At 65.5% G+C, this 47,837-nt stretch carries 51 protein-coding genes, 1 tRNA gene and 1 riboswitch; of the genes, 41 read left to right on the plus strand and 11 right to left on the minus strand.

Translation table 11 applies throughout. The features are described 5' to 3' along the window. From AB4Y44_RS36285 to AB4Y44_RS36300, 4 genes are all read right to left on the minus strand, one after another. Positions 1-935 (minus strand): FAD-dependent oxidoreductase (locus AB4Y44_RS36285; protein WP_368702215.1); only part of this gene is annotated, 935 nt, incomplete at its 3' end. Between the two features lie 49 nt (positions 936-984). Next, positions 985-2,280, minus strand: coding sequence for an MFS transporter (locus AB4Y44_RS36290; protein WP_368702216.1), 1,296 nt, complete (start codon positions 2,278-2,280; stop codon positions 985-987). 277 nt (positions 2,281-2,557) lie between these two features. Further along, complete coding sequence (locus AB4Y44_RS36295; RefSeq protein ID WP_342924256.1) at positions 2,558-3,325, minus strand: SDR family oxidoreductase; 768 nt, start codon at positions 3,323-3,325, stop codon at positions 2,558-2,560. Further along, positions 3,322-5,079: an ABC transporter ATP-binding protein/permease gene (locus AB4Y44_RS36300; RefSeq protein WP_368702217.1), complete on the minus strand. Its 1,758-nt coding sequence runs from the start codon at positions 5,077-5,079 to the stop codon at positions 3,322-3,324. The genes AB4Y44_RS36295 and AB4Y44_RS36300 overlap by 4 nt, the downstream gene beginning before the upstream one ends. A gap of 311 nt (positions 5,080-5,390) precedes the next feature. Then, positions 5,391-5,505: riboswitch (TPP riboswitch) on the plus strand. Positions 5,506-5,757: 252 nt separating this feature from the next. Here AB4Y44_RS36300 and AB4Y44_RS36305 point away from each other — a divergent pair. The 28 genes from AB4Y44_RS36305 to tatC all read left to right on the plus strand — a co-directional run bounded on the left by AB4Y44_RS36305 (position 5,758) and on the right by tatC (position 27,687). Beyond that, on the plus strand, positions 5,758-6,906 hold the full coding sequence (locus tag AB4Y44_RS36305) for an FAD-dependent oxidoreductase (RefSeq protein WP_368702218.1): 1,149 nt from the start codon (positions 5,758-5,760) through the stop codon (positions 6,904-6,906). A 42-nt stretch (positions 6,907-6,948) separates the two neighbouring features. After that, positions 6,949-7,146: a sulfur carrier protein ThiS gene (thiS, locus tag AB4Y44_RS36310; RefSeq protein ID WP_368702219.1), complete on the plus strand. Its 198-nt coding sequence runs from the start codon at positions 6,949-6,951 to the stop codon at positions 7,144-7,146. A gap of 80 nt (positions 7,147-7,226) precedes the next feature. Then, positions 7,227-8,042 (plus strand): thiazole synthase, encoded by an 816-nt coding sequence (locus AB4Y44_RS36315; protein WP_342924260.1) that lies wholly within the window; start codon positions 7,227-7,229, stop codon positions 8,040-8,042. Further along, complete coding sequence (thiE, locus tag AB4Y44_RS36320; protein WP_368702220.1) at positions 8,039-9,151, plus strand: thiamine phosphate synthase; 1,113 nt, start codon at positions 8,039-8,041, stop codon at positions 9,149-9,151. Before AB4Y44_RS36315 ends, thiE begins: the two co-directional genes overlap by 4 nt. Before the next feature lie 170 nt (positions 9,152-9,321). Further along, a complete protein-coding gene (locus tag AB4Y44_RS36325; protein WP_368702221.1) occupies positions 9,322-10,143 on the plus strand; it encodes an ABC transporter ATP-binding protein in 822 nt (273 codons plus the stop codon). After that, entirely contained in the window at positions 10,140-10,916 is a 777-nt protein-coding gene (gene mlaE, locus AB4Y44_RS36330) for a lipid asymmetry maintenance ABC transporter permease subunit MlaE (protein WP_368702222.1), read from the plus strand. The genes AB4Y44_RS36325 and mlaE overlap by 4 nt, the downstream gene beginning before the upstream one ends. A gap of 67 nt (positions 10,917-10,983) precedes the next feature. Further along, positions 10,984-11,595, plus strand: a complete 612-nt coding sequence (mlaD, locus tag AB4Y44_RS36335; protein WP_368702223.1) for an outer membrane lipid asymmetry maintenance protein MlaD — start codon at positions 10,984-10,986, stop codon at positions 11,593-11,595. Between the two features lie 14 nt (positions 11,596-11,609). Next, positions 11,610-12,620: a VacJ family lipoprotein gene (locus AB4Y44_RS36340; protein WP_368702224.1), complete on the plus strand. Its 1,011-nt coding sequence runs from the start codon at positions 11,610-11,612 to the stop codon at positions 12,618-12,620. A 177-nt stretch (positions 12,621-12,797) separates the two neighbouring features. Further along, positions 12,798-13,430: an ABC transporter substrate-binding protein gene (locus AB4Y44_RS36345; protein WP_342924266.1), complete on the plus strand. Its 633-nt coding sequence runs from the start codon at positions 12,798-12,800 to the stop codon at positions 13,428-13,430. Beyond that, on the plus strand, positions 13,427-13,699 hold the full coding sequence (locus AB4Y44_RS36350; RefSeq protein ID WP_342924267.1) for an STAS domain-containing protein: 273 nt from the start codon (positions 13,427-13,429) through the stop codon (positions 13,697-13,699). Before AB4Y44_RS36345 ends, AB4Y44_RS36350 begins: the two co-directional genes overlap by 4 nt. Before the next feature lie 275 nt (positions 13,700-13,974). Next, the gene (locus tag AB4Y44_RS36355) at positions 13,975-14,901 is read left to right on the plus strand and encodes an ABC transporter ATP-binding protein (RefSeq protein WP_342924268.1); all 927 of its coding nucleotides are present in this window, start codon (positions 13,975-13,977) and stop codon (positions 14,899-14,901) included. Beyond that, positions 14,898-15,653 carry an ABC transporter permease gene (locus tag AB4Y44_RS36360; protein WP_042269663.1) on the plus strand — a complete coding sequence of 252 codons (756 nt, stop codon included), beginning with the start codon at positions 14,898-14,900 and terminating at the stop codon, positions 15,651-15,653. The genes AB4Y44_RS36355 and AB4Y44_RS36360 overlap by 4 nt, the downstream gene beginning before the upstream one ends. Positions 15,654-15,668: 15 nt before the next feature. Next, positions 15,669-15,908: a BolA family protein gene (locus AB4Y44_RS36365; protein WP_028206568.1), complete on the plus strand. Its 240-nt coding sequence runs from the start codon at positions 15,669-15,671 to the stop codon at positions 15,906-15,908. 108 nt (positions 15,909-16,016) lie between these two features. Continuing rightward, positions 16,017-17,279 (plus strand): UDP-N-acetylglucosamine 1-carboxyvinyltransferase, encoded by a 1,263-nt coding sequence (gene murA, locus AB4Y44_RS36370; protein ID WP_342924269.1) that lies wholly within the window; start codon positions 16,017-16,019, stop codon positions 17,277-17,279. Beyond that, positions 17,276-17,974, plus strand: coding sequence for an ATP phosphoribosyltransferase (gene hisG / locus AB4Y44_RS36375; RefSeq protein ID WP_069268253.1), 699 nt, complete (start codon positions 17,276-17,278; stop codon positions 17,972-17,974). Before murA ends, hisG begins: the two co-directional genes overlap by 4 nt. A gap of 97 nt (positions 17,975-18,071) precedes the next feature. Beyond that, entirely contained in the window at positions 18,072-19,391 is a 1,320-nt protein-coding gene (gene hisD, locus AB4Y44_RS36380) for a histidinol dehydrogenase (RefSeq protein ID WP_342924270.1), read from the plus strand. 211 nt (positions 19,392-19,602) lie between these two features. Continuing rightward, a complete protein-coding gene (gene hisC / locus AB4Y44_RS36385) occupies positions 19,603-20,679 on the plus strand; it encodes a histidinol-phosphate transaminase (protein WP_342924271.1) in 1,077 nt (358 codons plus the stop codon). Between the two features lie 54 nt (positions 20,680-20,733). Beyond that, complete coding sequence (gene hisB / locus AB4Y44_RS36390) at positions 20,734-21,321, plus strand: imidazoleglycerol-phosphate dehydratase HisB (protein ID WP_368702225.1); 588 nt, start codon at positions 20,734-20,736, stop codon at positions 21,319-21,321. A 256-nt stretch (positions 21,322-21,577) separates the two neighbouring features. After that, complete coding sequence (gene hisH, locus AB4Y44_RS36395; protein ID WP_254317689.1) at positions 21,578-22,219, plus strand: imidazole glycerol phosphate synthase subunit HisH; 642 nt, start codon at positions 21,578-21,580, stop codon at positions 22,217-22,219. A gap of 174 nt (positions 22,220-22,393) precedes the next feature. After that, positions 22,394-23,146, plus strand: a complete 753-nt coding sequence (gene hisA / locus AB4Y44_RS36400; RefSeq protein WP_069268257.1) for a 1-(5-phosphoribosyl)-5-[(5-phosphoribosylamino)methylideneamino]imidazole-4-carboxamide isomerase — start codon at positions 22,394-22,396, stop codon at positions 23,144-23,146. Between the two features lie 223 nt (positions 23,147-23,369). Beyond that, a complete protein-coding gene (gene hisF / locus AB4Y44_RS36405) occupies positions 23,370-24,143 on the plus strand; it encodes an imidazole glycerol phosphate synthase subunit HisF (protein ID WP_342924273.1) in 774 nt (257 codons plus the stop codon). 4 nt (positions 24,144-24,147) lie between these two features. Next, positions 24,148-24,585 carry a phosphoribosyl-AMP cyclohydrolase gene (gene hisI, locus AB4Y44_RS36410; protein ID WP_028206577.1) on the plus strand — a complete coding sequence of 146 codons (438 nt, stop codon included), beginning with the start codon at positions 24,148-24,150 and terminating at the stop codon, positions 24,583-24,585. Continuing rightward, a complete protein-coding gene (locus AB4Y44_RS36415; protein ID WP_110388464.1) occupies positions 24,582-24,950 on the plus strand; it encodes a phosphoribosyl-ATP diphosphatase in 369 nt (122 codons plus the stop codon). Before hisI ends, AB4Y44_RS36415 begins: the two co-directional genes overlap by 4 nt. Before the next feature lie 44 nt (positions 24,951-24,994). After that, entirely contained in the window at positions 24,995-25,387 is a 393-nt protein-coding gene (locus AB4Y44_RS36420; protein WP_028206579.1) for a membrane protein, read from the plus strand. A 42-nt stretch (positions 25,388-25,429) separates the two neighbouring features. After that, entirely contained in the window at positions 25,430-25,798 is a 369-nt protein-coding gene (locus AB4Y44_RS36425; RefSeq protein WP_342924275.1) for a histidine triad nucleotide-binding protein, read from the plus strand. A 160-nt stretch (positions 25,799-25,958) separates the two neighbouring features. Further along, on the plus strand, positions 25,959-26,201 hold the full coding sequence (gene tatA / locus AB4Y44_RS36430; protein WP_342924276.1) for a Sec-independent protein translocase subunit TatA: 243 nt from the start codon (positions 25,959-25,961) through the stop codon (positions 26,199-26,201). A 97-nt stretch (positions 26,202-26,298) separates the two neighbouring features. Beyond that, complete coding sequence (tatB, locus tag AB4Y44_RS36435; RefSeq protein WP_342924277.1) at positions 26,299-26,859, plus strand: Sec-independent protein translocase protein TatB; 561 nt, start codon at positions 26,299-26,301, stop codon at positions 26,857-26,859. Positions 26,860-26,904: 45 nt separating this feature from the next. Continuing rightward, positions 26,905-27,687, plus strand: a complete 783-nt coding sequence (gene tatC / locus AB4Y44_RS36440; RefSeq protein ID WP_321927841.1) for a twin-arginine translocase subunit TatC — start codon at positions 26,905-26,907, stop codon at positions 27,685-27,687. A gap of 127 nt (positions 27,688-27,814) precedes the next feature. Here the strand turns inward: tatC and AB4Y44_RS36445 are convergent, their stop codons facing one another. Next, positions 27,815-29,029, minus strand: coding sequence for a Do family serine endopeptidase (locus AB4Y44_RS36445; protein ID WP_342924278.1), 1,215 nt, complete (start codon positions 29,027-29,029; stop codon positions 27,815-27,817). A 19-nt stretch (positions 29,030-29,048) separates the two neighbouring features. On the opposite strand from AB4Y44_RS36445, the gene AB4Y44_RS36450 reads away from it, so the two are divergent. The 7 genes from AB4Y44_RS36450 to AB4Y44_RS36480 all read left to right on the plus strand — a co-directional run bounded on the left by AB4Y44_RS36450 (position 29,049) and on the right by AB4Y44_RS36480 (position 34,257). Continuing rightward, complete coding sequence (locus tag AB4Y44_RS36450; protein WP_368702226.1) at positions 29,049-29,795, plus strand: Nif3-like dinuclear metal center hexameric protein; 747 nt, start codon at positions 29,049-29,051, stop codon at positions 29,793-29,795. Between the two features lie 237 nt (positions 29,796-30,032). After that, positions 30,033-30,653, plus strand: coding sequence for a ubiquinol-cytochrome c reductase iron-sulfur subunit (gene petA, locus AB4Y44_RS36455; RefSeq protein WP_368702227.1), 621 nt, complete (start codon positions 30,033-30,035; stop codon positions 30,651-30,653). Next, the gene (locus AB4Y44_RS36460) at positions 30,653-32,041 is read left to right on the plus strand and encodes a cytochrome bc complex cytochrome b subunit (RefSeq protein WP_368702228.1); all 1,389 of its coding nucleotides are present in this window, start codon (positions 30,653-30,655) and stop codon (positions 32,039-32,041) included. The genes petA and AB4Y44_RS36460 overlap by 1 nt, the downstream gene beginning before the upstream one ends. A gap of 18 nt (positions 32,042-32,059) precedes the next feature. Beyond that, positions 32,060-32,860, plus strand: coding sequence for a cytochrome c1 (locus AB4Y44_RS36465; protein ID WP_368702229.1), 801 nt, complete (start codon positions 32,060-32,062; stop codon positions 32,858-32,860). A 114-nt stretch (positions 32,861-32,974) separates the two neighbouring features. Then, positions 32,975-33,586: a glutathione S-transferase N-terminal domain-containing protein gene (locus AB4Y44_RS36470; protein WP_027797364.1), complete on the plus strand. Its 612-nt coding sequence runs from the start codon at positions 32,975-32,977 to the stop codon at positions 33,584-33,586. Positions 33,587-33,665: 79 nt separating this feature from the next. Then, the gene (locus AB4Y44_RS36475) at positions 33,666-34,163 is read left to right on the plus strand and encodes a ClpXP protease specificity-enhancing factor (protein ID WP_368702230.1); all 498 of its coding nucleotides are present in this window, start codon (positions 33,666-33,668) and stop codon (positions 34,161-34,163) included. Between the two features lie 18 nt (positions 34,164-34,181). Next, positions 34,182-34,257 (plus strand) — tRNA-Thr (locus AB4Y44_RS36480). Between the two features lie 72 nt (positions 34,258-34,329). On the opposite strand, the gene AB4Y44_RS36485 is transcribed toward AB4Y44_RS36480, so the two are convergent. Beyond that, the gene (locus AB4Y44_RS36485; protein ID WP_368702231.1) at positions 34,330-35,280 is read right to left on the minus strand and encodes a cation diffusion facilitator family transporter; all 951 of its coding nucleotides are present in this window, start codon (positions 35,278-35,280) and stop codon (positions 34,330-34,332) included. Between the two features lie 69 nt (positions 35,281-35,349). Beyond that, complete coding sequence (locus tag AB4Y44_RS36490; RefSeq protein ID WP_368702232.1) at positions 35,350-38,130, minus strand: N-6 DNA methylase; 2,781 nt, start codon at positions 38,128-38,130, stop codon at positions 35,350-35,352. 244 nt (positions 38,131-38,374) lie between these two features. Between AB4Y44_RS36490 and AB4Y44_RS36495 the strand changes: the two genes are divergently transcribed. Further along, positions 38,375-39,523: a methyltransferase gene (locus AB4Y44_RS36495; protein ID WP_368702233.1), complete on the plus strand. Its 1,149-nt coding sequence runs from the start codon at positions 38,375-38,377 to the stop codon at positions 39,521-39,523. 126 nt (positions 39,524-39,649) lie between these two features. Here the strand turns inward: AB4Y44_RS36495 and AB4Y44_RS36500 are convergent, their stop codons facing one another. Then, entirely contained in the window at positions 39,650-39,970 is a 321-nt protein-coding gene (locus AB4Y44_RS36500; RefSeq protein WP_028206633.1) for a hypothetical protein, read from the minus strand. A 374-nt stretch (positions 39,971-40,344) separates the two neighbouring features. Between AB4Y44_RS36500 and AB4Y44_RS36505 the strand changes: the two genes are divergently transcribed. After that, entirely contained in the window at positions 40,345-41,208 is an 864-nt protein-coding gene (locus tag AB4Y44_RS36505; protein ID WP_368702234.1) for an SAM-dependent methyltransferase, read from the plus strand. A 19-nt stretch (positions 41,209-41,227) separates the two neighbouring features. Here AB4Y44_RS36505 and AB4Y44_RS36510 read toward each other — a convergent pair whose 3' ends face one another. Further along, on the minus strand, positions 41,228-41,797 hold the full coding sequence (locus AB4Y44_RS36510) for a DUF1415 domain-containing protein (protein WP_368702235.1): 570 nt from the start codon (positions 41,795-41,797) through the stop codon (positions 41,228-41,230). Between the two features lie 19 nt (positions 41,798-41,816). Beyond that, on the minus strand, positions 41,817-42,458 hold the full coding sequence (locus AB4Y44_RS36515; protein WP_342925320.1) for a TetR/AcrR family transcriptional regulator: 642 nt from the start codon (positions 42,456-42,458) through the stop codon (positions 41,817-41,819). 174 nt (positions 42,459-42,632) lie between these two features. Between AB4Y44_RS36515 and AB4Y44_RS36520 the strand changes: the two genes are divergently transcribed. The 3 genes from AB4Y44_RS36520 (at position 42,633) to AB4Y44_RS36530 (ending at position 46,126) form a co-directional block, all read left to right on the plus strand. Continuing rightward, a complete protein-coding gene (locus tag AB4Y44_RS36520) occupies positions 42,633-43,916 on the plus strand; it encodes an MFS transporter (protein WP_368702236.1) in 1,284 nt (427 codons plus the stop codon). A 156-nt stretch (positions 43,917-44,072) separates the two neighbouring features. Beyond that, positions 44,073-44,675 carry a nitroreductase family protein gene (locus tag AB4Y44_RS36525; protein ID WP_342925322.1) on the plus strand — a complete coding sequence of 201 codons (603 nt, stop codon included), beginning with the start codon at positions 44,073-44,075 and terminating at the stop codon, positions 44,673-44,675. A gap of 191 nt (positions 44,676-44,866) precedes the next feature. Next, a complete protein-coding gene (locus AB4Y44_RS36530) occupies positions 44,867-46,126 on the plus strand; it encodes an Hsp70 family protein (RefSeq protein ID WP_368702237.1) in 1,260 nt (419 codons plus the stop codon). Positions 46,127-46,284: 158 nt separating this feature from the next. On the opposite strand, the gene AB4Y44_RS36535 is transcribed toward AB4Y44_RS36530, so the two are convergent. After that, positions 46,285-46,488, minus strand: coding sequence for a cold-shock protein (locus AB4Y44_RS36535; protein ID WP_027797379.1), 204 nt, complete (start codon positions 46,486-46,488; stop codon positions 46,285-46,287). Between the two features lie 433 nt (positions 46,489-46,921). Between AB4Y44_RS36535 and AB4Y44_RS36540 the strand changes: the two genes are divergently transcribed. Beyond that, positions 46,922-47,837 (plus strand): APC family permease (locus tag AB4Y44_RS36540; RefSeq protein ID WP_368702238.1); only part of this gene is annotated, 916 nt, incomplete at its 3' end.

The following is a 47,837-nucleotide window of genomic DNA, read 5'->3' on the forward strand; positions in this document are numbered from 1 at the left end:
TCGCCTTTCACCGGATACAGCGGCACGCGCACGCCAAGCGGCGCGACGAGCGCCGCGCTCTCCACGCCCAGTGCGACCACCACGGCGTCGGCGGCGAGCGTGTGAGGCGTGTCGTCGGCGGGCTCGCTGCGCTCGGCCGGGCGCAGCACCTCGGCCGGTGCGCGGCGCTGCTCGCGCCGGTCCTTGCGGTTGTTCGCCTTGCGCCGCCCGGGCACGGCGCGCACGCGCACGCCGTTCACCTTGCCGCCCGCGGCTTCGAGCGCGAGCACTTCGGTATCGAACAAAAAAGTGACGCCGCGTGCTTCGCAGACGGAGCGCAGTTCGCGCGTGAAGCGTGCGCAGTCGCCGGCTTCGTCTTCGGGCAGATAGACGCCCGCCGCCGGTTTCACGCGCGACCAGGCGAGCCCCGGCTCGACCTGCGCGCAGGCGGCGGCATCGAGTTCGCGATAGACGATGCCCGCATCGCGCAGCACGCCGAGCGCCGGTTGCGCGAGTTGGAGGTCGTAGTCGCTGCGAAAGAGCTGCAGATAGCCCTGGCTGCGCCCGTACTCGAACGCGTGCGTGGCGCGAAACGCGTGCAGGCATTCGCGGCTGTAATAGGCGATGCGCTGCATGCGCTGCTTGTTCACGCGAAAGCGCGCGAGATCGCATTCACGCAGCCAGCGCGCGATCCAGCGCCACTGCGCGGCGTCGAGCGTGGGCCGGAAGATGAGCGGCGAAGTGGGCTTGAGCAGATACTTGATGAGCTTCGCGGGCATGCCGGGCGCCGCCCACGGCGTGACATAGCCGGGCGCGATGACGCCGGCGTTGCCGAAGCTCGTGCCGAGCGCGACCCCCGGTTCCCGTTCGACGACCGTGACGTCGCAGCCTCGTTCGCTCAGATAGTACGCAGTAGCGACGCCGATCACACCGGCGCCGAGGACAATCGTTTTCATGCCGGTCGCACAACAGGGAGGGACGGTCGGTATTGCAGCATGTTCGCGCTCATCGTGCAGTGGACTCCGCAGACGCTCGCTCGCTTCCGGCAGCAGGCGCTTCCTCGGTCAGCGCCTTGCCTTTCGTCTCCGGCAGGCACAGCGCCGCGACGATCACGAGCAGATAGCCCGCGCCGGCCACCACGCCGATCGACTTCACGAGCGACGTGGTTTGCGCGAACGTGCCTACAAGAATGGGGAAAAACGAGCCGAGCCCGCGTCCGAGGTTGTAGCAGAAGCCCTGGCCCGAGCCGCGGATCGCGTTCGGGTAAAGCTCCGAGAGATACGCGCCCACGCCCGCGAAAATGCCCTGCACGACGATGCCGAGCGGAAAGCCGAGCAGGAGCATGGCGGTGTCGGTGATGGGCAGCATGGTGTAAGCCATGCCGAGCGCAAACGAGCCGATGGCGAACAGGATGAACGAGGCGCGCCGGCCGATCTTGTCGCACAGGATCGCGCCGACGATGTAGCCCGTGAACGAGCCGACGATCAGCACGATCAGATAGCCGCTCGTGTTGAACACCGAAAGGTGGCGCACCGTCTTGAGGTAGGTGGGCAGCCAGGTGGTGATCGCGTAGTAGCCGCCGAGCATGCCGGTGCACAGCGCGCTGCCGAGCAGGGTGGTGGCCAGATGCGCTGGCGCGAAGATCTGCATGAAGTGGCTTTGGATCGCGCCGCTTTCGCGCGCGCGGCGCGTGGCGACGAACACGTCGGGGTCGCTCACGTTGCGGCGCACATAGAGAATCCAGAGCGCAGGCACGATGCCGATCCAGAAGCACGCACGCCACGCGTATTCCTCGGGGAGCAGGGCGAAGAAGGCCCAGTACAGGATGGCGGCCGCGCCCCAGCCGAACGACCAGCTGCTCTGCACCGTGCCCACGGCCTTGGCGCGATGCTGCGGCGAGCGGATCGTTTCGGCCATCATCATCGTGACGACCGTCCATTCGCCACCAAAGCCGATGCCCTGCAGCGTGCGCGTGGCGAGCAGTTGCCAGAACGAATGCGTGAAGCCGGAGAGGCAGGTGAAGAGCGCAAAGGTGGCGATGGTCCACTGCAGCACGCGCACGCGCCCGTAGCGGTCGGCGAGGATGCCGGCGAGCCAGCCGCCGATCGCCGACGAGATCAGCGAGCTGGTCGCGATCATGCCGGCCTCGCTCTTGCTCATGCCCCAGGTCGCGATGAGCGTCGGGATCAGGAACGAGTAGATCATGAAGTCGAACGCGTCGACGGCGTAGCCGCCGAATCCCGCATAGAGCGTGCGCCGCTCGCGCGCGTTCAACTCGGTGAACCAGTGAAAGTAGCTCATCGCGTGTCTTCCCCCATATTTGTTGTGCATGCAACGAACCGGCTGAGCGGCGCGTGCTGCGCAAGCGACCCGGCTGGCGCAGTACGCGTTGGGTGGCGTGTGCGCTTGACGCTGGCGGGCTGCGCGGTGCGACGCCGCCCGTCTCCGGTGTGCTGGAGGGGTATTTTACGGTGCGAAACCGCGCTGAGGCGAGGGGCAATTTGGGAGCGCCCGCTATCGTTGTATTCCGATGTTTAGTTCGATAGCAAGCGAACGATGGCGCGGGGACCGCACGGCGCTAGAGCGTGAGCCCGCCATCGACATGAATCACCTGGCCGGTGATGTGGCGCGCGGCATCCGAGAGCAGGAAGGCGATGAGTTCGGCGACATCGGCGGGATCCGCCACGTGGCCGAGCGGCGTTTCCTGCGCCGCACGCTCCCACACCGGTGCGTTTTCCGGCGTGGGGCCCTTGTCCTTGCGCGTATAGCCGGGCGCGACGCAGTTCACGGTCACGCCGTGCGGCGCCAGCTCCGCCGCGGCGGTTTTCGCCAGAGATTCGAGCGCGGCTTTCGCGGCGGCCGTGGCGGCGAACGGCGCGCCGGCGCGGTAACGGTGCGCGACGAACGAGCTCAGCGCGACCACGCGGGCGCGCGCCGAGCGTTCCAGCGCTGGCTGCGCGCGTTGGACGAGCGCGGCGAACGCGGCAGGCATGGCCGCGAAGGCGCCTTCGAGCGATGCGGTGTCGAGCGCGGCGAGCGTCTGGCGCTGCGCATGTCCGGCGTTGGCGACGAGTTGGTCGAGCGCGCCGAGTTGCGCGAGCGTGGCGTCCACGAGCGCGCTCGCCTGGCCGGACTGCGCGAGATCGCCGTACGCGGTGGCGCAGGTCGAGCCGCGCTGTTCGCACTCGGCGGCGACGGCGGAGAGCCGGGCGCGCGATGCCTCATCCGCGCCGCGCGCGTGCAGCATCAACGCCACACCCGGCGCCGCGATGCGACGCGCGAGCGCCGCGCCGATGCCCGAGCCCGCGCCCGTGATCAGCACGACGCGCAGCGCGCTTTCGCTCACGCGGCAACCCGCTCTTCGGGCATGCGCTCGATCTCGAGCGTGTCGTGGTGGTACGCGGCGAGCGACTCACGGTGCGCGACGCTCACGATCGCTGCCTTGGGCAGGCGTTCCATGAACAGCTTGTAGAGACGGCTTTCGTTGTCGGGGTCGAGCGCGCTCGTCGCTTCGTCGAGGAACAGATAGTCGGGCTTGTGCAGCAGCACGCGCGCGCCGGCGAGGCGTTGCTGTTCGCCCGGCGAGAGCACGCGCGTCCAGTGTGCGGATTCGCCGAGACGATCCACGTACTCTTCGAGGCGGCAGGCGCGCAGCGCTTCGCGGCAGTCTTCGTCGCTGTAGTCGTCGGCGGGCGAGGGGTAGGTGAGCGCCGCCTTGAGCGTACCGATGGGCAGATAGCTCTGCTGCGGGATGAACATCATGCGCGCATCGACTGGCGCGTCGATCGAGCCTTCGCCGAACGGCCAGAGGCCCGCGAGCGCGCGCATCAGCGTGCTCTTGCCCGCGCCCGAGGGACCGCGCACGAGCCAGCGCGAGCCCGGCTTGATAGCGATGTCGCGCACTTCCGAGAGCGGCGTGCCGTTGGGCAGCGAGAGCTTGAGATGCTCGGTGGCGAGCTCGTTGTTGTCGATGAAGTGCAGGTTGATGCCGCCGTGCTCGGTGGCAGGCGAGACCGATTCCTTCAGACGCGGCGAGTGCACCACACGCACGAATTCGCGCAGACGATTCACGGTAGCGCGCCATTCGACCAGCGTGGAGTAACTGTTGATGAACCACGAGAACGAGTCGCTCACGGTGCCGAACGCCTGCGAGATCTGCATCAGCACGCCGAACGTGAAGGCGCCCGCGAAGTAGCGCGGCGCGGCCACCACGAGCGGGAAGATGATGGCGATCTGGCCATAGAAGCTCAGCACGAAGGTGAGGCGCTTCGTGTACTTCATCACACGCCACCAGTTGTCCTTGATGTGCGCGAAGAGGCCTTGCGCGTTGCCGCGCTCGGTGTCCATGCCGTCGTAGAGGGCGATCTGCTCGGCGTTTTCGCGCAGGCGGATCAGGCCGAAGCGGAAGTCCGCTTCCACCTTTTGTTGCTGGTAGTTGATCGACACGAGCGGGTGGCCGACCTTCTGGATCACGAGCGAGCCGAACACGGCATAGAGCGCGGCGGCCCACACCATGTAGCCCGGAATCGCGAGCGGCTGCCCGCCCAGCGTGACGGTGAGCGCGCCCGCGAGCGTCCACAGGATCGTGACGAACGAGATCAGCGTCACGACCGTGGAGAGCAGGTCGAGCGTGAGCGACAGGGTGGTCGTGGCGAACGACTGGAGGTCGTCGCTGATCCGCTGGTCGGGGTTGTCGGCGAGGCGGTCGCGCTCGATGCGGTAGAACGCGCCCTTGCCGAGCCACTCGTTCAGGAACCGCGTGGTGAGCCACTGACGCCAGCGAAAGCCGAGCATCTGGCGCAGATAGCGGCCATACACCGCGAGGATGATGAAGCCGAACGCCAGTTCGGTGAAGGTCATCAACAGCGGCGGGAAGCGCTTGACGTCCTTGGCCTGCAATGCGTTGTAGAACTCCGCGCTCCAGCCGTTCAGGCGCACGTTGATCCACACGACGAGCAGGTTCATCACGATGATCGCGACGAGCAGGCCCCAGGCGATCCAGCGTTCCTCGGAGACCCAGTAGGGCTTGATCAGGCTCCACGCGGTGATCTTCTGATGCTCGTTCTGATCGGGCGTGGCGCGGGCAGGTTGGTTGGTCATGTGCGTCCTGAAGGTGTGGCGGCCCGCTGGGGGCATGCGCCGCGCGCCGCACGGCGGCAGCGTTGCAGCGATTTTTGCAGCGATTCTGTCGTCGGGCGCTTAAGTGAGTCTTAACGGGTCACAGGCGGAGCCAAAACCGGCGCGAGGCGTGGAGACAAAAGCGCACGCCGGCGCCGCCGTAGCGTGGCGCTCATTGTCTCACCGCGCGGGCTCGCGAGGCGAAAGAGGCGGGTTCAGGGCATTGTGCCAGACCACGCCCCCCGGTTCCGCCGAGGTTTGCGGGCCGCGCGCGTTTTGTGGTCTAATCATCGTTGACGAAACAGGGGTGCTTCACCGGTATGCCGGGCATGCCGCCAGTGAGGCTGAGAGAAACCCTTTGCACCCGATCCGGGTAATACCGGCGCGGGAAGTTTCCAGAAAGTCTTACCGGAGCGCCCAGCCTGGGTTTTGAAAAGGCGGGGGCGCCAGGATTCCCGCCGGGCTGCGCTTTGGGCGCCTGGGTTCGTATACGCATTCCGTATCGGGCCGTCTGCGCCGCATAGCCTCCACGGTCGGCCTTGCCAGCCGGTTTCGTCCTTGGGTACGTCTGCTGCTGCCGTACGGAAAGGATACGATGACCGCCTATTCTCTTTGTTCCCCGATTCTTATCGCGTTCGCCTTGCGTGACGGAGTGTCGTCATGAGCCGCGCCCGCCACCATAACGTGGGAAGCGTGCCCGACTTCGCCGTGCTCGGCGGCGGCCTGAGCGGCCGGCTCGTCGCATGGCGTCTGGCCGGCGAGGGCCATCGCGTCGCGCTTTACGAGCGCGGCGGCCCCGAAGGCGGCGAAGCCGCAGCCTGGGTCGCGGCGGCCATGCTCGCGCCGCTCGCGGAGGCAGCCGTCGCCGAAATGCTCATTACCGAGCTTGGCGTCGCGTCGCTCGAAACCTGGCCGCGCATCCTGGCCGAGCTGCCGGAGCCCGTGTTCTTCCAGCGCAACGGCACGCTGGTGGTCTGGCATAGCGCCGATCGCACCGAAGCGCCGCTCTTCGAGCGCCGCGTGCGCGCCAACGCGCCGCGTTCGCTCGCCGATGCCAACTTCGTCGCGCTTGCCGGCGCGCAGCTCGACGCCGCCGAACCGGCGCTCGCCGGGCGCTTCGCGCGCGGCTGGCTGCTCGAAGGCGAGGGCCAGCTCGACAATCGCCAGGCCCTGGCCGCGCTGGCGGCGGGGCTCGCCGCGCGCGGCGTGGAAACCCACTGGCACACCACGGTCGACGAGGCCAATCCGCCGCCCGCGCGCGTGACGATCGACTGCCGCGGGCTGGGCGCCAAGCCTGCGCTGCCGGGTTTGCGCGGCATTCGCGGCGAAGTCGCGCGCGTGCACGCACCCGGCATCATGCTCACGCGCCCGGTGCGGCTCCTGCATCCGCGCTATCCGCTCTATATCGCGCCCAAGGAACGCGATGTCTTCGTGATCGGCGCGACTGAGATCGAAGGCGAGGACCGTTCGCCCGTGAGCGTGCGCTCGGCGCTCGAACTGCTGAGCGCGGCGTTTGCGGTGCATCCGGCGTTCGGCGAGGCGCGCATCCTCGAGTTGAACACGCAGTGCCGTCCGACGCTGCCCGACCACCGCCCGGCGCTGATCTGGGACGGCAAGACCACGCTGCGCGTGAACGGCCTCTATCGGCACGGCTTCATGATCGCGCCGGAAGTCGCCGACGAAGCCGCGCGCGTCGCACAAGCCCTGCTCGACGGCCGCGTGAGCGATGCCGATTCCTTCGAGTCGCTGCGCCGTGCGTCGCGCTGGAGCGAGATGCTGCACGCGCAGGGCGCGCACGAGCCGGCCTGACGCCTCACCAGAAACAATCCGCAGTTTGAGAACGCATTTGCCATGGACATTCATATCAACCAGAAGCCGATCACGCTGCCTGAGGGCGCGACTGTCGCCGATGCGCTCACCGCATTCGGCGCGCGTCCGCCGTTCGCCGTCGCGCTGAACGGCAATTTCGTGGCGCGCACCCAGCATGGCGCGCGCGCGCTCCAGGCGGGCGACCGCCTCGACGTCGTGAGCCCCGTGGCCGGCGGCTGAGCCTCGCTCGCCCAAGCCTCCGGTCGCGCGCATCGCATACACGGCGAGCGCGTTCACGACACCGCCAAGGATTCCAACCCATGACCACCACCTCCACCGCCGATGCGCTCACGCTCTACGGCGAAACCTTCGCCAGCCGCGTGCTGCTCGGCACGTCGCGCTATCCGTCGCTGCAGTCGCTCGCCGACTCGATGGCCGCCGCGCGCCCCGGCATGATCACCGTCGCGCTGCGCCGCCAGATGAACGAGGGCACCGCCGAGGCCGGCTTCTTCGACCTGCTCAAGCGCCACGGCGTGCCGCTCCTGCCGAACACGGCCGGCTGCCTCACGGTCAACGAGGCGGTGACGACGGCGCACATGGCGCGCGAAGTCTTCGAAACCGACTGGATCAAGCTTGAGCTGATCGGCGACGACTACACGCTGCAGCCCGACCCGGTCGGCCTGATCGAAGCCGCGTCGCGCCTCGTGAAGGACGGCTTCAAGGTGCTGCCGTATTGCACCGAGGACCTCGTGATCGGCCGGCGTCTGCTCGACGCGGGCTGCGAGGCGCTCATGCCGTGGGGCGCGCCGATCGGCACCGGCAAGGGCGTGATCAACCCCTACGGCTTGCGCGTGCTGCGCGAACGCTTGCCCGATGTGCCGCTGATCGTCGATGCGGGCCTGGGCGTGCCTTCGCACGCGTGCCAGGTGATGGAGTGGGGCTTCGACGGCGTGCTGCTCAACACGGCCGTTTCGCAGGCCACGTATCCCGAGGCGATGGCGCGCGCGTTCGCGCTGGGCGTCGAGGCGGGGCGCACCGCGTATCTCGCCGGACCGATGGCCGAACGCGAAGCGGCGGTCGCGAGCACGCCCGTGGTCGGCATGCCGTTCTGGCACCAGGATGGAGACAAGCGATGACTGAAACGCTGCGCCTGCAGGACCGCGAACTGTTCTGGCCGCCCGCCGACGAACTCACCGAAACGGCGGAGCGCATCCGCGCGCGCCTGGGCGACTGGCAGCCCACGCATGCGCCGTGGCGCATCTGTCTTACGCCGCCCGACGCCCCCAACGGCGGCGATCTGATCATCCTGACCGACGCGGCGCCGCATCTGGCCAACATCGCGCGCTGGATGACGGACGGCGCGGGCGTGATCGAAGCCGCGGGCGAACACCCGAAGGCGGCGCGCGCCACGCTGCATCTGGGCGGCGAGCGTTACGCGCTCGAGGGCGAACTGGCGGAAGACTGGATCCCGGCGCTGGCGGCCTTCCTCGACTGCGGCTTCGATCCGCACGACGCGCTCGTGCTCGCGCTCGCCTGGCGCGACGGCGACGAGCAGCAGGCCGACGCCTGGCCCGTCGACATCAAGCGTTTTCCGCGCGTGCTGGGCCTGCCCGCCGCGCCCGCGCAGCCGTTCGCGCCGTGTCCCGCGAAGCTTGGCTTGTATCCGGTGCTGCCCACGGCCGACTGGGTCGAGCGCGTGCTCGACTACGGCGTGAAGACGGTGCAGTTGCGCAGCAAGCAGCCGAAGTCGCCGGCGCTCGCGAGCGAAATCGCGCGTTGCGTGGTGGCGGGCCGCAAGCACGACGCGCAGCTCTTCATCAACGATCACTGGCAGGAGGCCGTCGCGGCCGGCGCTTATGGCGTGCACCTCGGCCAGGAAGACCTGCGCGAAGCCGACCTCGGTGCAATCGCGGCCGCCGGCGTGCGTCTCGGCCTCTCGACGCACGGCTACTTCGAGATGCTCACGGCGCTGCATTTCCGTCCGAGCTACCTCGCGTGCGGCGCCGTGTTCGCGACCACGACCAAGGCCATGCCCACGGCGCCCCAAGGCCTCGCGCGTCTCGCCCGCTACGTGAAGCTGCTGGACGGCGTCGTGCCGATGGTGGCGATCGGCGGCATCGACGGCAACGTGCTGCCCGAAGTGCTCGCCACGGGCGCCGGCAGCGCAGCGGTAGTGCGCGCCGTGACCGAGGCGGCCGACCCGGCTGCCGCCGTTGCTGCATTGCGCAACGCGTTTACGCAATAATGGTCCGCCCTGGCATCGGGCTGCGCCGCGTGCGCGACCCGGGGCCAAGGGGGCCGCAACCCGCAGCAGCGGGCGCTTGCGGCTTACATTGGCGGGTCCGGGGGCGTCACGGCAGGTTTTCCACGATGGCCCTATAATCCCGCCTTCGTGTAAATGGACTGTCAGACCACGTGCCCTCAACCTCTGAGACCCTGCTGGAACTGCGCGACGTCGACTTCGGATATGGCGACCGGCTCGTCCTGTCCGGCCTGAACATGCGCTTCCCGCGCGGTCAGGTAGTGGCGGTCATGGGCGGCTCCGGTGGCGGAAAAACGACAGTGCTGCGTCTGATCGGCGGCCTCGTTCGCGCCCAGCGCGGCCAGGTGCTGTTCGGCGGGCAGGACGTCGGCGCGCAATCGCGCGACGGCCTCTACGCCCTGCGTCGCAAGATGGGCATGCTCTTCCAGTTCGGCGCGCTCTTCACCGACATGTCGGTGTTCGAGAACGTCGCCTTCGCCCTGCGCGAGCACACCGACCTGCCTGAAGAACTGATCCGCGACCTCGTGCTCATGAAGCTCAACGCCGTCGGCCTGCGTGGCGCGCGCGACCTCGCGCCTTCGGAAATTTCCGGCGGCATGGCGCGTCGCGTGGCGCTCGCGCGCGCCATCGCGCTCGACCCCGAGCTCATGATGTACGACGAGCCGTTCGCGGGTCTCGACCCGATTTCGCTCGGCATCACCGCGAACCTCATCCGCACGCTCAACGACGCGCTCGGCGCAACCTCGATCCTCGTCACGCACGACGTGCCCGAGTCGTTCGCGATCGCCGACTACGTGTACTTCATGGCGAACGGCCGGGTGCAGGCGCAGGGCACGCCCGACGAGCTGCGCGCCTCGACCGACCCGATCGTGCGCCAGTTCATCGACGGCGCGCCGGACGGCCCGTTCCGGTTCCATTACCCGTCGAACCTGCCGCTCGAAGCGGACTTCGGCTTTGGCGGAGGCCGCTCATGATCGGCGCCATCAGCTCGATGGGGCGCACCGTGCTCGAAACGATCGCGCGCGCGGGGCATGCGACGCGCTTTTTCGTGCGCCTCGTGCTCGAATTCTTCCCGCTACTGCGCCGGCCGCGTCTTGTCACGAAGCAGATCCACTTCGTCGGCAATTATTCGCTCTTGATCATTGCCGTGTCGGGCCTGTTCGTGGGCTTCGTGCTCGGGCTGCAGGGCTATTACACGCTCAACCGCTACGGCTCCGAGCAGGCGCTCGGGCTGCTGGTCGCGCTCTCGCTCGTGCGGGAACTCGGGCCCGTCGTCACCGCGCTCTTGTTCGCGGGCCGCGCGGGCACCTCGCTCACGGCCGAGATCGGCCTCATGAAGGCGGGCGAGCAACTCACGGCCATGGAGATGATGGCGGTGGACCCCGTGCGCGTGGTGGTCGCGCCGCGCATGTGGGCGGGCGTGATCGCCATGCCGATCCTCGCGGCCATCTTTAGCGCGGTCGGCATTCTGGGCGGCTACGTGGTGGGCGTGGTGCTGATCGGCGTGGACGCCGGCGCGTTCTGGTCGCAAATGCAGGGCGGCGTGGACGTCTGGACCGACGTGGGCAACGGCGTTGTGAAGAGCATCGTGTTCGGCTTCGCCGTGACCTTCACCGCGCTCTATCAAGGCTATGAGGCGAAGCCCACGCCCGAGGGCGTGTCGCGCGCGACCACCAAGACGGTCGTGTACGCGTCGCTCGCGGTGCTCGGCCTCGACTTCCTGCTCACCGCGCTGATGTTCAGCTAAAGACGCCGGGCAGCGACCCGGCGGCGCGGCGCGCGCGTGAGCGACGCCGCAACGGATTCTCATTGGGATGACGATGAAAAAGAATGCTCTCGACTTCTGGGTCGGTCTGTTTGTGGTGCTGGGCTTTATCGCGCTGCTGTTTCTCGCGCTGAAGGCCGGCAACATGAGTTCGCTGTCGTTCCAGTCCACCTACCCGGTGAAGCTCAAGTTCGACAATATCGGCGGCCTCAAGCCGCGCGCGCCGGTGAAGAGCGCGGGCGTGACCGTGGGCCGGGTGGCTTCGATCGGCTTCGATTCCAACACCTATCAGGCGCTGGTGACGATCAACCTCGACCAGCAGTACCAGTTTCCGAAGGACACGTCGGCGAAGATCCTCACGTCGGGTCTGCTCGGCGAGCAGTACATCGGCCTCGAGCCGGGCGGCGATTCGGAAATGCTCAAGGCCGGCGACACCATTTCGATGACGCAGTCGGCCATCGTGCTCGAAAACCTGATCGGCCAGTTCCTCTATAGCAAGGCGGCGGATTCGGGCGCCACGAAGGCGTCCAGCGGCGCGAGCACGGATGCGGCGCCTGCTGCCGCGCCCGCACCCGCACCCGCACCCGCACCCGCACCCGCGCCCGCGCCCGCACCGGCGCCGGCCCCAGCGCCTGCACCGGCGGCTTCGGCGGCCCAATAAGAAGGAGAAAAAGAATGACGACCATACGCATGCGCGCCATTACGCTTGGCGTCGCGGCGCTTGCACTCGGGGGTTGTTCGACGGTGCAGACGCCGTCGAAGGAAGATCCATGGGAAGGGTTCAACCGCACGGTGTACACGTTCAACGACAAGGTTGACACGTACGCGCTCAAGCCGGTGGCGCAGGGCTACGTGAAGGTGACGCCGCAGCCCGTGCGCGACAGCGTGACGAACTTCTTCGCGAACATCGGCGACGTGTACAACGCCGCGAACAACTTCCTGCAGCTGAGGATCACCGACGGTGTCGAGGACATCATGCGGATCGTGATCAACACGGTCTTCGGCCTCGGTGGCCTGTTCGACGTCGCGACGCTCGCGAAGCTGCCCAAGCACAACCAGGACTTCGGCCTCACGCTCGGCCACTATGGCGTGCCGCCCGGCCCGTACCTCGTGCTGCCGCTGTTCGGGCCGAGCACGGTGCGTGACGGCGTCGGCCTCGTGCCCAACTACTTCATCAACCCGCTCACCTATGTGGATCCGGCCGCGCTGTCGTGGGGCCTCTACGGCCTGAACGTGGTGAGCACGCGCGCCAATCTGCTGGGCGCGAGCGACCTGCTCGAAGGCGCGGCGATCGACAAGTACTCGTTCATCCGCAACGCCTATCTGCAGCGCCGCCGCTATCTGCTGTCGGATGGCCGCGCGTCGTCGGACAACAGCAATCTGCCGGATTACGGCGATGGCGCGCCGCTGCCGAAGTACGACGAAACCGACGAGGGCGCGGCGGCCCCCGCTTCGGGTGCGGCTGCCGGTGCGGCAGCGCCCGCTTCGGGCACTGCGCCTGCGGCCACGCCGAATGCGGCCAGCATGGTACCCGCCAACCCCAACGGCGCAACGACCGCCCCGGCCACGCTGGAAGGCCCGGCCGGCGCCGCGGCGCCCGTGGGCGCGTCGGAAACCACGGTGCCGGGCGACCAGATGATTCCGCCCGCGCGCATCGGCTTCCCGAGCATGCTGCGGCTGCACTGAGCGCTGCGTTCCAGCGTGCTGGAACGCCTCGCCGGAGCGTTCGTCTGACGTATACGTCTGACGTAACAAGCAGAAACGCTTGTCGCACTTTGCTGGCGGTTTTGACACAGCGCGATAGATTTCGCGTGATATCGTTGGTTCCAACGGGGCGATGTCCCCCAACTAGCAGGGCTCGATATGAAAAAATTCTTTCTGTACCCGTTTTTCGCCATGTTTCTTTCGTTTGCCGGCGGCGCGTTTGCCCAGACGGTAGACACCAGCAATCCCGACGCGATGGTCCAGACGGTCACGCAGCAGGTCATGAGCCAGATCAAGGGTGACAAGTCCATCCAGTCCGGCGACATCAGCAAGATCACGCAGCTCGTGAACGAAAAGATCCTGCCGTACACCGACTTCCGCCGCACCACGCAGCTCGCGATGGGCCGCAACTGGCGCACGGCCACGCCGGAGCAGCAGCAACAGGTCATCGAGCAGTTCAAGACGCTGCTGATCCGCACGTACTCGGGCGCGCTCGCCCAGGTGCGCGACCAGCAGATCCAGTACAAGCCGTTTCGCGCGAACCCGGACGACACTGACGTCGTGGTCCGTTCGACGGTCATGAACGGCGGCCAGCCGATCGAGCTCGACTACCGCCTCTACAAGACGGCGCAAGGCTGGCGCGTGTATGACATCAACGTGCTCGGCGCGTGGCTCATCCAGGCGTACCAGCAGCAGTTCCAGGAAAAGATCCAGCAAGGCGGCGTGGACGGCCTGATCCAGTTCCTCACGCAGCGTAACCAGCAACTCGCATCGGGCAAGGCGACCTCGTGAGCGAGCGTTTCGCCATCGGTGCCAACCTGACCCACGAGAGCGCGAAGGCCGCGCTCTCGGCCGGGTTCGCGCAGATCTCGGCGGGCGCCACCGTCGTGGACTGCGCGGCGCTCACCCAGTTCGATTCATCGGCGCTGGCCGTGCTGATCGCATGGCAGCGTGCCGCGCGTGAGCGCGGCGCTTCCCTCGCCGTACTCAACATGCCCCCCGCGCTCGCCTCTCTCGCGCGCGCCTACGGCGTCGATTCGCTTCTCGACGAGCGACATTGACCCGCGTCGCCTGGCCGGACGCTTGCGTTCGAGCGGTCTCACCGCACTGCCGGGCCGACGTCGTTCCCCTCCAGGGCCAGGCCGCGCTTTCCGACTTGGCCTATAATCAACCGTTTTTTGGGCGCTGCCTCGGCGCAAAAAGTACCGCTTGGTATGTAATAAGCGTGCACTGAGACAGCAAAGCCGGCCTCACGAGCCGTCCCCAATTCCGGTCTTCCCCGCAGCATTGATGCACTCTTGAGCCGCGCCGTACGCAAACGGGCGGCGTATTAGTCATGCCAGCCATAGAAATCCGTAACGTCAAGAAGCGCTACAAGTCGCTTCAGGCGCTCAAGGGCGTCAGCTTCACGGTCGAAGACGGCGAGTTCTTCGGGCTGCTCGGCCCGAACGGCGCGGGCAAGACGACGCTCATCAGCATTCTTGCCGGCCTCGCGCGCGCGGACGAGGGCTCGATTGCCGTCCGCGGCCACGATGTCGTCGCCGACTACCGCAACGCGCGCCGCAACCTGGGCGTCGTGCCGCAGGAACTGGTGTTCGATCCGTTCTTCACCGTGCGCGAGACGCTGCGCATCCAGTCCGGCTACTTCGGCCTGCGCAACAACGACGCGTGGATCGACGAAGTCATGGCCAATCTCGATCTCACCGAGAAAGCCGACGTGAACATGCGCGCGCTGTCCGGCGGCATGAAGCGCCGCGTGCTCGTGGCGCAGGCGCTCGTGCACCGGCCGCCCGTGATCGTGCTCGACGAACCCACCGCCGGCGTGGACGTGGAACTGCGCCAGACGCTCTGGAAGTTCATCGCGCGCCTGAACCGCGAAGGGCACACCATTGTCCTTACCACGCACTATCTCGAAGAAGCCGAGCAATTGTGCGACCGCATCGCCATGCTCCGGCGCGGCGAGATGGTCGCGCTCGAGCGCACGAGCGCGCTGCTGCAGCGCTTTGCGGGCACGCAGCTGTTCCTGCGCTTCTCGGAAGGCGTGCTGCCGAGCGATCTGCGCGCGCTCGAAGTCGATCCTTCCAACGCCAGCGCACACCAGCATCTGCTGCGCCTCGCGAGCTACGACGACGTGGAGCGCATTCTGGCGAAGTGTCGCGCGAACGGCTGCAAACTCGAAGAAGTGGAAGTGCGCAAGGCCGATCTGGAGGATGTTTTCGTGCAGGTGATGAACGGTCCTGAAGTGGTCGAGGGTCTCGCATGAGCGGTTTCCGTACGCTGTTCTACAAGGAAGTGCTGCGTTTCTGGAAGGTCGCTTTCCAGACCGTGCTCGCGCCCGTCATCACCGCGCTGCTCTATCTCACGATCTTCGGCCATGCGCTGCGCGGCCACGTCGAGGTGTATCCGGGCGTGGAGTACACGAGCTTCCTGATTCCCGGCCTCGTGATGATGAGCGTGCTGCAGAATGCCTTTGCGAACAGCTCGTCGTCGTTGATCCAGTCGAAGATCACGGGCAATCTCGTCTTCGTGCTGTTGCCGCCGCTCGCGGCATGGGAGATGTTCGGCGCCTACGTGCTCGCCTCGATCGTGCGCGGCCTCGCCGTCGGCGCGGGCGTATTTGTCGTGACGATCTGGTTCATTCCGATGAGCTTCGCCGCGCCGTTCTACATCCTCGCGTTCGCGGTGCTCGGCTCGGCGATCCTCGGCACGCTCGGCCTGATCGCCGGGATCTGGGCGGAGAAGTTCGACCAGCTCGCGGCGTTTCAGAACTTTCTCATCATGCCGCTCACGTTCCTTTCGGGCGTGTTTTACTCGACGCATACGCTGCCGCCCCTGTGGCGCGAAGTGTCGCGGCTCAATCCATTCTTCTACATGATCGATGGTTTCCGCTTCGGGTTCTTCGGCCTGTCCGACATCAACCCGCTCGTGAGCCTGTCGATCGTTTTCGTGTTTTTCGTGGCGCTGGCCACGCTCGCCATGCGTTTGCTTGCGAGCGGGTACAAGCTGCGTCACTAAGCAGGAGCCATACTCATGTTGCCGACTCCGGAACAGATCAAGCAGTACATCTCGGCAGGGCTCGCGTGCGAGCACCTCGAAGTCGAAGGCGATGGCCAGCACTTCTTCGCAACGATCGTCTCCTCAGCCTTCGACGGCAAGCGCCTGATCCAGCGCCATCAGCTCGTCTATGCGGCGCTCGGCGACCGCATGCGCGAGGAAATCCACGCGCTCAGCATGAAGACGCTCACGCCCGCCGAATGGCAGAACGCATAATCTGGAATCTCAGTGCGAATCACCCAGGACAAAGACGCCGCCGCGAGCGGCGCAACTCAACATCAAGCGACCCCGCAAACCGGCCGCACCGATCAGGAAACCTCAGGCATGGATAAACTCGTCATCGTCGGCGGGCAGAAGCTCGCAGGGGAAGTGGCTGTTTCCGGTGCAAAGAATGCGGCGCTGCCCATTCTCTGTGCAGGCCTTCTGAGCGCTGAACCCGTTCATCTCGACAACGTGCCCGACCTCCAGGACGTGCGCACGACACTCAAGCTGCTCGGCCAGATGGGCGTGCGCACCGAGCAGAACGGCGCGCGCGTGCAGCTCGACGCCTCGAAGGTGAACAATCTCGTCGCGCCGTACGAACTCGTGAAGACGATGCGCGCGTCGATCCTCGTGCTCGGGCCGCTCGTCGCGCGCTTCGGCGAGGCGAAGGTGTCGCTGCCGGGCGGCTGCGCGATCGGCGCGCGCCCCGTGGATCAGCACATCAAAGGCCTGCAGGCGATGGGCGCCGAGATCAACATCGAGCACGGCTTCATCGAGGCGCGCGCGAAGCGCCTGAAGGGCGCGCGCATCGTCACCGACATGATCACGGTCACCGGCACGGAAAACCTGCTGATGGCCGCCGTGCTCGCCGATGGCGAAACGGTGATCGAGAACGCCGCGCGCGAGCCCGAAGTGGGCGACCTCGCGCATCTGCTCGTGGCGATGGGCGCGAAGATCGAAGGCATCGGCACCGACCGCCTCGTCATTCAAGGCGTGGACAGGCTCCACGGCGCGCACCACACCGTCATTCCGGACCGTATCGAAGCGGGCACGTTCCTGTGCGCGGTCGCGGCCGCGGGCGGCGACGTCACGCTGCGCCACGTGCGTCCGCACATCCTCGACGCCGTCACCGACAAACTGCGCGAAGCCGGCGTGACGATCGAAGAGGGCGACGACTGGATGCGCGTGCGCATGCACGAGCGCGCGCGCGCCGTGAACGTGCGCACCTCCGAATACCCGGCGTTCCCGACCGACATGCAGGCGCAGTTCATGGCGCTCAACACGATCGCGGACGGCACCTCGCAAGTGGTCGAAACCATCTTCGAAAACCGCTTCATGCACGTGCAGGAACTGAATCGCCTGGGCGCCCACATCACGATCGACGGCAAGACGGCGCTCGTCGCCGGTGTCGAGAAGCTCTCGGGCGCGAAGGTGATGGCAACCGACCTGCGCGCCTCGGCGAGCCTCGTGATCGCGGGCCTGTGCGCCGACGGCGAAACGCTGATCGACCGCATCTATCACCTCGACCGCGGCTACGACCGCATGGAAGCGAAGCTCACGAAGATCGGCGCGAACGTGAAGCGGATCAAGGGGAGCGCGCAATGAGCACGGTCGAGTCCAGGCCCACGCCGGCGGCCGCGGCCAGCGCGCCGCTCACGCTTGCGCTCTCGAAGGGCCGCATCTTCGAGGAGACGATGCCGCTGCTCGCCGCGGCCGGCGTGCATGTGACCGAAGACCCGGAAACCTCGCGCAAGCTGATCCTGCCGACCACCGACCCGAACCTGCGCGTGATCATCGTGCGCGCGACCGACGTGCCCACCTACGTGGAGTACGGCGCGGCCGACTTCGGCGTGGCGGGCAAGGACGTGCTCAACGAGCACGGCGGCGGCGGCCTGTATCAGCCGATCGACCTCGACATCGCGCGCTGCCGTCTTTCGGTGGCCGTGAAGGGCGGCTTCGACTACGCGAACGCGGTGCGCCAGGGCGCGCGCCTGCGCGTGGCGACCAAGTACACGGAAGCCGCGCGCCAGCACTTCGCGGCCAAGGGCGTGCACGTCGATCTCATCAAGCTGTACGGCTCGATGGAACTCGCGCCGCTCGTGGGCCTCGCCGACGCGATCGTCGACCTCGTCAGCACGGGCGGCACGCTGCGCGCGAACAATCTGGTCGAGGTCGAGGAGATCATGGAGATCTCGTCGCGCCTCGTCGTGAATCAGGCGGCGCTCAAGCTCAAGCGCGCCGCGCTGCGGCCGATCATCGACGCGTTCGAACGCGCGTCGCGCGGCACGCAGGCGAGCTGACCGGGTAGAAGCGAAGGGCAGGCGCAATCACGCGCCGCCTCGCGCGCAGTGCGCCTCGAACCGCGCGGCGCGCACAACGTAACGGATGGATACCAGCATGGCTATCACGATGCGCAAACTCGATTCCGGCGCCGAAGGCTTCAAGCAGGCGCTGCACGCGGTGCTCGCCTTCGAGGCGAGCGAGGACGAGGCCATCGAGCGCTCCGTCGCGCAGATTCTCGCCGACGTGAAGGCGCGCGGCGACGCCGCCGTGCTCGACTACACGAACCGCTTCGACCGCCTCGCCGCCCCGAGCGTCGCGGCGCTCGAACTGCCGTTCAGCGAACTCGAAGCGGCGCTGGAGAGCCTCGAGCCCAAGCAGCGCGCGGCGCTCGAAGCGGCGGCGGCGCGCGTGCGTGGCTACCACGAGAAGCAGCGCATCGAGTGCGGCTCGCATAGCTGGCAGTACACCGAATCCGACGGCACGGTGCTCGGCCAGAAGGTCACGCCGCTCGACCGCGTGGGCCTGTATGTGCCCGGCGGCAAGGCCGCGTATCCGTCGTCCGTGCTGATGAACGCCATTCCCGCGCGGGTCGCGGGCGTACGCGAAATCATCATGGTCGTGCCCACGCCCGACGGCGTGAAGAACCCGCTCGTGCTTGCGGCGGCGCTGCTCGGCGGCGTCGATCGCGTGTTCACGATCGGCGGTGCGCAGGCGGTGGCGGCGCTCGCCTACGGCACGGACACGATCCCCGCCGTCGACAAGATTTGCGGCCCGGGCAACGCCTATGTCGCTTCGGCCAAGCGCCGCGTGTTCGGCACGGTAGGCATCGACATGATTGCGGGCCCCTCGGAAATCCTCGTGATTTGCGACGGCACGACCGATCCGCGCTGGGTGGCCATGGACCTGTTCTCGCAGGCCGAGCACGACGAGCTCGCACAGTCCATCCTGCTGTGCCCGGACGAGAGCTTCATCAAGCGCGTGGAAGACGCCATCGACGAGCTGCTGCCCGCCATGCCGCGCGCCGAAGTCATCGCCACGTCGCTTACGAACCGCGGCGCGCTCGTGAAGGTGCGCGACATGGCCGAGGCCTGCGCCATCGCCAACGAGATCGCGCCGGAGCACCTCGAGATCTCGGCGCTGGAGCCGCAGAAGTGGGGCGCCGAAATCCGCCACGCGGGCGCGATCTTCCTTGGCCGCTACACGAGCGAAAGCCTCGGCGACTACTGCGCGGGGCCGAATCACGTGCTGCCTACGTCTCGTACCGCACGTTTCTCGTCGCCGCTTGGCGTCTATGATTTCATCAAGCGCTCGAGCCTCATCGAGGTGAGCGCGGAAGGCGCGCAAACGCTCGGCGAGATCGCGGCCGAGCTGGCCTACGGCGAAGGCCTGCAAGCCCACGCGCGCAGTGCCGAATTCCGCATGAAGCAGGTGTAAGGCGCGCCTCGCAACTGGCAGAAACCGGTTGAACGAGCCGCCGCGTGGCAAGGAGACGCTGCGCGACGGTAAGCCCCGCGAGTGCGCGGGGCGCAGCAGTTCGACCTTCAGTTTGACCCGCACGCAGCAGAGACCACGACGATAACCAGGGCAGCCGGCTCGCCGAGCTGCCCGTGCCGGCGGCCCCGCTTTTCGCGAGCCGCCTTTCGACATGACGACACCACAAGACATCATCCGTCGCGACGTGCTCGCGATGACGAGTTACCCCGTGCCCGACGCTTCCGGTTTCGTGAAGCTCGACGCCATGGAGAACCCGTTTCCTTTGCCCGCCGATCTGGCCGCGCAACTGGGCGAACGCCTCGCGGCGGTCGCGCTCAACCGCTATCCCGCGCCGCGCCCCGAGGCGCTGATCGCGAAGCTCAAGGAGACGATGCGCGTGCCCGCCGACTGCGACGTGCTGCTCGGCAACGGCTCGGACGAGATCATCAGCATGATCACCATGGCGTGCGCGAAGCCGGGCGCGAAGGTGCTCGCGCCGGTGCCGGGCTTCGTCATGTACGCGATGTCGGCGAAGTTCGCGCAGCTGGAGTTCGTCGGCGTGCCGCTCAAGGCCGACTTCACGCTCGACCTCGAAGCGACGCTCGCGGCGATCGCGGAGCACACGCCCGCCGTGATCTGGCTGGCCTACCCGAACAACCCCACGGGCACGCTGTTCGACGACGCCGACATCGAGCGCGTGATCGCGGCGGCTGGAGAGGCGAAGAGCCTCGTGGTGATCGACGAGGCCTATCAGCCGTTCGCGATGCAAAGCTGGATGCCGCGCGCGGGCGAGTTCGACAACGTGGTCGTGATGCGCACGATGTCGAAGCTCGGGCTCGCGGGCATCCGCCTCGGCTATCTGGCCGGGCGTCCGTCCTGGCTCAACGAGTTCGACAAGGTGCGCCCGCCCTACAACGTGAACGTGCTCACGCAGGCGGCGGCCGATCTGCTGCTCGACCATGTCGACGTGCTCGATGCGCAGGCCGCCGAATTGCGCGCGCAACGTGCGACGCTGGCCGCTGAAGTGGCGAAGCTGCCTGGCGCCGAGGTGTTCGAAAGCGCTGGCAATTTCCTGCTCGTGCGCGTGCCCGACGCGGCCGCGGTTTTTGACACGCTGCTGTCTGCCCGGATTCTGATCAAAAACGTGGGTAAAATGCACCCATTGCTTGCGAACTGCGTGCGCCTGACCGTTGGCACCCCCGACGAAAACGCGCAATTGCTCGCTGCCCTGAAGCTCGTGCTCCGTTAGGCCGATGCTTCGTTCTCCCACTCTCCTGTTACGGGCTGTCTGAAGGAAATTGCCATGCGCGTCGCGCAAGTCGTTCGCAACACCAGCGAAACGCAAATCAGCGTGAAACTCAATCTGGACGGCACCGGCGAGCAAAAGCTCGCGACCGGTGTGCCGTTTCTCGACCACATGCTCGACCAGATCGCACGACACGGTCTGATCGATCTCGAGATCGAGGCGCATGGCGACACGCATATCGACGACCACCATACGGTGGAAGACGTCGGCATCACGCTCGGCCAGGCGGTGGCGCAGGCCATTGGCGACAAGAAGGGCATTCGCCGCTACGGCCACGCCTATGTGCCGCTCGACGAGGCGCTCTCGCGCGTCGTGATTGACTTCTCGGGCCGTCCGGGCCTCGAATTCCACGTGCCGTTCACGCGTGCGCGCATCGGCACGTTCGACGTCGACCTGTCGATCGAATTTTTCCGCGGCTTCGTGAACCACGCCGGCGTGACGCTGCACATCGACAACCTGCGCGGCCTCAACGCGCACCATCAGATGGAAACCGTGTTCAAGGCATTCGGCCGCGCGCTGCGCCAGGCCGCCGAACTGGACGAACGTCAGGCGGGCAGGATTCCGTCGACGAAGGGCAGCCTCTAAGCGACGCCTTTCACCGACCAGAAGGCGGGCCGCGCTACGCGCACTGTGCCAGGCGCATGCCGGAGCAGGACTTCGAGCGCGCCGAGGCGGGGCCGGCCTCCCCATGCGGCGTGCGCGCCACATTAGCCGTTTGGCTTATGGGCTCGCACGCGCCGACTGGCGTACATTGACGGCTTCGAAGGCAGATCAGGGCACATCGCGGCGCACCTGCGCCACACAGCCAAGGGCAAGGCCTTTTGAGCAGGCCGGATTCGAGATGAAAACTTCAATTGCGATTGTGGATTATGGAATGGGCAACCTGCGTTCGGTGGCCCAGGCGCTGAGGCAGGCCGCACCGGAAGCCGACGTGGCCATCGTCGAGCGTCCCGAGGCGATCCGTGCCGCCGACCGCGTGGTGCTGCCGGGGCAGGGCGCGATGCCCGACTGCATGCGCAGCCTCGCCGAGTCGGGCCTGCAGGACGCGGTGCTCGAAGCCTCGCGCACGAAGCCGCTCATGGGCGTGTGCGTGGGCGAGCAAATGCTGTTCGACTGGAGCGCGGAAGGCGACACGAAGGGCCTGGGCCTGCTGCCCGGCAAGGTCGTGCGCTTCGATCTGGAAGGCCAGCTGCAGGACGACGGCTCGCGCTTCAAGGTCCCGCAAATGGGCTGGAACCGCGTGCGCCAGGCGCGTGCGCACGCCCTGTGGGACGGTGTGCCCGACGAAAGCTTCTTCTACTTCGTGCACAGCTACTATGTGGTTCCGGCGGATGCGTCGCACACCGTGGGCGAAACGCCGTACGGCGCGGCCTTTACCTCGGCAGTGGCGCGGGATAACATCTTCGCCACCCAATTCCACCCGGAAAAGAGCGCCGCTGCGGGCTTGCGCGTCTATCGCAACTTCGTCCACTGGAACCCCTGATTTCCTGCGGCGCTGACGCTCGCAGCCGCCTTCGCGCACGAGCGCCGCGGCATTAGATTTGCGTCGGCAAGGCTGCCGAAAGAGTTGTACTAAACTAGCGAAACGGCGTCGGATCGGGCCTTTTTTCCGCCGGCGCTGCAGACTTCAACCCCATTCCCAGACACACCCGAAGCTATGCTGCTGATTCCGGCCATCGATCTCAAAGACGGTCACTGCGTGCGCCTCAAACAAGGCGATATGGACCAGGCGACGATTTTCTCCGAGGAACCGGCGGCCATGGCCCGACACTGGGTCGAGCGCGGCGCGCGGCGCCTGCACCTCGTCGACCTCAACGGCGCGTTCGCCGGCAAGCCGAAGAACGAAGACGCGATTCGCGAGATCATCCGCGAAGTCGGCGACGAGATCCCCGTGCAGCTCGGCGGCGGCATCCGCGACCTCGACACGATCGAGCGTTATCTCGACGACGGCCTGTCCTACGTGATCATCGGCACCGCCGCCGTCAAGAATCCGGGCTTCCTCCAGGAAGCGTGCACCGCATTCGGGGGCCACATCATCGTGGGCCTCGACGCGAAAGACGGCAAGGTCGCGACCGACGGCTGGAGCAAGCTCACCGGTCACGAAGTCGTCGACCTCGCACGCAAGTTCGAGGACTACGGCGTCGAATCGATCATCTACACCGACATCGGCCGGGACGGCATGCTGCAGGGCATCAACATCGAAGCGACGGTGCGCCTCGCGCGCGCGGTGAAGATTCCGATCATCGCGAGCGGCGGGCTGTCCAACCTCGGCGATATCGACGCACTGTGCGAGGTCGAGGACGAAGGCGTGGAAGGCGTGATCTGCGGTCGCGCGATCTACTCGGGCGACCTCGATTTCGCCGCCGCGCAAACGCGCGCAGACAGCCTGCGCGAATCGGACGACGCGTAAGGCGTCGCATGCCGGCCTCCGTCACGGGAGGCCTTTTGTTTTTGGCGCTGCGCCGCCATCTCCATGGGGACCGGCGCTCGCGCGGGATAATTACGCTTCAGGGCGCAAGGCACGGCGTAAAGCGCGCGACAATGGGCTGCGCGCCGCGCCCGAACCGGGGCCGGCAGCCTTCTCGCGAAAGGTGCTCGCCGCACACACACCGACTGGCAACTTCGGCAAGATCATGGCTCTACCCAAACGCATCATCCCCTGCCTCGACGTGACCGCCGGGCGCGTCGTCAAGGGCGTCAATTTCGTCGAACTGCGCGACGCGGGCGACCCCGTCGAAATCGCGCGCCGCTACGACGACCAGGGCGCCGACGAACTCACGTTCCTCGACATCACCGCGACCTCCGACCAGCGCGACCTGATCCTGCCGATCATCGAAGCGGTGGCTTCGCAGGTCTTCATTCCGCTCACCGTGGGCGGCGGCGTGCGCGCCGTGGCGGACGTGCGGCGCCTGCTCAACGCCGGTGCCGACAAGGTCAGCATGAACTCCTCGGCCGTCGCCAATCCGCAGCTCGTGCGCGATTCCGCCGACAAATACGGCTCGCAGTGCATCGTCGTCGCCATCGACGCGAAGCGGACGTCGGCGCCGGGCGAACCCGCGCGCTGGGAAGTGTTCACGCACGGCGGGCGCAAGGCCACAGGCATCGACGCCGTGGAATGGGCGCGCAAGATGGCCGAGCTGGGCGCGGGCGAAATCCTGCTCACGAGCATGGACCGCGACGGCACGAAGAGCGGCTTCGACCTCGACCTCACGTGTGCGGTGTCCGACGCGGTGCCGATTCCCGTGATCGCCTCGGGCGGCGTGGGCGGCCTGCAGGATCTCGCGGACGGCATCGTCAAGGGCCGTGCCGACGCCGTGCTGGCCGCGAGCATCTTCCACTATGGCGAGCACACGGTGGGCGAGGCGAAGCGCTTCATGGCCGACCAGGGCATTTCGGTGAGGATGTAACGCGATGAGCAATACTCAAACCGGCAAACCCGACAACGACCTCGCCAATGCCAACTGGCTCGACAAGGTCAACTGGGACGCCAACGGCCTCGTGCCCGTGATCGCGCAGGAAGCCACCACCGGCGACGTGCTGATGTTCGCGTGGATGAACCGCGAAGCGCTCGCGAAGACGGTCGAGCTGCGCCGCGCCGTGTACTTCTCGCGCTCGCGCCAGCGCCTGTGGTTCAAGGGCGAGGAATCGGGTCATGTGCAGCACGTGAGTGACATCCGCCTCGACTGCGACGAAGACGTCGTGCTGCTCAAGATCGAGCAGGTCTCGGGTATTGCGTGCCACACGGGCCGCCACTCGTGCTTTTTCCAGCAATTCGAAGGCACCGTCGACGAAGGCCGCTGGGTCGCCGTCGACCCGGTGCTGAAAGACCCCGAACACATCTACAAATGACGCAACTGAACACCAACGACACCTTGCTGCGCCTCGCGGCGGTGATCGACAGCCGCAAGGGCGGCGACCCGGACGCCTCCTACGTCGCGCGCCTCTTTCACAAGGGCGACGACGCGGTGCTCAAGAAGGTCGGCGAAGAGGCGACCGAGGTCGTGCTGGCCGCGAAGGACGTGCGCCAGGGCGGTGCACCGAAGGCGCTCGTCGGCGAGATGGCCGACCTGTGGTTCCATTGCCTCGTCACGCTCTCGCACTTCGATCTGAGTCCCGCCGACGTGCTCGCGGAACTCGAACGCCGCGAAGGCCTTTCGGGTCTCGAGGAAAAGGCGCTGCGCAAGAGCCGCGAGCGCGAAGAGAACGGCGACTGAGGCTCTACGCTGCGCACAGCGCTCCACAGAGGGAGATGAACGACATGTCCACGTCCGGCGACTACCCGCCCCCATCGTACCGCAACGGCGTCGACGCGGACCGTTTACGCAGCCTGCGGACTTTCACGCACGTGCTGTACGCGCTCTATGCGGTCTACTGGCTGACCGGCGGCATTTCGGTGCTGGTGGCCATCATCCTGAATTACCTCAAACGCGACGAAGCGCTCGGCACGCCCTATGAGCAGCACTTCACGTGGCAAATCCGCACGTTCTGGCTCGGGCTGGCCGGCCATCTGATCGGCGGCGTGCTCATCTTCGTGCTGGTCGGCATTCCAATATTGTGGGCTGTCGCAATCTGGACGTTGTACCGTATCATCAAAGGCTGGCTGTACTTGTACGACAACAAGCCGCTGCACAACCCGCGCGCCTGGTTCTGAGGGCTTTCGGGGGCGCGTGCGGCTTTGCTCACCAGGAGCACCATGAGTCACGACCGCAGCACCTGTCTCTTCTGCAAGATCGCCGATGGCCATATTCCCAGCACGCGGGTGTACGAGGACGAAGAGTTCGTCGCCTTCCGCGACATCCGGCCTGCAGCCGAAACCCACGTCCTCGTGATTCCGCGTCAGCATATTCCCACCCTTGCCGATTGCAGTGAAAACGACGCACCGCTGCTTGGTAGAATGTTTGTATTGGTCGCACGACTCGCCAAAGAGCTGGGCGTCTCGTACACGGGCGGTGAAACCGGGTTTCGCACGGTAGTGAATACGGGGCCGGGCGGCGGGCAGGAGGTCTACCATCTGCACGCGCATTTGCTGGCTGGGCCGCGTCCGTGGCACCGCATGGGCTGAGTGCCGGCGGCGGTGAAAGTCGGTATAAATGACGGATGGCGTGAGTCACACTAAAGCGTCGCGCTAAAGGGTCGCACGCCACGACCATGCAACATCGAACAGGCACAATTTATCGCGTCGCGCACCTCGCGCGGCGGCGGGGTTAAGGAGAGAGTCAATCATGGGTTCGTTGAGCATCTGGCACTGGCTGATCGTCTTGTTGATCGTTGCGCTCGTCTTCGGCACCAAGAAGCTGCGCAATATCGGTAGCGATCTGGGCGGTGCGGTGAAGGGTTTCAAGGAAGGCATGCGCGAGAACGAAGGCGCCGGCGCCGACACGCAAAAGCGCGAACTCCCGGCCGACGGCGGTGCAGTCGACGTCGAAGCCAAGGACAAGACGCAGCGCTCGAACGACTACCGCTAAAACGCGTGGCAGCCGTTTTTTCCGCCGCCACCGGTTTTTCCGCATGTTTCCCGCTCGTTTCCATCAAGGCAGCCAAGGCTGACGGAAAACTCCATTCATGCTCGATCTCGGTTTAACCAAGATGGCGCTGATCGGCGTCGTCGCGCTGGTCGTTCTCGGGCCGGAGCGGCTGCCGCGGGTCGCCCGCACCGCCGGCGCGCTGTTCGGTCGCGCACAGCGCTATATCAACGACGTCAAGGCGGAAGTCACGCGCGAGATCGAACTCGACGAGTTGCGCCGCATGAAGACCGAGTTCGAAACGGCGGCGCAGAACGTCGAGAAGAACGTTCAGGACAATCTGCGCAAGCATGAAACTGAGTTGAACGACGCGTGGAACGCGGGCACGTCGGTGTCGCCGAGCATCGCAGGCGGCGCGGATCCTGCCAGCCTCGAAGACGCCGCCGCCAATGCCGCGGATGCCGTCGCCACGCAATCGGGATGGCGCTCCGGCAACGCAGGCGCAAGCGGCGCGAAGCGCAAGAACTGGCGCGTGAAGCAGGGCGCCGCGCCGGTCTGGTACAAACGCGCCACGCTGCGCCGCACGCGGGTGCAATCGGGCGCTGCACGCGTGGCGCAGCACACGCCGGCGAGCCTGCGCCGGCCCACGCGGTTCTTCTGACGCGGATCCGCCTTTGCGCACGTCCATTTCCAACAGAGGGCCGGTGTGAGCGACCCCCAGCAAAAACTGGAAGAAGGCTCTGAAGAGACCTTCATTTCCCATCTCGTCGAACTGCGCGACCGTATCATTCGCGCAGGCATTGCCGTGATTGTCGTGTTCGTCGGGCTCGTGTACTGGGCGCCCGACATATTCCGGCTTCTCGCGCGCCCGCTCATGCAGAACCTGCCGCGCGACGGCAAGATGATCGTCACCGACGTGACTGGCTCGTTCTTCGTACCCATGAAGGTCACGATGCTCGTGGCGTTCGTGATCGCGCTGCCGGTCGTGCTCTACCAGATCTGGGCGTTCGTCGCCCCAGGCCTCTACCAGCACGAAAAGAAGCTCGTCGCGCCGCTCGTGGCAAGCAGCTACACGCTCTTCCTGTGCGGCATGGCGTTCGCGTATTTCGTGGTGTTCCCGACCATCTTCCGCGTGATGGCGCACTACAACGCGCCGCTCGGCGCGGAGATGACGACCGACATCGACAATTACCTGAGCTTCGTGCTCACCATGTTCATCGCGTTCGGCGTGACCTTCGAGGTGCCGATCATCGTCGTGCTCCTCGTGCGCATGGGCGTGGTCACTGTGAAGAAGCTCAAGCAGATCCGGCCCTACGTGATCGTCGGCGCGTTCATCGTCGCGGCGGTGGTGACGCCGCCGGACGTGTTCTCGCAGCTTATTCTCGCGCTGCCGCTCATCCTCCTCTACGAGGCGGGCATCATCGCGGCGCGCATCTTCATCGGCACGGGCGAGAAGAAGCCCTCGGACGAGAGTCAGGCAGCGAGCTAGCCCCGCTGGCTTGGCGGAGAAAGGCCGCAGGAAAGCAAAAGGCCGCGAACCCACGTTCGCGGCCTTTTCGTTTTCCGGTTGTGAGTCCGGCGCGGGCAGGGCACGACGCCCCGCCTGCGGTGAGATATCAACCGCCGTCGTCGCCCTCGCCGTCTTCCTGGGCCGGCTGCTTCGGTGGCGGCGGGCGCTTGCCGATCAGTACGTCGAGATCCATGTCCTTGTTCTTGCGCACGAGGTGGATCTTCGCGTCGGTGCCCGGTTTGATTTGCGCGATGACGTTCAAAAGGCGCGTGGTGTCGGTGATGGACTCACCGTTCACCGAGGTCAGGACATCGCCGGGCCTGATGCCGGCCTTGTCGGCGGGGCCACCCTGCAGCACGCCCGCGACGATCGCGCCCGACTTCTCCTTCAGCCCGAACGAGTCGGCGATCTCCGGCGTCACGTCCTGTGGCTCCACGCCGATCCAGCCGCGCGTGACCGAGCCCGAGGTGATGATGCTCTCCAGCACGCTGCGTGCCGTGGAAACGGGAATCGCGAAGCCGATGCCGAGCGAGCCGCCCGAGCGCGAGTAGATGGCGGTGTTGATGCCGAGCAGGTTGCCGTTCACGTCGACGAGCGCGCCGCCCGAGTTGCCCGGATTGATCGGCGCATCGGTCTGAATGAAATTCTCGAACGTGTTGATGCCGAGGTGATTGCGGCCCAGCGCGCTGATGATGCCCATCGTGACCGTCTGGCCCACGCCGAACGGGTTGCCGATGGCGAGCACGACGTCACCCACGCGCGTCTGGTCCATGCGCCCGAGCGTGATGGTGGGCAGGTTCGGCAGATTGATCTTGAGCACCGCGAGATCGGTTTCCGGGTCGATGCCGATCACCTTTGCGTTGGTGGTGCGGCCGTCGGAAAGCGCGATTTCGATCTGGTCCGCGCCGTCGATTACGTGCTGGTTCGTTAGAATGTAACCGTCCGGACTGACAATGACGCCCGAACCGAGGTTGGCGGCAGGCTGCTCCTGCTGCTTCTGGTTTTTGTTGCGATCGCCGAAGAAGTAGCGAAATAGCGGATCGTTCTGGCGGGGATCGGGCGGCAGCGACCCATCCTTGCTCGAGAACACGTTGACGACCGCGGGCATGGCCTTCTGGGCGGCGTCCGCATAGGAGCCCTGGGCGGCGCCTCCACCGATGCCTGGCGCCACTTCCCGCAGTGCGACGATCGGTTCGGCAAGCTGCTTGCCGAACTGCCCCTGGTGCTGCAGCCACTGCGGTTTGAGCGTGGCGATGATGAACATCAACGCCAGCAGGACCGTCACCGCCTGGGCGAAGAACAGCCAAAAGCGTCTAAGCATCTGAAGATTAGAGGATTATATGGATCGGATCGAACTGGAATTGTATCTGAACAATCTTCTGGAATCCGCGCGGTTCAAGGACTACTGCCCCAATGGCCTGCAGGTCGAAGGGCGGCGGCGCGTGGAGAAGATCGCCACGGGCGTGACCGCCTCGCTCGCCTTCCTCGAAGCCGCGCTCGAGTGGGGTGCCGACGCGGTGCTTGTGCATCACGGTTATTTCTGGAAGAACGAAGCACCGCAAATTACGGGCCGCAAGTACCGTCGCCTGAAGACGCTGCTCGCGAACGACATCAACCTGTTCGCCTACCATCTGCCGCTCGACAGCCATCCCGAACTCGGCAACAACGCGCAGTTGGGCGCCCGCTTCGGCTGGATCGGCGAACAACGCTTCGGCGACCAGGATCTTGGCTGGATGGCGACGCTGCCCATGCCGATCACGCTCGCGCACTTTACGGCCGAGGTCGAACAGACGCTCGGCCGCACGCCGCTCGTGCTCGGCGACCCCGACTGGCAGCTGCGCCGCGTGGCCTGGTGCACGGGCGCGGCGCAAAGTCTCTTCGAGGCTGCGATCGACGCCGGCGCCGACGTCTTCCTCACCGGCGAGATCTCCGAGCCGACCACGCACACTTCGGCGGAAAGCGGCGTGGCCTTCCTCGCCGCGGGCCACCACGCGACCGAGCGCTTCGGTGTGCAGGCGGTTGGCGCGCACCTCTCGGAAGCCTTCAACATCGAGCATCTTTTCATCGATATCGACAATCCCGTTTGATTGCGTATTCGGCGCAAATTGTCGTGGCGCAGCATCGTTTTATTCATGAGGCATTTACAAACTGAAAAGAAAGTGGCCCTCTTTTCTGCGGGAAAACCCCGAGATATCAAGGACTTCCGAGGCTTTTTCGAGAGCGCCCCTTGTAAATGCCAACTCCATTCGAGCAAACTAGCGTTCGGCAGCACCGCGGGTAAGCTGGCGTGACGGAAAAATCCAACTCAGAAGTGGGGCGATGTGATGCGAGACAACGAGAATGACCGCGTCGATGGCAGCCGCCGAACCTGGCTGATTGCGACGTCCGTAGCAGGTGGCATTGGAGGCGTGGCCACTGTCGTACCTTTCGTAGGTTCCTTTGCACCATCCGAAAAAGCCCGCGCCGCCGGCGCGCCCGTCGAAGCCGATATCACGAATCTTCAGCCCGGCTCGATGATGACCGTCGCCTGGCGCGGCAAGCCCGTGTGGATCCTGAACCGCACGGATCGCATGATGGCCGACGTGAAGAAGGCCAATCCCGATCTAGCCGACCCGAACTCCGAGCACCCGTTCTCGATGCCGATGCCGGAGTACTGCATGAACGAATTCCGTTCGCGCGCCGAGCATCAGAACATTCTCGTGGCGGTGGCCGTCTGCACCCATCTGGGCTGCACGCCGACGCCGCGCTTCCAGGAAGGCCCGCAGCCGAACTTGCCCGACAGCTGGCCGGGCGGCTTCCTGTGCCCGTGCCACGGCTCCACCTACGATCTCTCCGGCCGCGTGTTCAAGAACAAGCCGGCGCCGCAGAACCTCGACATTCCCCGCTACATGTTCGCGTCCCCGACGCAGATCGTGATCGGCAAGGACGAAAAAGGAGAAGCGTGATGGCGACGGGAACCGAAAAGGACGTGGTGGAAACGACCGGGCTGCAAGGCTGGATCGACAAGCGCTTCCCGATGACCGCGAGCTGGCGCGCTCACGCTTCCGAGTACTACGCGCCGAAGAACTTCAACTTCTGGTACTTCTTCGGCTCGCTCGCGCTGCTCGTGCTGGTGAACCAGATCATCACCGGCATTTTCCTCACCATGAACTACAAGCCCGATGCGACGCTTGCGTTCGCGTCGGTCGAGTACATCATGCGCGAGGTGCCGTGGGGCTGGCTGATCCGCTACATGCACTCCACAGGCGCTTCGATGTTCTTCGTGGTCGTGTATCTGCACATGTTCCGCGGGCTGCTGTACGGCTCGTACCGCAAGCCGCGCGAGCTCGTGTGGATCTTCGGCTGCGCGATCTTCCTGTGCCTGATGGCGGAGGCGTTCTTCGGCTACCTGCTGCCCTGGGGCCAGATGTCGTTCTGGGGCGCCCAGGTGATCGTGAACCTGTTCTCGGCGATTCCCTTCATCGGCCCGGACCTCTCGCTGTGGATTCGCGGCGACTACGTGGTGTCGGACGTCACGCTGAACCGTTTCTTCGCGTTCCACGTGATCGCCATTCCGCTGGTGCTGGTCGGGCTCGTGATCTGTCACATCATCGCGCTGCACGAAGTGGGCTCGAACAATCCGGACGGCATCGAGATCAAGGCGAAGAAGGACGCGAACGGCGTGCCGCTCGACGGCATCCCGTTCCATCCGTACTACTCGGTGCACGACTTCATGGGCGTGTGCATCTTCCTGATGATCTTCGCGGCGATCGTGTTCTTCGCGCCGGAGATGGGCGGCTATTTCCTGGAGTCGAACAACTTCGTGCCGGCCAACCCGCTGCAGACGCCGCCCGAAATCGCGCCGGTCTGGTACTTCACGGCGTTCTACGCGATGCTGCGCGCCACCACTGACCCGTTCAAGATCGTGCTGATGATCGTGATCGCGCTGCTCGGGCTTCTCGCGCTCGTGCGCGCCCGCGGCAAATGGCGCGCCGGGCTGCCGGTGCTGGCAGTGCTCGTGATCCTCGCGATGTACTTCACCGAGTCGAAGTTCTGGGGCGTGGTGGTGATGGGCACGGCGGTGATCTCGCTCTTCTTCCTGCCGTGGCTCGATCGCTCGCCGGTGAAGTCGATCCGCTACCGGCCGCTGTTCCACAAGGTGTTTCTCGGCATCTTCGTGGTGGCGTTCCTGACGCTCGCGTTCCTCGGCACGAAGCCGCCATCGCCGGCGGCCACGCTGATCGCCCAGATCTGTGCGCTCGTCTATTTCGCTTTCTTCTTCGGCATGCCGTTCTGGACGCCGCTTGGCACTTTCAAGCAGCCGCCCGAGCGCGTGCGGTTCAAGCCCCATTAATTGACGAGCGAGGAAGATATGACGAAACGTTCTCTTTTTTCGACGCTCGCGAAGGTGAGCATACGGGCTGCCGGCGTCCGGGCCGGCTTGGCCGCGCTGGCGCTCTCATGTGTCTTTGGGGTCGGATCAGTAGCGGCGCAGGAAAACATTCCGCTCGACCGCGCTCCCGATAACGGCGAAAATCTTGCTTCGCTGCAACACGGCGCCAAATTGTTTGTAAACTATTGTCTGAATTGCCATAGTGCGAACTTGATGCGCTACAGCCGGTTGCAGGTTCTCGGCATTCCGCAGAAGCAAATCGAAGATAATCTGTTGTTTACGACCGACAAGGTCGGCAACACGATGTCCATCGCGATGCGCCCGGACGACGCCAAGTCGTGGTTCGGCGTGGCGCCGCCGGACCTCTCCGTGGAAGCGCGGGCGAAAGGGCGCGACTGGCTGTACACGTACCTGCGCAGCTTCTACCGCGACGACACGCGGCCGACCGGCTGGAACAATCTGGTGTTCGAAAACGTGAGCATGCCGCACGTGCTGTGGCAGTTGCAGGGCATCCGCATGGCGAAGTTCGAGGACACGACGGACGAGGAAACCGGGGAAAAGGTCCGTCGCTTTGCGGGGTTCCAGCAGGTCACGCCCGGAACGCTCTCGCCGGTGGATTATGATGCCGACGTGGCCGACCTGGTGGCGTACCTCGGCTGGATGGCCGAACCCGAGCAGAAAACCCGCAGGCAGCTTGGCGTGTGGGTGCTCCTGTTCCTCGGCGTCTTGAGCTTTTTCGCGTGGCGATTGAACGCTGCGTACTGGAAAGATATCAAATAGGCACGTCCTGACCGACGTGGGGCCGGTGCGACGAGATGCCGTCTGACGGTTCAGGGACCGTCAGACGGTTTTTTCGCCCGCTGGCCTTTTGGGTTTATTGAGGAAATGTAAATCATGATGGTTCTGTACTCCGGCACTACCTGCCCGTTCTCCCAGCGCTGCCGGCTGGTGTTGTTCGAAAAGGGCATGGACTTCGAAATCCGCGACGTCGACCTGTTCAACAAACCGGAAGACATCGCCGTGATGAATCCGTACGGTCAGGTGCCGATTCTGGTCGAGCGCGACCTGATTCTGTACGAGTCGAACATCATCAACGAGTACATCGACGAGCGCTTTCCGCATCCGCAGCTGATGCCGGCCGACCCGGTCCAGCGCGCTCGCGCGCGTCTGTTCCTGCTCAACTTCGAGAAGGAACTGTTCGTGCACGTGAGCACGCTCGAAAACGAGAAGGGCAAGGCCGCCGAGAAGAACCACGAGAAGGCGCGCCTCGCGATCCGCGACCGCCTCACGCAGCTCGCGCCGATCTTCCTGAAGAACAAGTACATGCTGGGCGAAGAATTCTCGATGCTCGACGTCGCCATCGCGCCGCTGCTGTGGCGCCTCGACCACTACGGCATCGAGCTGTCGAAGAATGCCGCGCCGCTCATGAAGTATGCCGAGCGCATTTTCAGCCGTCCGGCGTACATCGAAGCGCTGACGCCGTCTGAAAAGGTCATGCGTCGTTAAGCAGTATCCTGGCGGTTGCAGGTAACAGAGGCGGCGTGCACAGCGTGGGTGTGGATGCCGCCTCGTGAAAGGATTGTTGATGCAAGAGATTTCCACCAAGCCGTATTTGCTGCGCGCGCTGTACGAGTGGTGCACCGACAACGGCTTCACGCCGCATATCGCGGTGCGGGTCGACAACCGCACGCGGGTGCCGCGCCAGTTCGTGCGTGACGGCGAGATCGTGCTGAACATCAGCTTCGAGGCGACGAGCCAGCTGCAGATGGGCAACGAGATGATCGAGTTCCACGCGCGCTTCTCTGGCAAGTCGCACAAGATCGAGGTGCCGGTGTCGAACGTGCTCGCGATCTACGCGCGCGAGAACGGCCAGGGCATGGCGTTCCCCGTCGAGTCTCCGCCCGGCGACGCCGACGACGTGCTGTCCTCCGAGGACCACGAAGAAGCCGAAGCGCACGAGGCGCATGCAGTGCGCGACGAACCTGCCGAGGAACCCGCCGCGCCGGTCGCGACGCGCGCCGCCGACAAAGATGACGATGGCGGCAACAAGGGCGGCAAGGGCCACCTCAAGATCGTTAAATGAAGTAGAATAGCGGGCTACGCCGGCTTAGCTCATCTGGTAGAGCAGTTGATTTGTAATCATCAGGTGGCGGGTTCGAGTCCTGCAGCCGGCACCACATTCAAGACAAAGGGTTACGTGAATTTCGCGTAACCCTTTGTTCTTTCTGCGCCCGCGCCCGCCAGATTCCTCACTCCGCCCATTCCGGATCGCTCGTGAACATGATCGTGAGCCAGCGGTGCGACTCGTCCCCGCCGATGGCCCGGCCGATTTCGTCGCGGATCGCATCCCATTCGGCGATGCGCTTTGCCGGCATGCCGGGCGGCACGACGAAATACAGCTCGATTTCGCGGGAGCGGCCCACTTTCGCGACATAAGCGCGGTAATACTCGAAGGCGTAGCGCTCGACGAAGCGTTTCGCGACGGCATCGACATGCTGCTTGAGATCCGCGGGCGCCACGAGCAGCACATCCAGCAGGGCCTGGCGGATTTCCGCGAGCGGAATCGGAATGATCACGACGCACACCATCACGAGCGCCGCCGGGTCGACATAGGGCGTGAGGCGTTCCCACGCCGTTCCCTGAATCGCATAGCCGACGCTGAAGGCGACGAGGAGCGCCGCCGTGATGCCCGCGGACATGATCCACGACTTGATATCGAGGCGCAGGAAATCCGAGTGGATCCGGCGGTTCGCGCGCGATTCGAACACCGCCATCGCCACGCAGGCACTGACGGTGAGCACGGCGTAGACGAGGGCAGGACCGAAGTGCAGCTCGTGGCCGCCGGAGAGCAGGTTGGTGACGCCGTTGATCAGAGCGTAGACGGCCACGCCCACGAGCAGCGTGCTGTTGAGCCCGAGCACCATGGGTTCGAGATGCCAGAAGCCCATGGTGAAGCGCTCGCGCCATTTGCGCGGCAGGTCGACGTTGACCGCGTAGGAGGTGATCAGGCGCACGACGGCGAGCGCGAGCGCGCTCATGCTCGCGTCGACGAGCGAATAGACGCCGTCGAACACAATCGAAAACGAGCCGGAAATCAGGCCGAACAGAATGCCGATGAGGGCGATCACCAACGTCGTAGCGATAGATAGCGTCAGCACGCTGCTCTCGTCGGAAGCACTGAAGAGGCGAAGCCGTTCCATGATGTCTGCCCTGCGCGAGGATGAGCAAGACTAGCCGACTCGCCGGGACGCCGTCGCTGCGCTGCGCGCTCAGCTTGCTTCGCGCGCCATCGTGCCGGTGCGGCCTTCCACGAGGTCGATCTCCTGAGGCGACAGGCCAAATGCCGCGTAGAGGCGTTGATCGATCTCGCGCGCGATGTCGTCCAGTTCCGGGGATTCGCATCCGGTCCGCCCGGTGCGCAGCAAGCGGGTCACGCAGTCGGCCACTTCGCTGCGCACCGAAGCGCCGCCCGGCACGGGCAAGGCGTCGATCATCGCTGTCGTGAACGCCACGCCGCCGTTGTAGCTCGACGCGCCGTACTTCGCGCGGATCAGGAACACCGAGAGCGGGCAATTGAGCAACGCCGCCGCGAACTTCAGCAGATTCTCGTCGTTAGCGCGCAGGATCAGCGTGGTCTTGCCGGGGATCGTGTCGCCAGCGAGATCGAGCGTCGCGTCGAGCCGTGTGAGGCCTTTCACGATCACCTTTTTCGCCCTGGCTTTCGCGCCGTAGCCGTTCGTGAACGTCGACGCGAAACGCTCGCGTTCGACCACGGGTGCGTCGTAGCGTCGCCCGAGATAGGTCATCGGCTTGCTGCCCCAGCGCGAGACATAGCGCCCGAGCGTGCCGGTGTTCACCACACGGTAGTGACGGTCCGGCAGGAAACGGCCATCGGCCGCCTCGACGAGGGGCGCGAGCCGGTAGGCGTCCGACGTCGCACAGGCGTTTTCGCAGGGCAGCAGCGAACCGAGTGTCGCGCGCGCACCGGCGAACCGCTGCACGAACGCGGCGTGCGGGGAGAGCAATGCGTCGAGCGGCCATGGCGTCTCGAGCGTGCGCTTGTCGGTTTGCGCCAGCTCGGTGAGTGTCTCGCCGTCGATGCGCGCGGTCGCGATGGCGGGCGTGCCGGACTCGCGAAAGAGCGTGATGATCGAATCCACGCGCGCCTGCTCGAACACGTCGCGCCCGAGCCTGACGATGCGTTCGATCTTGTCCAGATGCCGTGCGCGCAAAGCATTGCCGAAGGGCTTCGAGAGCCACTTGTCGGGCGTGAGATACGCCATCGCGCCGCCGGGCTTCAGGAGCGCGAGGCCCAGTTCCATGAACACGATGTAGAGATCCCAGTTGCCCCGCGCGCTCGGCCAGCGCCGCGCCAGCCGCTCGCGCAGCGCGCGCTGGCCCTGGTTGATCATGCGCTCGGAGTCGATATAGGGCGGATTCGCGATGACGGCGTCGAAGCGCTCGAAGTCGCCTTCGCCTGTGAGGAGTTCGGCGAATTCGATGCGCCATTCGAACGCCTCGGCTTCTTCGGCCGGCGTGTCGGCCTGGTGGTTCGCGAGGGCGTTGTGCAACGTGTCGCGCAGTTGCGCGCATCGGGCGATTTCGGCGCGCCTCGCCGCGGCTGTAGCCGTCGCCCGCAGTCTAGCCGCGCTGGCGCGATAGTTCGCCACGGGCTCAGCGTAGCCGCGCAGCGGCGTATCGAAGTCGAAACGGCTGAGCGTCGCATTGCCTGCTTTGAGGTTGGTCTCGAGATTCGGCAGCGTAGCGGTAAAATCCGCGTGTTCGAGCAGTTCGATCCACAGCCGCAGGCGCGCCATGCCGACCGAATCCGGCTTGATATCCACACCAAAAAGCGAGTGCTCGACGATGTCCCGCTTGACACGAAAGAGCGCGGCTTCGATCTTGCGGATGGTTGTGCCATCGCGCTCGCGGGTGAGCGGCTCGCCATTTGCGTGCGTGACGCACAGCCGGTCCGCGGTGACGTCGATGCGGCACGCGCTGAGCGCTTCGCGGTCCTGCGCGTCCAGCAAGCCGAGGCGCACTTTCAGCGCCAGCAACTCGTTGAGCGCCGAAACGAGCAGATGCCCCGAGCCCACGGCGGGATCGCAGATGCGCAGCGAGTCCAGAATCGCGCGCGCTTCGTCGCGGTTTTCGATCGATGTGCCGATCAGTTCGGATAGCTGATCGACGTTCGTGCAGCACCAGCCCCTGGCGCGATTCAGGCGATTGAGCGCCGCTTCGGTGACGGCGGGACGGGCGAGCTGCATCGCGACGCTGCCTGGCGTGTACCAGGCGCCGTCGCGGTAGCCGTTGAGCTTTTCGAAGACGAGCCCGAGCGATGAGGCGTCGAGGCAGGGCCTGTTCGCCGCGCCTCGTTCTCGCGCGATTAAACCGGCGGAGAAGTCGAACGCCGCGAGAAAGTCGAGCAGATACGCAAGCGTGTGCCGCTGTCCGTTCGCATCGCGGAGCACGGTCGCCGTGAAAAGAGGCAGCGTGGCGCGATCGTCGAGCGCGCTCATGCCGAGCAGGCTACGGTCCAGGTCTTGCGGCGCGAAGAGCGCACCTTCGAAGCGGGGAAGGCGAGCGAAGCGTGCCGGCGGCGTGTCGTCACCGGCGCCGAGTACGGCGTCGCACAGCGCGTCGAGATCGCTGAACGAGCGGATCTGCTGGGCGTTCAGGAACGCGCAGGCCACATCGCCGCCATGGAGGGTCAACAGACGCGTTTCGAGCACCTTGAGAAAAACGAGACGGCTGATCCATGCGATGCAAAGCCGAAGCGCGAGTTCGAAGTGGTCGGCCTCCGGTGCCTCGCTCTGGCGCTCTCCCTCGCGGGCGGCGAGGCGCGACAGCGCGAGTTCGATCAACGCGCCGGGCAAACGATCGTGCGGCGCGAGTCGCGCGACGGTGCGTCTGACGCCGGAAACGCTCTCCCGCAACCCGACGATATGCAGCAGTTCGGCGTAAAAGCCTTCGTCGAGCCCACCTCCGGCGCCGGCGCGGCGCGTGCGCGGTTTGCGCGCGCGGCGGGTCTGCTGGGTGGTTCGTGGCATGGTCTCGAGCGGGTGGGCGTGGGCTGGCGGGGCGCGGTCGGCGCACATTTTACTGCCGGGCGCGTGCGTTTCGTCTTACACCGTCTGGCCGAGTCGACGCGTCCGCCCGTCTGAGCGATCATCGTTGCGATGGCAACACGGCGGAACGTGCCGCATCGCTCTGCTATATGATGGCGCCCCGCGGCGCCCACCCGCGGGCCCGGTACGAATCGACGAACTGGCCCGCCGCACCGAATATCCGACTATGACTGAACATCCCACTCTCACCTGGCCCGACACCGAAGGCCCGCGCACGGTGCGCTGGCGCTCCGAGGCTGGCGTGCCGGCGCCCAAACGCGTGGTCATCGCCGACGATCGCACAACTGCGGACGCCGCGTACCGCCTTGCCTGCGAAGGCACCGCGCTGCTGTGGCACGGCGACTATCAGAACGCGCGTCAACTGCTGCAGGCCATGGCGCGCCGTGCCGAGCGCAAACCGCGCAAGGGTGCACCGCCCAAGGCGCCTGCCTCACCGCTCGAAGCGTTTCATCTGCATCGCCAGGCGCAGGCGCAGCGCGCCCGCACGCTCGGCATGGTGCTGATTCCGCTCGAAGGCGACTACGGCATCAACCTGCGCCGCGCACCCGACGTCCGACTCGCGTGCGAAGAGGCGTGGGGCGCGGCCGATGGCGAAGCGTCCGCGGTGTCGCTGCGTGAAATTCTCGGCCTGGTCGGCGCACACGAATGGCGCAAGAAGGGCGTCGAGATCGCGGCGCTGAATGGGGCGCGCATTCATCCATACTACGGCGTGTTCTCGCCGGTGCGCGGCGAATACGTCGATCTCGTCGCGCGCACGCCGCTGCCGTCGCTCGAAAAGGCCTTCGACATCGGCACGGGCACGGGCGTGCTCGCCGCCGTGCTCGCCTCGCGCGGCGTGAAGCGCGTAGTCGCGACCGATCAGGACGTCCGCGCGCTGGCTTGCGCGAACGAGAACCTTGACCGCCTCGGCTACGCCGCGCAGGTCGAGGTCGTCGAGGCGGATCTGTTCCCGGCGGGGCGCGCGCCGCTCATTGTCTGCAATCCGCCGTGGGTGCCGGCGCGGCCCGCTTCGCCCATCGAGTACGCCGTGTTCGATCCTGAGAACCGCATGCTGCTCGGCTTTCTCGGCGGCCTCAAGGATCATCTCGAACCGGGCGGCGAGGGGTGGCTGATTCTGTCCGACTTCGCGGAGCATCTCGGGCTGCGCACGCGCGAATCGCTCATCGAGATGATCGTGCAGGCAGGACTCGAAGTAGTGGGTCGGGAGGACATTCGCCCGCGGCACCCGAAAGCGTCGGATCCCACCGATCCGCTCTATCGTGCGCGCGCAGCCGAACTGACGTCGCTGTGGCGCCTCAAGGTGCGCGCAGCGTGAACCAGCGGCGGGAAAAAGCGTTGGCAAAAAAGAAGAAGCCGGGCCGCTAACGGCCCGTGTGGGTGTCGAGTATCGGCGTCGGCGGCCTGGCTGCCACGCCGGGTGCACGTCAGATTTACATCGGCTTCACCCCGGATAGGCCTCGTCGACCTTGAGGCCTGCGAGTTTGAAAATCACGCGCAGCGTTTGTGGCTTGATATCGCGGCGCGAAGCCAGCGCCGACATCACGAAATCGAGCACCTTCGCGTACTTCAGCAGAATCAGGCAGGTCTCGAGATCCGAAGGGCCGTCGCGCATGCTTTCCGCGACCCGCAGCATCTCCACCGAGATGTCGCGCGCCATTTCCAGCTCCAGTTGCTGCTTTTCCGTCCAGTCGGGAACCGTGACGAGTTTCGTAAGCAGTTCCTGGAATTTTTGCTCTGCGTTTCCGTCAGGTATCGTATTCATTGCATGCCCCATGCAAGGCCGTACAGCGTCGAGCGCTCTTCGCGCAGCGAGGACTGCGCCAGCCTGATTCGTCGCAACCGGCACTCCTGGTGCGACCTCCCAATGCGCGCCTGTCGATTCGTTGCCTGCCGGTCGCGCTACGTTTTGGTCCTTTTTTGGGCATCGGGGACGAAAATCCTCGTGTCTCTTCTATTCAACCCCTCCCTCCTGTCCGCACGTGGGTCAGCGTGCCTGGACGCTATTACGACACTGGCTGCTCTTATGGGTTCGGCAGCCTCGACTCGCTTTTTTCGTAAAATGACAGAAATACTGCAACCCGTCTGTCGCCTGTCGCACGTTTCGCGACATACCACGCCTTTCATCCGATCACGCCGATGTCCAGCAAGACTTACGAAGTCCGTCCGAACCAGTCTGTCGAACTCCTCAAGGAGCTCCACATCCTGACGCGCGACGGCAAGATGAACCAGGACAGCCGCCGCAAGCTGAAGCAGGTCTATCACCTGTTCCAGTTCATCGAGCCGCTGCTCAAGGACCTCAAGCAGGATGGCCGCGACGTGACCCTCGTCGATCACGGTGCGGGCAAGTCCTATCTGGGCTTTATTCTCTACGACCTGTTCTTCAAGGATCAGCGCGACAGGTCACACATCTATGGCATTGAGACGCGCGACGAGCTTGTGCAGCATTCGCAGGAGCTGGCCAAACGGCTGGGCTTTGGCGGGATGTCCTTCCTGAACCTGTCGGTAGCCGATTCGATCACCTCGCCGCAACTGCCGCCGACCGTCGATATGGTGACCGCGCTGCATGCCTGCGATACCGCCACCGACGACGCCCTGCGCTTCGCACTCAAGAAGCACGCGCGCTACATCGTGGTCGTGCCGTGCTGCCAGGCTGAAGTGGCGGGGGTGCTGCGCCGCAACAAGGGCAAGTCGCTCGGCCAGGCGCTCACGGAGATCTGGCGCCATCCGCTGCATACGCGCGAATTCGGCAGCCAGATCACCAACGTGCTGCGCTGTCTGCAACTCGAGGCGCACGGCTATCAGGTGAGCGTGACGGAACTGGTGGGCTGGGAGCATTCGATGAAGAACGAACTCATCATCGCCCAGTACAAGGATTTGCCGCGGCGCCGTCCGGCGGCGCGGCTCAACGAGATTCTCGAGACTTTCGGGCTGGCGGACCTGCGCGAGCGCTTTTTCGCCGACGAGGGCGAGGCGGCCTCCGAAGCGGCAATCGAAGGCTGAAGCTGCGGGCAGCGCGGCGTCAGTCGCGCTTGCTCATCCAGTCTTGCCAACCTTCGAAGCCGAGCTTGCGCAGTGTTTCCTGGTTGCGTTCGTAGATGTCGGCGGCGTCGGGGAACGCCTCGACTGCGCGCGCGATGCTCGCTTCGCGCAGCAGATGCAGGATCGGATACGGCGCGCGGTTCGTGTAGTTCTCGATGTCGTCGGGCTCGGTACCCTCGAACTGGAATTGCGGGTGAAAGCTCGCGACCTGAAGCGTGCCTTCCAGCCGCAGCTGCTGCACGAGGCGCTCGGCAAACCAGGTCGCGTCATTGAAATCGGCGAAGTCGGCCAGCGCGTGGGGCAGGATCAGGAGCGTCGTGTCGATATCCGCGGCATCGGCTTGAGCCAGCGTTTGCAATTCGCGTTCGAGATCGATGAGGACACCTTCCAGATCTGTCGCCTCGCTGATCACGTAGCGAATCTGGTCCTTCACGTGCACGCTTTTCGCGAACGGGCAGAGGTTCAGGCCGATTACGGCGCGCGTGAGCCAGTGGTGGGTCGCTTCGAGAATGGCGGCGTGGTCGGGGGACAGAGCAGCGGTTTCGTTCATCGTGTCATTTTACGGGCGGCTAGCGCGCGGGGCATGCCGCCTCGATCAACAGCTTCGCCATGCGCGGCGCCGCGAGAATCGCGCCGCATCCGGGGCCGTAAGTCTGGCTTGCGGCATAGACGCCTTCGACGAGCAGCGCGAGTTCCTCTGCGAGCGCGACCGCATCGCTGGCTCCCGCTTCCTGTGCGAGCGCGGTGAGCCGCGCCAAGAGTCGCGTCTTGTTGTTGTCGACGCTGCGCCGCGCGGGGTGGGTGGCGTCGGGAAATTCGGTTGCGACGTTGACGAACGGACAGCCGCGATAGTCCGGCACCGAGGCGCGGCGCGCGAGGTCCTCGAAATACTGCACCAACTGCTTTGCCGGCTCGCCCGGATGCTTCGCGAGACTTTCGTCGAAGCGCTCGAAAAAGCGCACGTCGCAGCGCTGCAGGTAGGCGACGACGAGATCGTCCTTCGACGAAAACTGGCGGTACAGGCTCATCTTGTTGACGCCGGCGCGCTCGACCACCGCCTCGATGCCGACCGCGCGCACGCCCTCGCGGTAAAACAGCTCGTCGGCGGCGCGCAGCAGGTGCTCTTGCGCGCGCGCGCCCGCCGTCTGCGCGCGCGGGCGGGGCGGGCGGGCAGCGGCGGTGGCGGGTTCGTCGTGGCCTTCGTGTTTCATGAGGGCATCTCGCGATCAGGGTGATTGCTTGACATGTTACCGAGCGGTAACTACTATCGCAACACACTTGTGACCGATCGGTAACAATCGAGCGATGGCGAATTGTCGCAGCAAACGGTCATGTCAACGAAAACATCGGCGTGTCGAACCCGGCGCGCCGTGACAGGAGCACCAATGAACTGGGCAGCGAGGCGGATAGTCGGGCGTTTCCACTACGGATGGCTCGTCGTGGCGGTGGTGTTTCTGGTGCTGCTGGCGGCGGCCGGCACGCGCGCGACGCCCAGCGTGATGATGGTGCCGCTCGAGCATCAGTTCGGCTGGAGCCGGGCGACGATCTCGCTCGCCATCTCGGTGAACATTGCGCTCTATGGCCTTATGGGCCCGTTTGCGGCGGCGGCCATGCAGCGCTTCGGCGTGCGGCCCACGCTGCTCGCGGCGCTCGGCACCATGGCGGCGGGCGTGGCGCTTTCCGCGCTGATGACGCATCCGTGGCAGATGATCCTGATCTGGGGCGTGATGGTGGGCGGCGCCACCGGCGTCGCGGCGCTCTCGCTCTCGGCGACCGTCGTCACGCGCTGGTTCCACTCGCACCGCGGGCTCGCCATGGGCATCCTCACCGCGAGTTCGGCCACGGGCCAGCTCGTGTTTCTGCCGCTCCTCGCGGCGATCGTGGAGAAACACGGCTGGCAGTCGGTGGTGCTCGTGGTCGCGGTGGCCGCCGCCGCGGTGTTGCCGCTCGTGCTGTTCCTGCTGCCCGAGCGGCCCGCAAGCGTGAATCTGCGTCCGTTCGGCGAGGACGAGAGCACCCCCGTCGCGCCGGCCGCGCCGCATCAGAATCCGCTGAAGATCGCGTTCGACGCGCTCTTCTCGGCGAGCCGCACGCGCGACTTCTGGCTGCTGTTCTTCAGCTTCTTCATCTGCGGCGCGAGCACGAACGGCTACGTGGGCACGCACCTCATCGCCATGTGCGGCGACTACGGCATGACCGAAGTGCAGGGTGCCTCGCTGCTCGCGACGATGGGCATTTTCGACCTGTTCGGCACGACACTCTCGGGCTGGCTCTCGGACCGTTTCAATAGCCGCTTGCTGCTGTTCTGGTACTACGGGCTGCGCGGACTTTCGCTGATCTATTTGCCGCACGCGTTCGGCATCGACTTCTTCGGGCTGCCGATTTTCGCGGTGTTCTACGGCCTCGACTGGATCGCGACGGTGCCGCCGACCGTGCGGCTCGCGACTGATGTCTTCGGCAAGGAGCGCGCGCCGATTGTGTTCGGCTGGGTCGTGGCGGGCCATCAGCTCGGCGCGGCATTCGTGGCGTTCGGCGCGGGCCTGCTGCGCTCGAGCCTCGGCACCTATACGGTGGCGTCGATGATCTCGGGCGGCCTGTGCCTCGTGGCGTCGTTCCTCGTGCTGCGCATCAACCGCAGGCCGCGCGCCGTGGGCGTGCAAACGGCCTGACGAGGCCGCCGCGGCGCCACAGCGCCGGTTCACACTTCGGTGCACCCCGACGGGCGACGCTCATGCGTCGCCCGTTGCGTTTGAGCGTATTTCACACGCTGCGGTTATTCTAGTGACCCCGGGCAAGCCGCCCGCCACCCCAAGGACACACAAGGCATGACGAAGCACAAACCCGCACCGACAGCCGTGCCCATTCACGAACTCATCGCCGGCCGCTGGAGCCCGCGCGCCTATTCGAGCGAGCCGGTGAGCCGCGAGGCGCTGCACGCGGTGATCGAGGCGGCGCGCTGGGCGCCCTCGGGCTACAACCTGCAGCCGTGGCGCTTTATCGTGTTCGACCGCAGCGCCGACGAAATCGCGTTCAAGCGCGCATTCGCGACGCTCGTGCCGTTCAACCAGCAGTGGAACGCGCCGGCGTCGGTGCTGATCGCGGTGACGGCACATACGCTCAACGCCAAGGGCGAAGTGAATCGCACGGCGCAATACGATGCGGGCGCCGCTGCCATGTCGCTCGTGCTCCAGGCGCATGCGCTGGGTCTCGCGGCGCACCAGATGAGCGGTTTCGACGTGCAGGCGTTCCGCACGGAATTCGCGTTGCCGAACGACGTGGAGCCGCTTTCGATCATCTCGATTGGCCACTATGGCGAAGCCGAGAAGCTCGAACCCGTGCTGCGCGACCGTGAAAAGGCGGAACGCACGCGCTCGGCGATGGGCGAGATCGCCTACGCGAACGCCTGGAAGCAGCCGTTCAAGGGCTGAGTCGGGAGAAGCCCCGCGCCCATGAGAGGCTGCGAGCTTTAGCAAAAACGCGCGGCGTGGCCCGCGCGTTTTTTTCTTGCGGGGTCGCATCGTGGGCCCGCGGTTGCTCCGCGCCGCGCTTTCGTGCTACAAAGCCGATCCCCCCGACCTTTCCTCTCTTGCGCGCGCACTCGCTGCGGCGCGCTCTTGCCATGACCAGCTTCTGCGCGATTGACTTCGGAACCTCCAAGTCGGCGGTGGCGCTCCCGGCAGCGGCCGACGGCGCGATGCGCCTCGCGCCGGTGGAAGGCGCACACACCACGTTGCCGACGGCGGTGTTCTTCAACGTCGACGAGCACACCCGCGAATTCGGCCGTGCGGCACTCGCGTCCTATATCGACGGCTTCGACGGCCGGCTGATGCGCTCGATGAAGAGCATCCTCGGCTCGCCGCTCGCCGAGAGCACGACCGAGCTCGGCGACGGCAGCGCGATGCCCTATACCGAGATCATCACGATCTTTCTGGAGCACCTGAAGCGCAGCGCCGAGCGTTGCTCGGGTACGCCGATCACGCGCGCGGTGCTGGGCCGTCCGGTGTTCTTCGTCGATGAAGACCCGCGCGCCGACCAGCTCGCCCAGGACCAGCTCGAAGCCGCAGCGCGTCGGGTGGGCTTTCGCGAGATCGAGTTCCAGTACGAGCCGATCGCGGCGGCGTTCGACTATGAGTCGCGCCTCGCGCGAGAGGGCCTGGTGCTCGTCGCCGACATTGGCGGCGGTACGTCGGACTTCTCGCTCGTGCGCGTGGGGCCTGATCGCATGACGCGGCTCGAGCGCAAGGACGACGTGCTCGCGCACCACGGCGTGCACGTGGCGGGCACCGACTTCGACCGCCGCGTCGAACTCGCGACCATCCTGCGCGAACTGGGCTACCAGTCGCTCGACCCCGAAGGCCGCGAGGTGCCGAACCGCATCTATTTCGATCTGGCGACGTGGCACCTCATCAACACGATCTACACGCCGAGGCGCGCGACCGAGCTGAAGCTCATGCGCCATCTGTACACCGACACACGCCATCACGACCGGCTGATGCGGGTGGTCGACGAGCGGCTGGGTCACGCGCTCACGGCGCGCGCCGAGGAGGCGAAGATCGGCGTTTCGGCGGGTGGGGAGACGATGATCGACCTCGAAGCCGTCGAGGCGGACCTGCGTCTGGCCTTTGGCGACACGCAACTCGTCGAGGCGGGGCGCGAGGAGACGCGGCGCATCGTGCAGGCCGCGCGTGAAACGGTGCAGGCGGCGGGTGTCGCGCCGGCTCAGGTGAGCGCGCTTTACTTCACGGGTGGCTCGACCGGCCTCTTGTTCCTGACGCAGGCGCTGGCGGAGGCGTTTCCGCAGTCGCAGGCCGTGTTCGGCGACCGTCTCGCCAGCGTGGCGACGGGCCTCGGCATTCACGCGCAGCGCCTGTTCGGCTAAACGCGCGGGGCGCCTAAATCTCCCGCTAAAGCGCCAGACGAGAAAAAACCCCACCTTCCGGAAGAAGCGTGGGGTTTTTCGGTAAGCTTGCTAGTCAGGCACTACGCAGAAGCTGCGTTCAGGTCCTGTAAGCCGTAGCAGACCAATGAGCGCAGTACTTAGACCGGCTTGATGTTGGCAGCTTGCTTGCCCTTCGGGCCCGTGCGGACTTCGAATTGAACCTTTTGGTTCTCTTGCAGCGTCTTGAAGCCGTCAACCTTGATTTCCGAGAAGTGCGCGAACAGGTCTTCGCCGCCGCCGTCCGGAGTGATAAAGCCAAAGCCCTTAGCGTCATTGAACCACTTGACGGTACCGGTTTCCATATTACTTTCCTAAAAATGAATGAAGGCCGAAGCCCGAGAGGTGCACGAAAATCAAGGAAGGGGTATGGGACCAGCCGGAGTACCGTTGATGGGCGAACTACGAAAGACCAATTCACACTCGCCGCTTGAAATCCTGCCCGAACTTTATACGGCTAAATGGCAGGAAGGTCAACTAGGTCCCCGGGAAAGTTCGTATTTTTTTGCTACAGGGTCGAAACGAACCCTTACAAAGCTTGATAAGCAAATGACTTTTTTGTATTAGGCAGTGGTTTTTGACGCCCTTCCATGGTGCAACCGGTTAAACTACGCGCCGCGCAGAAGTTGCGCCTACAGGCGCAATCTTTTGTGTGGAGGTACGACAACCGCAGCAAACCCGCCCGCACAACAGACGGGATAAACGCGGTGTCGATCTGCTCTTGAAACAGGAGAAGACGTGAAAAGTTCTATTCAACGGAACATCGGCCCGTTCGCGCTGATGTTCACCGGCCTCGGGTCGATCATCGGTTCGGGCTGGCTGTTCGGCGCGTGGAAGGCGGCGAAAATTGCAGGTCCGGCGGCGGTTTGCGCCTGGGTCATCGGCGCCGTGGTCATTCTGGCCATCGCGCTCACCTACGCCGAACTCGGTGCGATGTTCCCGGAGTCGGGCGGTATGGTCCGCTATGCCCGCTACTCGCACGGCGCACTGGTGGGCTTCATCAGCGCGTGGGCAAACTGGATCGCCATTGTCTCGGTGATCCCGATCGAAGCGGAAGCCTCGATCCAGTACATGAGCACCTGGCCCTATGAGTGGGCGCACGCGCTCTTCGTCGACGGCTCGTTGACGCATTCAGGGCTCGGGCTCTCCGCGATTCTCGTGATCATCTACTTCATGCTCAACTATTGGGGCGTGAAGCTGTTCGCGCGTGCCAACAGCGCGATCACGATCTTCAAGTTCATCATCCCGGGTCTGACGATCATTGGCCTGATGGCGGGCAGCTTCCACCAGGAAAACTTCGGCCAGACGACCTCGTTCGCCCCGTACGGCTGGTCGGCGGTGTTCACGGCAGTCGCCACGAGCGGCATCGTGTTCGCGTTCAACGGCTTCCAGAGCCCGATCAACCTCGCGGGTGAGGCGCGCAATCCGGCGAAGAGCGTGCCGTTCGCAGTCATCGGCTCGATCCTCTGCGCACTCGTGATCTACGTGCTGCTGCAGGTCGCCTATATCGGCGCGGTCAATCCGGCCGACGTCGCGAAGGGCTGGAACACGTTCAACTTCAAGTCGCCGTTCGCGGAACTCGCGATCGCGCTGAACCTGAACTGGCTCGCGATCCTGCTGTACGTCGACGCATTCGTGAGCCCGAGCGGCACCG

Source organism: Paraburkholderia sp. BR10937 (assembly GCF_040965695.1).
Lineage (GTDB): Bacteria > Pseudomonadota > Gammaproteobacteria > Burkholderiales > Burkholderiaceae > Paraburkholderia.

Coding starts and splice junctions, on each gene's coding strand:
- AB4Y44_RS36340 (WP_368702224.1), top strand. CDS start 11,610: ATGACGACCATACGCATGCGCGCCATTACGCTTGGCGTCGCGGCGCTT.
- AB4Y44_RS36445 (WP_342924278.1), bottom strand. CDS start 29,029: ATGCTTAGACGCTTTTGGCTGTTCTTCGCCCAGGCGGTGACGGTCCTG.
- mlaE (WP_368702222.1), top strand. CDS start 10,140: ATGATCGGCGCCATCAGCTCGATGGGGCGCACCGTGCTCGAAACGATC.
- AB4Y44_RS36475 (WP_368702230.1), top strand. CDS start 33,666: ATGCAAGAGATTTCCACCAAGCCGTATTTGCTGCGCGCGCTGTACGAG.
- murA (WP_342924269.1), top strand. CDS start 16,017: ATGGATAAACTCGTCATCGTCGGCGGGCAGAAGCTCGCAGGGGAAGTG.
- AB4Y44_RS36465 (WP_368702229.1), top strand. CDS start 32,060: ATGACGAAACGTTCTCTTTTTTCGACGCTCGCGAAGGTGAGCATACGG.
- AB4Y44_RS36515 (WP_342925320.1), bottom strand. CDS start 42,458: ATGAAACACGAAGGCCACGACGAACCCGCCACCGCCGCTGCCCGCCCG.
- AB4Y44_RS36525 (WP_342925322.1), top strand. CDS start 44,073: ATGACGAAGCACAAACCCGCACCGACAGCCGTGCCCATTCACGAACTC.
- AB4Y44_RS36460 (WP_368702228.1), top strand. CDS start 30,653: ATGGCGACGGGAACCGAAAAGGACGTGGTGGAAACGACCGGGCTGCAA.
- tatA (WP_342924276.1), top strand. CDS start 25,959: ATGGGTTCGTTGAGCATCTGGCACTGGCTGATCGTCTTGTTGATCGTT.
- hisG (WP_069268253.1), top strand. CDS start 17,276: ATGAGCACGGTCGAGTCCAGGCCCACGCCGGCGGCCGCGGCCAGCGCG.
- AB4Y44_RS36345 (WP_342924266.1), top strand. CDS start 12,798: ATGAAAAAATTCTTTCTGTACCCGTTTTTCGCCATGTTTCTTTCGTTT.
- hisF (WP_342924273.1), top strand. CDS start 23,370: ATGGCTCTACCCAAACGCATCATCCCCTGCCTCGACGTGACCGCCGGG.
- AB4Y44_RS36450 (WP_368702226.1), top strand. CDS start 29,049: ATGGATCGGATCGAACTGGAATTGTATCTGAACAATCTTCTGGAATCC.
- AB4Y44_RS36520 (WP_368702236.1), top strand. CDS start 42,633: ATGAACTGGGCAGCGAGGCGGATAGTCGGGCGTTTCCACTACGGATGG.
- AB4Y44_RS36485 (WP_368702231.1), bottom strand. CDS start 35,280: ATGGAACGGCTTCGCCTCTTCAGTGCTTCCGACGAGAGCAGCGTGCTG.
- AB4Y44_RS36495 (WP_368702233.1), top strand. CDS start 38,375: ATGACTGAACATCCCACTCTCACCTGGCCCGACACCGAAGGCCCGCGC.
- AB4Y44_RS36535 (WP_027797379.1), bottom strand. CDS start 46,488: ATGGAAACCGGTACCGTCAAGTGGTTCAATGACGCTAAGGGCTTTGGC.
- AB4Y44_RS36425 (WP_342924275.1), top strand. CDS start 25,430: ATGAGTCACGACCGCAGCACCTGTCTCTTCTGCAAGATCGCCGATGGC.
- mlaD (WP_368702223.1), top strand. CDS start 10,984: ATGACGATGAAAAAGAATGCTCTCGACTTCTGGGTCGGTCTGTTTGTG.
- AB4Y44_RS36500 (WP_028206633.1), bottom strand. CDS start 39,970: ATGAATACGATACCTGACGGAAACGCAGAGCAAAAATTCCAGGAACTG.
- hisD (WP_342924270.1), top strand. CDS start 18,072: ATGGCTATCACGATGCGCAAACTCGATTCCGGCGCCGAAGGCTTCAAG.
- AB4Y44_RS36300 (WP_368702217.1), bottom strand. CDS start 5,079: ATGACCAACCAACCTGCCCGCGCCACGCCCGATCAGAACGAGCATCAG.
- AB4Y44_RS36470 (WP_027797364.1), top strand. CDS start 32,975: ATGATGGTTCTGTACTCCGGCACTACCTGCCCGTTCTCCCAGCGCTGC.
- hisC (WP_342924271.1), top strand. CDS start 19,603: ATGACGACACCACAAGACATCATCCGTCGCGACGTGCTCGCGATGACG.
- AB4Y44_RS36305 (WP_368702218.1), top strand. CDS start 5,758: ATGAGCCGCGCCCGCCACCATAACGTGGGAAGCGTGCCCGACTTCGCC.
- AB4Y44_RS36420 (WP_028206579.1), top strand. CDS start 24,995: ATGTCCACGTCCGGCGACTACCCGCCCCCATCGTACCGCAACGGCGTC.
- AB4Y44_RS36505 (WP_368702234.1), top strand. CDS start 40,345: ATGTCCAGCAAGACTTACGAAGTCCGTCCGAACCAGTCTGTCGAACTC.
- petA (WP_368702227.1), top strand. CDS start 30,033: ATGCGAGACAACGAGAATGACCGCGTCGATGGCAGCCGCCGAACCTGG.
- AB4Y44_RS36355 (WP_342924268.1), top strand. CDS start 13,975: ATGCCAGCCATAGAAATCCGTAACGTCAAGAAGCGCTACAAGTCGCTT.
- AB4Y44_RS36415 (WP_110388464.1), top strand. CDS start 24,582: ATGACGCAACTGAACACCAACGACACCTTGCTGCGCCTCGCGGCGGTG.
- hisI (WP_028206577.1), top strand. CDS start 24,148: ATGAGCAATACTCAAACCGGCAAACCCGACAACGACCTCGCCAATGCC.
- AB4Y44_RS36530 (WP_368702237.1), top strand. CDS start 44,867: ATGACCAGCTTCTGCGCGATTGACTTCGGAACCTCCAAGTCGGCGGTG.
- tatB (WP_342924277.1), top strand. CDS start 26,299: ATGCTCGATCTCGGTTTAACCAAGATGGCGCTGATCGGCGTCGTCGCG.
- AB4Y44_RS36490 (WP_368702232.1), bottom strand. CDS start 38,130: ATGCCACGAACCACCCAGCAGACCCGCCGCGCGCGCAAACCGCGCACG.
- AB4Y44_RS36360 (WP_042269663.1), top strand. CDS start 14,898: ATGAGCGGTTTCCGTACGCTGTTCTACAAGGAAGTGCTGCGTTTCTGG.
- AB4Y44_RS36290 (WP_368702216.1), bottom strand. CDS start 2,280: ATGAGCTACTTTCACTGGTTCACCGAGTTGAACGCGCGCGAGCGGCGC.
- hisB (WP_368702225.1), top strand. CDS start 20,734: ATGCGCGTCGCGCAAGTCGTTCGCAACACCAGCGAAACGCAAATCAGC.
- AB4Y44_RS36315 (WP_342924260.1), top strand. CDS start 7,227: ATGACCACCACCTCCACCGCCGATGCGCTCACGCTCTACGGCGAAACC.
- AB4Y44_RS36365 (WP_028206568.1), top strand. CDS start 15,669: ATGTTGCCGACTCCGGAACAGATCAAGCAGTACATCTCGGCAGGGCTC.
- hisH (WP_254317689.1), top strand. CDS start 21,578: ATGAAAACTTCAATTGCGATTGTGGATTATGGAATGGGCAACCTGCGT.
- AB4Y44_RS36510 (WP_368702235.1), bottom strand. CDS start 41,797: ATGAACGAAACCGCTGCTCTGTCCCCCGACCACGCCGCCATTCTCGAA.
- hisA (WP_069268257.1), top strand. CDS start 22,394: ATGCTGCTGATTCCGGCCATCGATCTCAAAGACGGTCACTGCGTGCGC.
- thiE (WP_368702220.1), top strand. CDS start 8,039: ATGACTGAAACGCTGCGCCTGCAGGACCGCGAACTGTTCTGGCCGCCC.
- thiS (WP_368702219.1), top strand. CDS start 6,949: ATGGACATTCATATCAACCAGAAGCCGATCACGCTGCCTGAGGGCGCG.